This window comes from Peribacillus sp. NJ11 (assembly GCF_030348405.1).
GTDB lineage: Bacteria > Bacillota > Bacilli > Bacillales > DSM-1321 > Peribacillus.
In genome coordinates, this window is sequence record NZ_JAUCFO010000001.1 from 979,638 (window position 1) to 1,037,308 (window position 57,671).

General features: G+C 43.2%; 49 protein-coding genes, 9 tRNA genes, 6 rRNA genes and 2 other annotated features (2 of these 66 cut by a window edge). All 64 genes read right to left on the minus strand.

Features of this window, described 5'->3' with window-relative positions:
• Positions 1-62, minus strand: partial view of a 50S ribosomal protein L22 gene (gene rplV, locus QUF86_RS04780; RefSeq protein ID WP_061440384.1) — the 5' portion only. The gene continues 280 nt to the left of window position 1, outside the view; only the first 62 of its 342 coding nucleotides appear in the window; the start codon lies at positions 60-62; its stop codon lies beyond the left edge, outside the window.
• A 17-nt stretch (positions 63-79) separates the two neighbouring features.
• On the minus strand, positions 80-358 hold the full coding sequence (rpsS, locus tag QUF86_RS04785) for a 30S ribosomal protein S19 (RefSeq protein WP_034305018.1): 279 nt from the start codon (positions 356-358) through the stop codon (positions 80-82).
• 60 nt (positions 359-418) lie between these two features.
• Positions 419-1,249 carry a 50S ribosomal protein L2 gene (gene rplB / locus QUF86_RS04790; protein ID WP_061440383.1) on the minus strand — a complete coding sequence of 277 codons (831 nt, stop codon included), beginning with the start codon at positions 1,247-1,249 and terminating at the stop codon, positions 419-421.
• Positions 1,250-1,275: 26 nt separating this feature from the next.
• The gene (gene rplW / locus QUF86_RS04795; protein ID WP_034305023.1) at positions 1,276-1,560 is read right to left on the minus strand and encodes a 50S ribosomal protein L23; all 285 of its coding nucleotides are present in this window, start codon (positions 1,558-1,560) and stop codon (positions 1,276-1,278) included.
• Positions 1,560-2,183: a 50S ribosomal protein L4 gene (gene rplD / locus QUF86_RS04800; protein WP_289318646.1), complete on the minus strand. Its 624-nt coding sequence runs from the start codon at positions 2,181-2,183 to the stop codon at positions 1,560-1,562. The genes rplW and rplD overlap by 1 nt, the downstream gene beginning before the upstream one ends.
• Before the next feature lie 25 nt (positions 2,184-2,208).
• Positions 2,209-2,838, minus strand: coding sequence for a 50S ribosomal protein L3 (gene rplC / locus QUF86_RS04805; protein WP_061440382.1), 630 nt, complete (start codon positions 2,836-2,838; stop codon positions 2,209-2,211).
• Positions 2,839-2,878: 40 nt separating this feature from the next.
• Positions 2,879-3,187 carry a 30S ribosomal protein S10 gene (gene rpsJ, locus QUF86_RS04810; RefSeq protein WP_019244375.1) on the minus strand — a complete coding sequence of 103 codons (309 nt, stop codon included), beginning with the start codon at positions 3,185-3,187 and terminating at the stop codon, positions 2,879-2,881.
• A gap of 421 nt (positions 3,188-3,608) precedes the next feature.
• Entirely contained in the window at positions 3,609-4,796 is a 1,188-nt protein-coding gene (tuf, locus tag QUF86_RS04815; RefSeq protein ID WP_053349066.1) for an elongation factor Tu, read from the minus strand.
• A 120-nt stretch (positions 4,797-4,916) separates the two neighbouring features.
• Positions 4,917-6,995 (minus strand): elongation factor G, encoded by a 2,079-nt coding sequence (gene fusA, locus QUF86_RS04820; protein WP_289318645.1) that lies wholly within the window; start codon positions 6,993-6,995, stop codon positions 4,917-4,919.
• A 44-nt stretch (positions 6,996-7,039) separates the two neighbouring features.
• Positions 7,040-7,510, minus strand: a complete 471-nt coding sequence (rpsG, locus tag QUF86_RS04825) for a 30S ribosomal protein S7 (protein ID WP_048677878.1) — start codon at positions 7,508-7,510, stop codon at positions 7,040-7,042.
• A 41-nt stretch (positions 7,511-7,551) separates the two neighbouring features.
• Positions 7,552-7,974: a 30S ribosomal protein S12 gene (rpsL, locus tag QUF86_RS04830; RefSeq protein WP_289333731.1), complete on the minus strand. Its 423-nt coding sequence runs from the start codon at positions 7,972-7,974 to the stop codon at positions 7,552-7,554.
• 104 nt (positions 7,975-8,078) lie between these two features.
• On the minus strand, positions 8,079-8,327 hold the full coding sequence (locus QUF86_RS04835) for a 50S ribosomal protein L7ae-like protein (RefSeq protein ID WP_034305040.1): 249 nt from the start codon (positions 8,325-8,327) through the stop codon (positions 8,079-8,081).
• 291 nt (positions 8,328-8,618) lie between these two features.
• On the minus strand, positions 8,619-12,218 hold the full coding sequence (gene rpoC, locus QUF86_RS04840) for a DNA-directed RNA polymerase subunit beta' (protein ID WP_289318644.1): 3,600 nt from the start codon (positions 12,216-12,218) through the stop codon (positions 8,619-8,621).
• Between the two features lie 176 nt (positions 12,219-12,394).
• Complete coding sequence (gene rpoB / locus QUF86_RS04845) at positions 12,395-15,964, minus strand: DNA-directed RNA polymerase subunit beta (protein ID WP_289318643.1); 3,570 nt, start codon at positions 15,962-15,964, stop codon at positions 12,395-12,397.
• A 238-nt stretch (positions 15,965-16,202) separates the two neighbouring features.
• Positions 16,203-16,808 carry a class I SAM-dependent methyltransferase gene (locus tag QUF86_RS04850; RefSeq protein WP_289336188.1) on the minus strand — a complete coding sequence of 202 codons (606 nt, stop codon included), beginning with the start codon at positions 16,806-16,808 and terminating at the stop codon, positions 16,203-16,205.
• Positions 16,809-17,004: 196 nt separating this feature from the next.
• A complete protein-coding gene (gene rplL, locus QUF86_RS04855; protein WP_289318642.1) occupies positions 17,005-17,364 on the minus strand; it encodes a 50S ribosomal protein L7/L12 in 360 nt (119 codons plus the stop codon).
• A gap of 63 nt (positions 17,365-17,427) precedes the next feature.
• Positions 17,428-17,928, minus strand: a complete 501-nt coding sequence (rplJ, locus tag QUF86_RS04860; protein ID WP_207439800.1) for a 50S ribosomal protein L10 — start codon at positions 17,926-17,928, stop codon at positions 17,428-17,430.
• Between the two features lie 39 nt (positions 17,929-17,967).
• Positions 17,968-18,118: a sequence feature (ribosomal protein L10 leader region), on the minus strand.
• A 49-nt stretch (positions 18,119-18,167) separates the two neighbouring features.
• Positions 18,168-18,863, minus strand: a complete 696-nt coding sequence (rplA, locus tag QUF86_RS04865; protein WP_061440375.1) for a 50S ribosomal protein L1 — start codon at positions 18,861-18,863, stop codon at positions 18,168-18,170.
• A gap of 104 nt (positions 18,864-18,967) precedes the next feature.
• Positions 18,968-19,393 carry a 50S ribosomal protein L11 gene (rplK, locus tag QUF86_RS04870; RefSeq protein ID WP_063235791.1) on the minus strand — a complete coding sequence of 142 codons (426 nt, stop codon included), beginning with the start codon at positions 19,391-19,393 and terminating at the stop codon, positions 18,968-18,970.
• A 174-nt stretch (positions 19,394-19,567) separates the two neighbouring features.
• A complete protein-coding gene (gene nusG, locus QUF86_RS04875) occupies positions 19,568-20,101 on the minus strand; it encodes a transcription termination/antitermination protein NusG (protein WP_289323327.1) in 534 nt (177 codons plus the stop codon).
• 257 nt (positions 20,102-20,358) lie between these two features.
• A complete protein-coding gene (gene secE / locus QUF86_RS04880) occupies positions 20,359-20,541 on the minus strand; it encodes a preprotein translocase subunit SecE (protein WP_214751063.1) in 183 nt (60 codons plus the stop codon).
• Between the two features lie 51 nt (positions 20,542-20,592).
• A complete protein-coding gene (gene rpmG / locus QUF86_RS04885; RefSeq protein WP_081113075.1) occupies positions 20,593-20,742 on the minus strand; it encodes a 50S ribosomal protein L33 in 150 nt (49 codons plus the stop codon).
• A 201-nt stretch (positions 20,743-20,943) separates the two neighbouring features.
• The gene (gene sigH, locus QUF86_RS04890) at positions 20,944-21,576 is read right to left on the minus strand and encodes an RNA polymerase sporulation sigma factor SigH (RefSeq protein WP_094246690.1); all 633 of its coding nucleotides are present in this window, start codon (positions 21,574-21,576) and stop codon (positions 20,944-20,946) included.
• Positions 21,577-21,661: 85 nt separating this feature from the next.
• On the minus strand, positions 21,662-22,171 hold the full coding sequence (locus tag QUF86_RS04895; RefSeq protein ID WP_289318640.1) for an NYN domain-containing protein: 510 nt from the start codon (positions 22,169-22,171) through the stop codon (positions 21,662-21,664).
• A gap of 4 nt (positions 22,172-22,175) precedes the next feature.
• A complete protein-coding gene (gene rlmB / locus QUF86_RS04900; protein WP_289318639.1) occupies positions 22,176-22,919 on the minus strand; it encodes a 23S rRNA (guanosine(2251)-2'-O)-methyltransferase RlmB in 744 nt (247 codons plus the stop codon).
• Positions 22,916-23,338 carry a Mini-ribonuclease 3 gene (locus QUF86_RS04905; protein WP_289323324.1) on the minus strand — a complete coding sequence of 141 codons (423 nt, stop codon included), beginning with the start codon at positions 23,336-23,338 and terminating at the stop codon, positions 22,916-22,918. Before QUF86_RS04905 ends, rlmB begins: the two co-directional genes overlap by 4 nt.
• A gap of 3 nt (positions 23,339-23,341) precedes the next feature.
• Positions 23,342-24,739, minus strand: a complete 1,398-nt coding sequence (gene cysS / locus QUF86_RS04910; protein WP_289333732.1) for a cysteine--tRNA ligase — start codon at positions 24,737-24,739, stop codon at positions 23,342-23,344.
• 1 nt (position 24,740) lies between these two features.
• Positions 24,741-25,391, minus strand: a complete 651-nt coding sequence (cysE, locus tag QUF86_RS04915) for a serine O-acetyltransferase (protein ID WP_289318636.1) — start codon at positions 25,389-25,391, stop codon at positions 24,741-24,743.
• A gap of 85 nt (positions 25,392-25,476) precedes the next feature.
• Positions 25,477-25,724: a binding site (T-box leader), on the minus strand.
• 42 nt (positions 25,725-25,766) lie between these two features.
• Positions 25,767-27,224 carry a glutamate--tRNA ligase gene (gene gltX / locus QUF86_RS04920; RefSeq protein ID WP_289333733.1) on the minus strand — a complete coding sequence of 486 codons (1,458 nt, stop codon included), beginning with the start codon at positions 27,222-27,224 and terminating at the stop codon, positions 25,767-25,769.
• Between the two features lie 89 nt (positions 27,225-27,313).
• Positions 27,314-27,793: a 2-C-methyl-D-erythritol 2,4-cyclodiphosphate synthase gene (gene ispF / locus QUF86_RS04925; RefSeq protein WP_095395284.1), complete on the minus strand. Its 480-nt coding sequence runs from the start codon at positions 27,791-27,793 to the stop codon at positions 27,314-27,316.
• A 14-nt stretch (positions 27,794-27,807) separates the two neighbouring features.
• The gene (ispD, locus tag QUF86_RS04930) at positions 27,808-28,497 is read right to left on the minus strand and encodes a 2-C-methyl-D-erythritol 4-phosphate cytidylyltransferase (protein ID WP_289333734.1); all 690 of its coding nucleotides are present in this window, start codon (positions 28,495-28,497) and stop codon (positions 27,808-27,810) included.
• A 21-nt stretch (positions 28,498-28,518) separates the two neighbouring features.
• Positions 28,519-29,598: a PIN/TRAM domain-containing protein gene (locus QUF86_RS04935; RefSeq protein ID WP_289318633.1), complete on the minus strand. Its 1,080-nt coding sequence runs from the start codon at positions 29,596-29,598 to the stop codon at positions 28,519-28,521.
• Positions 29,599-29,824: 226 nt separating this feature from the next.
• Entirely contained in the window at positions 29,825-30,898 is a 1,074-nt protein-coding gene (gene disA, locus QUF86_RS04940; protein WP_289318632.1) for a DNA integrity scanning diadenylate cyclase DisA, read from the minus strand.
• A 2-nt stretch (positions 30,899-30,900) separates the two neighbouring features.
• Complete coding sequence (gene radA / locus QUF86_RS04945) at positions 30,901-32,289, minus strand: DNA repair protein RadA (RefSeq protein WP_289318631.1); 1,389 nt, start codon at positions 32,287-32,289, stop codon at positions 30,901-30,903.
• A gap of 200 nt (positions 32,290-32,489) precedes the next feature.
• Positions 32,490-34,931, minus strand: coding sequence for an ATP-dependent protease ATP-binding subunit ClpC (gene clpC / locus QUF86_RS04950; RefSeq protein ID WP_289318630.1), 2,442 nt, complete (start codon positions 34,929-34,931; stop codon positions 32,490-32,492).
• Positions 34,932-35,054: 123 nt separating this feature from the next.
• Entirely contained in the window at positions 35,055-36,131 is a 1,077-nt protein-coding gene (gene mcsB / locus QUF86_RS04955) for a protein-arginine kinase McsB (protein ID WP_289318629.1), read from the minus strand.
• A complete protein-coding gene (gene mcsA / locus QUF86_RS04960) occupies positions 36,128-36,679 on the minus strand; it encodes a protein-arginine kinase activator protein McsA (protein WP_289318628.1) in 552 nt (183 codons plus the stop codon). The genes mcsB and mcsA overlap by 4 nt, the downstream gene beginning before the upstream one ends.
• A 21-nt stretch (positions 36,680-36,700) precedes the next feature.
• A complete protein-coding gene (locus tag QUF86_RS04965; RefSeq protein WP_289318627.1) occupies positions 36,701-37,162 on the minus strand; it encodes a CtsR family transcriptional regulator in 462 nt (153 codons plus the stop codon).
• A 374-nt stretch (positions 37,163-37,536) separates the two neighbouring features.
• A 5S ribosomal RNA gene (gene rrf / locus QUF86_RS04970) occupies positions 37,537-37,652 on the minus strand.
• Positions 37,653-37,716: 64 nt separating this feature from the next.
• Positions 37,717-40,649, minus strand: a 23S ribosomal RNA gene (locus QUF86_RS04975).
• A gap of 176 nt (positions 40,650-40,825) precedes the next feature.
• Positions 40,826-42,376: ribosomal RNA gene (locus QUF86_RS04980) — 16S ribosomal RNA — on the minus strand.
• A 160-nt stretch (positions 42,377-42,536) separates the two neighbouring features.
• Positions 42,537-42,612 (minus strand) — tRNA-Ala (locus QUF86_RS04985).
• A gap of 10 nt (positions 42,613-42,622) precedes the next feature.
• Positions 42,623-42,699, minus strand: a tRNA-Pro gene (locus tag QUF86_RS04990).
• 9 nt (positions 42,700-42,708) lie between these two features.
• Positions 42,709-42,785, minus strand: a tRNA-Arg gene (locus QUF86_RS04995).
• Between the two features lie 9 nt (positions 42,786-42,794).
• Positions 42,795-42,883 (minus strand) — tRNA-Leu (locus QUF86_RS05000).
• 12 nt (positions 42,884-42,895) lie between these two features.
• Positions 42,896-42,970: transfer RNA gene (locus tag QUF86_RS05005), tRNA-Gly, on the minus strand.
• Positions 42,971-42,975: 5 nt separating this feature from the next.
• Positions 42,976-43,057, minus strand: a tRNA-Leu gene (locus QUF86_RS05010).
• Between the two features lie 9 nt (positions 43,058-43,066).
• A tRNA-Lys gene (locus QUF86_RS05015) sits at positions 43,067-43,142 on the minus strand.
• A gap of 42 nt (positions 43,143-43,184) precedes the next feature.
• A tRNA-Thr gene (locus QUF86_RS05020) sits at positions 43,185-43,260 on the minus strand.
• 10 nt (positions 43,261-43,270) lie between these two features.
• A tRNA-Val gene (locus tag QUF86_RS05025) sits at positions 43,271-43,346 on the minus strand.
• Positions 43,347-43,356: 10 nt separating this feature from the next.
• A 5S ribosomal RNA gene (rrf, locus tag QUF86_RS05030) occupies positions 43,357-43,472 on the minus strand.
• Positions 43,473-43,536: 64 nt separating this feature from the next.
• Positions 43,537-46,469 (minus strand): 23S ribosomal RNA (locus QUF86_RS05035).
• A 176-nt stretch (positions 46,470-46,645) separates the two neighbouring features.
• A 16S ribosomal RNA gene (locus QUF86_RS05040) occupies positions 46,646-48,196 on the minus strand.
• The 16S, 23S and 5S rRNA genes sit together here with 9 tRNA genes alongside, the layout of an rRNA operon.
• 424 nt (positions 48,197-48,620) lie before the next feature.
• Entirely contained in the window at positions 48,621-50,120 is a 1,500-nt protein-coding gene (lysS, locus tag QUF86_RS05045) for a lysine--tRNA ligase (protein WP_289314066.1), read from the minus strand.
• 188 nt (positions 50,121-50,308) lie between these two features.
• On the minus strand, positions 50,309-51,307 hold the full coding sequence (gene dusB / locus QUF86_RS05050; protein WP_289333735.1) for a tRNA dihydrouridine synthase DusB: 999 nt from the start codon (positions 51,305-51,307) through the stop codon (positions 50,309-50,311).
• Positions 51,308-51,331: 24 nt separating this feature from the next.
• Positions 51,332-51,544: a helix-turn-helix domain-containing protein gene (locus QUF86_RS05055; RefSeq protein WP_289314068.1), complete on the minus strand. Its 213-nt coding sequence runs from the start codon at positions 51,542-51,544 to the stop codon at positions 51,332-51,334.
• Positions 51,496-52,023: a 2-amino-4-hydroxy-6-hydroxymethyldihydropteridine diphosphokinase gene (folK, locus tag QUF86_RS05060; protein WP_289333736.1), complete on the minus strand. Its 528-nt coding sequence runs from the start codon at positions 52,021-52,023 to the stop codon at positions 51,496-51,498. Before folK ends, QUF86_RS05055 begins: the two co-directional genes overlap by 49 nt.
• A 2-nt stretch (positions 52,024-52,025) precedes the next feature.
• Positions 52,026-52,385, minus strand: coding sequence for a dihydroneopterin aldolase (gene folB, locus QUF86_RS05065; RefSeq protein WP_289333737.1), 360 nt, complete (start codon positions 52,383-52,385; stop codon positions 52,026-52,028).
• A gap of 1 nt (position 52,386) precedes the next feature.
• A complete protein-coding gene (gene folP / locus QUF86_RS05070; protein WP_289333738.1) occupies positions 52,387-53,223 on the minus strand; it encodes a dihydropteroate synthase in 837 nt (278 codons plus the stop codon).
• 162 nt (positions 53,224-53,385) lie between these two features.
• A complete protein-coding gene (cysK, locus tag QUF86_RS05075) occupies positions 53,386-54,312 on the minus strand; it encodes a cysteine synthase A (RefSeq protein WP_289333739.1) in 927 nt (308 codons plus the stop codon).
• 129 nt (positions 54,313-54,441) lie between these two features.
• Complete coding sequence (locus QUF86_RS05080) at positions 54,442-55,338, minus strand: peptidyl-prolyl cis-trans isomerase (RefSeq protein ID WP_289314073.1); 897 nt, start codon at positions 55,336-55,338, stop codon at positions 54,442-54,444.
• Between the two features lie 19 nt (positions 55,339-55,357).
• A complete protein-coding gene (gene hslO / locus QUF86_RS05085; RefSeq protein ID WP_289314074.1) occupies positions 55,358-56,239 on the minus strand; it encodes an Hsp33 family molecular chaperone HslO in 882 nt (293 codons plus the stop codon).
• A 26-nt stretch (positions 56,240-56,265) separates the two neighbouring features.
• A complete protein-coding gene (locus QUF86_RS05090; RefSeq protein WP_289314075.1) occupies positions 56,266-57,045 on the minus strand; it encodes a type III pantothenate kinase in 780 nt (259 codons plus the stop codon).
• A gap of 175 nt (positions 57,046-57,220) precedes the next feature.
• On the minus strand, positions 57,221-57,671 hold the 3' portion of the coding sequence (ftsH, locus tag QUF86_RS05095) for an ATP-dependent zinc metalloprotease FtsH (RefSeq protein ID WP_289314076.1). 1,610 nt of this gene lie beyond the right edge of the window; the window shows 451 of its 2,061 coding nt (coding positions 1,611-2,061); the start codon falls outside the window, past its right edge; it ends in the stop codon at positions 57,221-57,223.

Genomic DNA, 57,671 nt, shown 5'->3' on the forward strand with positions numbered 1-57,671 from the left:
GCGACTAAACGCACTTTACGAGGAGCAATACGAACTGTTCTAGCGACAGCTTTTGCTTGCATGAGATGCCCTCCTCTCATTAACGTCTTGTTTTCTTGTCATCACTTGCGTGACCTTTATAAGTGCGTGTAGGCGCGAATTCGCCTAGTTTGTGACCTACCATATCTTCTGTTACATAAACCGGCACATGCTTACGACCGTCATAAACAGCGATTGTATGTCCGATGAATTGCGGGAAGATTGTTGAGCGACGAGACCAAGTTTTTACTACCTGTTTCTTGTCAGCTTCATTTAATTTTTCAACTTTTACCAATAAATGATCATCAACAAAAGGCCCTTTTTTTAAGCTACGACCCATGCGAGTACCTCCCTTCGTGACTGTTCTACGGTTCTATATATGAACCGTAGGTCAATCCCGTTATTTTTTACGACGACGTACGATAAATTTATCGGATTTATTTTTCTTCTTACGAGTTTTGAATCCAAGAGTTGGTTTACCCCATGGAGACATTGGTGATTTACGTCCGATTGGAGCTTTACCTTCACCACCACCATGCGGGTGATCGTTCGGGTTCATTACTGATCCACGAACTGTTGGGCGTTTACCTAACCAACGGTTACGGCCAGCTTTACCAATGTTGATAAGTTCATGTTGTTCATTACCAACTTGCCCGATTGTAGCACGGCAAGTAGCAAGAATCATACGAACCTCACCTGAGTTTAAACGTACAAGTACATAACGACCTTCTTTACCAAGTACTTGAGCAGATGTTCCTGCTGAACGGACTAATTGTCCACCTTTTCCTGGTTTAAGTTCGATGTTATGAATTACTGTACCAACTGGGATGTTAATAAGAGGAAGTGCGTTACCCACTTTAATGTCAGCTTCTGGACCTGACATGATTTCCAAACCTACTTCTAGGTTTTTCGGAGCTAGGATATAACGTTTTTCTCCATCAACGTAATTAATTAATGCAATGTTTGCAGAACGATTTGGATCGTACTCAATAGTAGCAACGCGTCCTGGTATACCATCTTTATTCCGTTTGAAATCGATGATACGGTATTGACGCTTGTGGCCGCCACCTTGATGACGAACTGTTAACTTACCTTGGTTATTACGGCCGCCTTTGCTGTGTAAAGGAGCAAGTAATGATTTTTCCGGTTTGTCTGTAGTAATCTCAGCAAAATCGGAAGTTGTCATATTACGTCGACCGTTAGAGGTAGGTTTATACTTCTTAATCGCCATTTGTATTTCCCTCCTTCTCTAATGAATTAAGCCTCGAAAAGCTCGATTTCTTTGCTGTCAGCAGTTAATTTAACAATTGCTTTACGGCGCTTGTTAGTATAGCCTGCATGTTTGCCCATACGTTTAAATTTACCTTTGTAGTTCATGATGTTAACTTTCTCAACTTTAACGCCGAAAATTTCTTGAACAGCATCTTTAACTTGAGTTTTGTTAGCTCTAACATCAACTTCAAAAGTATATTTTTTTTCAGCCATTATGTCTGAAGAGCGTTCAGTGATTACGGGGCGCTTAATGATATCGCGTGCATCCATTATGCAAGCACCTCCTCTACTTTTTCGACAGCTGATTTAGTCAAGATCAATTTGTTGTGTGATACAACATCAAGAACATTAAGACCAACAGCTTCAACTACAGTAACACCAGGGATGTTACGTGCAGAAAGAGCAACTTTCTCATCTAATCCGTCAGTAACAATCAACGTTTTAGTATCAATAGAAAGGTTATTAAGTACTGCTACAAATTCTTTTGTTTTTGGAGCTTCGAAAGACAAGCTTTCAAGTACCAAAATGTTCTCTTCCAATGCCTTTGCAGACAATGCAGATTTAATAGCTAAACGACGTACCTTTTTAGGTAGCTTGTAAGCGTAAGATCTTGGAGTTGGTCCAAAAACAACGCCACCGCCACGCCATTGTGGAGAACGGATAGAACCTTGACGCGCACGTCCAGTTCCTTTTTGTTTCCAAGGTTTACGTCCACCGCCTGCAACTTCAGAACGGTTTTTAACTTTATGAGTTCCTTGACGTAAGGAAGCTCGTTGCATAATGATTGCTTCAAATAATACATGATTATTAGGTTCGATACCAAAGATGGATTCATTTAGTTCGATGTCGCCAACTTGTGAACCTGTTTGGTTGAACAATGTAACTTTTGGCATTCTATTGCTCCTCCTTTCTCAGAAATTACTTTGCTTTAACAGCAGTTTTAACTTTGATCAATGCTTTTCTAGCACCAGGTACATTACCTTTGATCAATAGTAGGTTACGTTCAACATCAACTTTAACGATAGCCAAGTTTTGAACAGTAATTTGTTCTCCACCCATACGTCCAGGTAATAATTTACCTTTGAATACGCGGTTTGGAGCTACAGGACCCATTGAACCTGGGCGACGGTGGTAACGAGAACCATGAGTCATCGGTCCGCGAGATTGTCCGTGACGTTTGATAGCGCCTTGGAAACCTTTACCTTTTGAAATTCCTGAAACATCTACTAAATCGCCTTCTGCGAAAATACTAACATTGACTTCTTGACCGATCTCATATTCAGTAAGATCCGTTCCGCGGAATTCGCGAATGAAGCGCTTAGGAGTAGTATTTGCTTTTTCAACATGTCCCTTTTCAGGTTTGTTAGAAAGCTTTTCACGTTTGTTTTCAAAACCAACTTGAACTGCTTCATAGCCATCAGTTTCAACAGTTTTCTTTTGAAGAACCACGTTATTAGCAGCTTCGATAACTGTTACCGGGATAAGTTCGCCGTTTTCAGCAAAAACTTGAGTCATACCGATTTTTCTTCCTAAGATTCCTTTGGTCATAAGTCACACCTCCTAGAGTAATTGTTCATATTTATATGAATTATAATTTGATTTCAATGTCAACGCCTGATGGTAAATCTAAACGCATCAATGAATCAACTGTTTGTGGAGTTGGATTAACGATGTCGATTAGACGTTTATGCGTACGCATTTCGAATTGTTCACGAGAGTCTTTGTATTTATGAACCGCACGTAGGATCGTGTAAACCGATCTTTCAGTAGGCAATGGAATCGGACCAGATACAGCCGCACCAGAACGTTTTGCAGTTTCAACAATTTTCTCAGCAGATTGATCAAGAATTCTGTGATCATATGCTTTTAAACGGATACGAATTTTTTGTTTTGCCATAATTTTCCCTCCTTTTCGCCTATTTTAAAATAGACCTTCTCAACGGAAATTTCCCACACACTCGCCATGGCAAAGCGGCCGGGTGTGTCAGCAACCTTCCATATCATCGCAGTCAAAGACCAACATTGTCTATTATACATAAAGCACAAGTAGAATGCAAGTTAAACTTAGATTTTTCTTGTGCAACACACTTTTATTATTATACATACTATCTCAAGTATTTACAAGTACATTCTACACGGTCTTTCATATCCATTTTCTTCATTTGATAAATCAACAACATTCTCTTTGGAATACTTCCATTTTTCAATGGATATTATAGAAGTAAACATGAAAAGTCCTCTAAAATAGAAAAAAAGCAGATGGCGTCCCATCTGCTTTTCCCGGAAGGCGTCCCTTCCAATATTCATTTAAGAATTAATTACTCAGTGATTGTAGCAACGACGCCAGCGCCTACAGTACGTCCACCCTCACGGATAGAGAATTTAGTACCTTCTTCGATAGCGATTGGAGCGATAAGTTCTACAGTCATTTCGATGTTGTCTCCAGGCATAACCATTTCTACGCCTTCTGGAAGGTTACAAATACCAGTTACGTCAGTTGTACGGAAGTAGAACTGAGGACGGTAGTTTGTAAAGAATGGAGTGTGACGTCCACCTTCTTCTTTAGATAGAACATAAACTTCAGCTTTGAACTTTGTGTGTGGAGTGATTGTACCTGGTTTAGCAAGTACTTGTCCACGTTGGATATCTTCACGGGATACACCACGAAGAAGTGCACCGATGTTGTCACCAGCTTCAGCATAGTCAAGAAGTTTACGGAACATTTCAACACCTGTTACAGTTGTTGGTTTAGACTCTTCGTTGAAACCGATGATATCAACAACGTCACCGACTTTAACTTGTCCACGCTCAACACGGCCAGTAGCAACTGTACCACGACCAGTGATAGAGAATACATCCTCAACTGGCATCATGAATGGTTTGTCAGTGTCACGAGTTGGTTCTGGGATATACTCGTCAACAGCTGTCATTAATTCATGAATTTTTTCTTCCCAAGCAGCTTCTCCTTGAAGAGCTTTTAGTGCAGATCCTTTGATAACTGGAATGTCATCGCCAGGGAATTCGTATTCAGAAAGAAGGTCACGAATTTCCATTTCTACTAATTCAAGAAGTTCTTCGTCATCAACCATGTCGCATTTGTTCATGAATACTACTAGGAATGGTACACCTACTTGACGAGAAAGAAGGATGTGCTCACGAGTTTGTGGCATTGGGCCATCAGCAGCAGATACTACTAGGATTCCGCCGTCCATTTGTGCAGCACCAGTGATCATGTTTTTAACATAGTCAGCATGTCCTGGGCAGTCAACGTGTGCATAGTGACGAGTAGCTGTTTCGTACTCAACGTGTGCAGTAGAGATTGTGATACCACGTTCTCTTTCTTCTGGAGCACCATCGATTTGGTCATAAGCGCGAGCTTCTGCTCCACCAGTTTTAGCAAGTACAGTTGTGATTGCAGCTGTTAGAGTTGTTTTACCATGGTCGACGTGACCAATTGTTCCAACGTTAACGTGCGGTTTTGAACGATCAAATTTAGCTTTTCCCATTAGGAATTCCTCCTTAAAATTATAAATAAAAGATTAAGTATATAGGGCTGTGAAAGAAGACTAATTCTTCCATCACAGCTTACATAAGATAGTTATACTTTAATAAGAGGTGAAAATCAATTATTCACCTTTATTTTTTTTGATGATCTCTTCAGAAATGCTCTTAGGTACTTCTTCATAATGGTCGAAGTGCATAGAGAATGTTCCGCGTCCTTGTGTGTTAGAACGTAGAGATGTAGCATATCCGAACATTTCAGATAGTGGAACCATCGCTTTAACCATTTGCGTGTTACCGCGAGCTTCCATACCTTCTACGCGACCACGACGAGATGTGATATCTCCCATGATGTCACCTAGATAATCTTCAGGAATAACTACTTCCACTTTCATGATTGGTTCAAGGATAACCGGTTTACACTTAGAAGCAGCATTTTTAAGTGCCATTGAAGCAGCAATTTTAAATGCCATTTCGTTGGAGTCAACGTCATGGTATGAACCGTCAAATAATTTTGCTTTGATGTCGACTAGCGGGTAACCAGCAAGTACACCACGGTCAAGTGAATCAACTAATCCAGCTTGTACAGCAGGGATATATTCACGTGGTACTACACCACCGACGATAGCATTTTCAAATTCGAATCCTTTACCTTCTTCGTTTGGACCAAATTCAATCCATACGTGTCCAAATTGTCCACGACCACCTGATTGGCGAACGAATTTACCTTCAACCTTAGCTGAACCACGGAAAGTTTCACGGTATGCTACTTGAGGAGCACCAACGTTTGCTTCCACTTTGAATTCGCGACGCATACGGTCAACAAGGATGTCCAAGTGAAGTTCACCCATACCAGCGATGATCGTTTGACCAGTTTCTTGGTCAGTATGCGCACGGAATGTTGGATCTTCATCTTGTAGCTTTTGTAAAGCTTGAGACATTTTGTCTTGGTCTGCTTTTGATTTCGGTTCTACTGAAAGTGAAATAACCGGCTCTGGGAATACCATTGATTCAAGAATTACTTGGTTCTTGTCATCACATAGTGTATCTCCAGTTGTAGTATCTTTCAATCCAACAGCTGCTGCGATATCCCCTGCGTATACAGTTGAGATTTCTTCACGGCTGTTTGCATGCATTTGAAGGATACGTCCAATACGTTCACGTTTACCTTTAGTTGAGTTGATTACATATGATCCTGATTCTAATGTACCTGAGTACACACGGAAGAATGTAAGTTTACCAACGTAAGGGTCAGTCATAACTTTAAACGCTAAAGCTGAGAACGGTTCAGAATCATCTGAATGACGTTCTACTTCTTCTTCTGAATCCGGCAGAGTACCTTTAATAGCTGGTACGTCCAATGGAGATGGAAGGAAGTCGATAACGTTATCAAGCATTAATTGAACACCTTTGTTTTTGAAAGCTGATCCACAGATAACTGGGAAGAATTCAACGTTAACGGTTGCTGTACGAATAGCAGCTTTTAATTCAGCAACGCTGATTTCTTCGCCGCCAAGGTATTTTTCCATTAAGTCTTCATTAACTTCCGCTACTGCTTCAACAAGCTTTTCACGGTATTCTTCAGCTAATTCGCGATGTTCTTCAGGAATTTCACCAACAGAGATATCAGTTCCTAGGTCATTACCATAGAAATGAGCTTTCATTTCAATAAGGTCAATGATTGCAGAGAATTGATCTTCAGCGCCGATTGGTAACTGAACTGGGTGTGCATTAGCTTGAAGACGGTCGATGATAGTTCCAACTGAGTAGAGGAAGTCTGCACCGATTTTGTCCATTTTATTTACGAATACGACACGTGGTACACCGTAAGTTGTAGCTTGGCGCCAAACTGTTTCAGTTTGAGGCTCAACACCTGATTGGGCATCAAGTACAGCTACAGCTCCATCAAGTACGCGCAAAGAACGTTCAACTTCAACTGTGAAGTCTACGTGTCCCGGTGTATCGATGATGTTTACACGGTGACCTTTCCACTGTGCTGTTGTTGCAGCGGATGTGATCGTGATTCCGCGTTCTTGTTCCTGTTCCATCCAGTCCATTTGTGAAGCACCTTCGTGTGTTTCACCGATTTTGTGGATTTTACCAGTGTAATATAGAACACGTTCTGTTGTTGTCGTTTTACCAGCATCGATGTGAGCCATGATACCGATATTACGAGTGTTTGCTAAGGAGAACTCTCTTGCCATTTGTCTTTCTCCTTCCTTCTATAAGGATTTTATAGTAATTAATCTTACCAGCGATAATGAGCGAATGCTTTGTTAGCTTCAGCCATTTTGTGTGTATCTTCACGCTTCTTAACTGCTGCTCCAGTATTGTTGGCAGCATCCATGATTTCATAAGCTAAACGCTCTTCCATCGTTTTTTCTCCACGAAGGCGAGAGTAGTTTACTAACCAACGAAGTCCTAGAGTCGATTTACGGTCTGGACGCACCTCAACTGGTACTTGGTAGTTAGCTCCACCCACACGGCGTGCTTTTACTTCTAATACAGGCATGATGTTTTTAAGTGCTTGATCAAAAACTTCGATCGGCTCATTGCCAGTACGTTCTTTGATTAAATCAAATGCAGAGTAAAGAATTTTTTGTGATTTACCTCTTTGTCCATCAACCATTAATTTGTTGATTAAGCGAGTCACAAGTTTTGAATTATAAATTGGATCTGGTAATACGTCTCTTTTCGTTACAGGTCCTTTACGAGGCATTATATTTCCTCCTTTCAAGAAAGTTTAATTTTTGTTTGAGATTATTTTTTTGCTACTTTCGGACGCTTAGTACCGTATTTAGAACGGCCTTGCATACGATTGTTAACTCCAGCAGTATCAAGAGCACCACGTACGATGTGATAACGTACTCCTGGTAAATCTTTTACACGACCGCCACGGATAAGAACCACGCTGTGTTCTTGTAGGTTGTGACCGATACCTGGGATATAAGCTGTTACCTCGATACCGTTTGTTAAACGTACACGCGCATATTTACGTAACGCGGAGTTTGGTTTTTTCGGTGTCATAGTACCCACACGAGTGCAAACACCACGTTTTTGCGGAGATGATACGTTAGTTTGTGCTTTTTTAAAGCTGTTGTAGCCTTTGTTAAGTGCTGGAGATTTTGATTTAACCTCTTTAGACTCGCGTCCTTTACGCACTAATTGATTAATAGTAGGCATTACATTTTTCCTCCCTTCACGTTTTCATTTCTAGTACCACACATCCAGGTGGTTCATAAATGGGTAAAAACAAAGTCTTTGCAAATATTATTGCAAAAACATTTTTACTTTTTAATGGCAACAGTTGCTGCTCCGACATCAATACCACATGCTTTGCCAAGCATTCTCATCGAATCAACATATGTGATAGGAACATCCAATTCTTTAGCGGTCTCAACGACACGCCCAGTCAAGTATATATCTGCATCATCAGCGATGATAACTTCTTGAATTAAATTGTTTTTAAGAGCTCTAACTGCTTGTTTCGTCCCTATAATCACTGACTTTGCCTGTATTACTTTTTCATAAGACATGGTCCATATCCTCCAAAGTTACAGGGTAACATAGGAGCACCTTTGCTATAGTATCATTATAAGTCGGATACTGTCAACTTCTTTCATAAAAAATATTTCAAGCAAAAGGTTTTCCTTACATAATTCTATTAAGATTATCAATTTGCCTAGAGGTAATATATCCATTCCTCGTACTTCTTTTCAGGCGACCTTGAGTAATAAGAGAGACCAGCACAATAAATTCTGACCCTTCAGCTCCACTCGAATACAGGAGTGTGGTTTTCAGTTTTAATTGAGCTGGTCCTTTTTCCTTTAATCCACTGTTACTGTATCGGCACTTTCGTCACCAACAACGACAGGGTTTGCTTTTCTGTATCTAAGCATTCCTGTTCCTGCAGGGACAAGTTTACCGATGATGACATTTTCTTTAAGTCCAAGCAATTCATCACGTTTTCCTTTTATTGCTGCATCAGTCAAGACTCTAGTCGTTTCTTGGAATGACGCGGCGGACAAGAAGGAATCCGTTTCTAGGGATGCTTTCGTGATACCCAGTAATACAGGGCGTCCTGTAGCAGGTAACTTGTTAGTCAACAATGCATCTGTGTTTGCAGTAGTGAATTGGTTAACATCCAATAATGTTCCTGGAAGTACTTCAGTTTCACCTGCGTCAAGCACACGGACTTTACGCATCATTTGTCTAACCATTACCTCGATGTGTTTATCACCGATTTCAACCCCTTGCATCCGGTATACTTTTTGAACTTCATGAAGCAGGTATTCCTGAACAGTAAGTACATCTGTAACCTTCAGCAATTCTTTCGGATCGATAGAACCCTCTGTTAATTCTTCACCACGACGGACAGGCGTATCAACAGTTACTCTTAAGCGCGCTGTGTACGGCGCAGTATATGTGCGTGATTCAACTGCTCCTTGAACAACGATTTCCTGTTGTTTATCCCGAATTTCATTAATCGAAACAATCGTTCCTTCGATTTCGGAAATGACGGCTTGACCTTTAGGGTTTCTCGCTTCAAATATCTCTTGGATACGAGGAAGACCTTGAGTGATATCGTCCCCAGCAACCCCACCAGTATGGAATGTACGCATCGTTAACTGTGTACCAGGTTCTCCGATTGATTGAGCGGCGATAATACCGACTGCTTCGCCCACTTCAACTTCTTGACCGGTAGCCAAGTTGCGTCCATAACATTTTTTACATACACCATGGCTGGTGTTACATGTAAAGGCAGAACGGATCCAAGCTGTTTCAATTCCAAGTGAATCAATATAATCAGCAAGATCTTCAGTGATAAGATCATTTTCAGCCACGATCACTTCATTTGTTTCTGGATGTTTAATCGCTTTTCTTGCATAACGGCCTACTAGGCGCTCTTCAAGATGCTCAATTATTTCAGTGCCCTCTCTCAAGGCTGAAATTTTCAAACCGCGGTCCGTTCCACAATCGTCATCACGGATGATGACATCTTGGGCAACGTCAACAAGTCGACGGGTAAGGTAACCGGAATCGGCTGTTTTAAGTGCTGTATCGGCAAGACCTTTACGCGCACCATGTGTAGAGATGAAGTACTCTAACACTGTTAAACCTTCACGGAAACTTGATTTGATCGGTAATTCAATGATACGTCCAGCCGGGTTGGCCATCAAACCACGCATACCCGCAAGCTGCGTAAAGTTGGAAGCATTACCACGGGCACCGGAGTCACTCATCATGAAGATCGGGTTGCGTCGGTCCAGTGAGTCCATAAGTTTGGACTGAATGGTATCCTTGGCAGCACTCCAAATTGAGATAACGCGATCATAACGCTCATCCTCTGTAATCAGACCACGTCTGAACTGTTTCAAGACGTTATCCACTTTGGTTTGAGCCTCAGTGATGATTTCTTGTTTTTCTTTTAAAACGACAATATCAGCCACACCAACGGTAATACCAGCTTTTGTCGAATATTTGAAACCAAGATCTTTCATCCGGTCAAGCATTTTGGATGTTTCGGTAATTTTAAAACGTTTAAAGACTTCCGCAATGATATTTCCAAGAATTTTTTTCTTGAATGGATCGATAGCAGGTTGGGCCTTAATCATTTCAGGGATATTAGCGCCTTTTTCCACAAAATATTTCTCTGGAGTTTTCGTTTCCAAATTATATCGTGTTGGTTCGTTAATATACGGGAATGATTTTGGTAAAATTTCATTGAAGATCAATTTACCAACGGTCGTAATTAGAAGTTGGCTGTTTTGCGCTTCAGTGAAAGTTTCATTATTTAGTGACGATGCATGTACGGCACAACGGGAATGCAGGTGTACATATCCGTTTTGGTATGCAAGTAATGCTTCACTTGTATCTTTAAAGATCATACCCTCACCGATAGCGCCTTCTCTTTCCAATGTTAAGTAATAGTTACCTAATACCATATCTTGAGAAGGTGTTACGACAGGTTTACCATCTTTAGGGTTCAAAATGTTCTGTGCTGCAAGCATAAGCATGCGTGCTTCGGCTTGGGCTTCAGAAGATAGAGGAACGTGGACCGCCATTTGGTCACCGTCAAAGTCAGCGTTGTAAGCTGTACATACGAGCGGATGCAAACGAATTGCGCGACCTTCAACCAACGTTGGTTCAAACGCTTGGATACCAAGTCTGTGAAGAGTCGGTGCACGGTTCAATAGTACTGGATGTTCTCTAATGACTTCTTCTAGTACATCCCATATTTCAGGAGATAAACGTTCAATTTTGCGCTTGGCAGATTTGATGTTATGCGCTAGACCTCTTTGAACAAGCTCCTTCATAACGAATGGTTTGAATAATTCAATCGCCATTTCTTTCGGAAGACCACATTGGTACATCTTTAAGTTTGGTCCAACTACGATAACGGAACGGCCAGAATAATCAACACGTTTACCAAGAAGGTTTTGACGGAAACGACCTTGTTTACCTTTTAACATGTGAGATAAAGATTTCAACGGACGGTTACCAGGTCCAGTTACCGGACGGCCGCGACGGCCATTATCGATAAGAGCATCGACAGCTTCTTGTAGCATACGCTTCTCATTTTGAACGATAATGCTTGGTGCCCCAAGGTCCAGTAATCTTTTCAACCGATTATTACGGTTGATAACACGGCGATATAAATCATTTAGATCAGATGTGGCAAAACGTCCACCATCAAGTTGAACCATCGGGCGAAGTTCCGGTGGAATGACCGGAAGCACGTCCAGGATCATCCATGAAGGCTCATTTCCGGAGTTACGGAATGCTTCAAGCACTTCCAAGCGTTTGATTGCACGGGTCCTGCGTTGTCCTTGAGCTGTTTTAAGCTCCTCTTTCAACGACTCTACTTCCTTTTCCGTATCAATATCTTGTAAAAGTTTTTTAATAGCTTCCGCACCCATGGCAGCTTGGAACTTCTTACCGTATTTCTCACGGTATGTACGATATTCCTTTTCAGAAAGAAGTTGTTTCTTTTCTAAAGTTGTATCGCCCGTTTCAGTTACTACGTAAGATGCGAAGTAAATAACTTCTTCCAATGCACGTGGAGACATGTCAAGAACAAGTCCCATACGGCTAGGGATTCCTTTAAAATACCATATGTGTGAAACTGGAGCTGCCAGCTCAATATGACCCATACGCTCACGACGTACCTTAGCACGAGTGACTTCGACGCCACAACGGTCACAGACTACGCCTTTATAACGAACACGTTTATATTTTCCGCAATGACATTCCCAGTCCTTTTGAGGTCCAAAAATTCTCTCACAGAATAAACCGTCTTTTTCTGGCTTTAACGTACGATAGTTGATTGTTTCTGGTTTTTTAACTTCTCCATGGGACCAAGAACGAATCTTGTCTGGTGAAGCAAGACCAATTTTCATATACTCAAAATTATTAACGTCTAACAAGGGGCCTACCTCCCTTTTAATCTCCAGGTTTAACCCTCGATTGCCGTCAAGTATCAGGCAATCTTACACCGGATGATGGTTGATTGAATCAATAAGGCTCTAACAAGGCAGCATGATCTTCAAAGAAACATCTTGCTGCCAGTCAGAGCGGGTGATATATAACTAGATGTTTATATTTATTCTTTGACAGGTGCCCCTACTTCGGAAGCAACCATATCTTTAGTTTCTGAATCAAGGCTTAATTTGTCTGCTTGGTTGGCTTCTTCTTCATCTTCCAAATCACGCATTTCGATTTCACGATCTTCGGCATTAAGAATTTTAACATCCAATCCTAAACTTTGAAGCTCCTTAATCAATACTTTGAAGGACTCAGGAACGCCTGGTTCAGGGACATTTTCACCTTTGACAATCGCTTCGTACGTTTTAACACGACCTACGACATCATCTGATTTAACGGTTAGGATTTCTTGTAATGTATAAGCAGCACCATAAGCTTCAAGTGCCCATACTTCCATCTCACCGAAACGCTGTCCACCAAATTGCGCTTTACCACCAAGTGGTTGCTGCGTAACAAGGGAGTAAGGTCCAGTTGAACGTGCGTGAAGTTTATCATCGACCATATGTGCCAGTTTGATCATATACATGACACCAACGGATACACGGTTATCGAAAGCTTCACCTGAACGGCCATCATAAAGGACAGTTTTTGCATCACGAGACATCCCGGCTTCTTCAATCGTACCCCAAACGTCTTCCTCAGTAGCACCATCGAATACAGGAGATGCTACATGAATGCCAAGTGCGCGTGCAGCCATACCTAAGTGAAGCTCCAACACTTGACCGATGTTCATACGTGAAGGTACACCCAATGGGTTTAACATGATGTCGACTGGAGTGCCATCTGGTAAATAAGGCATATCTTCTTCAGGAAGGATCCTGGAGATTACCCCTTTGTTACCATGTCGTCCAGCCATTTTATCGCCTTCATGGATTTTACGTTTTTGTACGATATATACACGTGCGAGCTGGTTTACACCAGGAGGTAGTTCATCGCCGTCTTCTCTGTTAAATACTTTAACATCAAGAACGATTCCACCGCCGCCGTGAGGTACACGAAGTGATGTATCCCTTACTTCACGAGCTTTTTCACCGAAGATTGCATGTAATAGACGTTCTTCAGCAGTCAGTTCCGTTACACCTTTAGGCGTGACTTTACCCACTAGAAGGTCTCCGTCTTTTACTTCAGCACCAACACGGATTATTCCGCGCTCATCAAGATTACGAAGCGCATCTTCCCCTACATTAGGGATATCACGGGTGATTTCTTCAGGTCCTAATTTCGTATCGCGTGATTCAGACTCATATTCTTCAATATGAATAGAAGTGTACACATCATCTTTAACCAATCGCTCACTCATGATGATGGCATCTTCATAGTTATACCCATCCCATGTCATGAAGGCAACCAATACGTTACGTCCAAGTGCTAACTCACCTTTTTCCATTGAAGGACCATCAGCAAGAATTTCACCTTTTACGACGTTGTCGCCAACACTGACGATAGGGCGTTGATTATAGCACGTTCCTTGGTTAGAACGAATGAATTTTAATAGACGGTATTTATCAAGGTTTCCTTTTACTTGCTGTCCGTCAACTTCACTTACCCTGCGAACCCATACTTCACGTGATTCAACGTGCTCTACGATACCAGGGTGTTTACAGATGACAGCAGCACCGGAGTCTTTCGCTGAAACATATTCCATACCCGTTCCAACTCGAGGGGCTTCCGGTTGTAGCAAAGGCACTGCTTGACGTTGCATGTTCGCTCCCATAAGGGCACGGTTGGAGTCATCATTCTCCAAGAAAGGAATACATGCTGTCGCAGCAGATACAACCTGTTTAGGAGATACATCCATGTAATCTACGCGGTCACGCGGAACAACGGTATTTTCACCGCGGAAACGTGCAACAACATCATTATCAAGGAATGAGCCGTCATCTGATAGACGTACATTCGCTTGGGCAACTACATAGTTATCTTCCTCATCAGCTGTTAAGTAATCGATTTGGCTTGTAATTCTACCAGTTTCAGGATTCACACGGCGATATGGTGTTTCAATGAAACCATATGGGTTTACCTTTGCAAAACTGGACAATGAGTTAATCAAACCAATATTCGGGCCCTCAGGCGTTTCAATCGGACACATACGGCCATAGTGGGAATAATGAACGTCACGTACTTCAAAGCCAGCACGCTCACGTGTCAGACCACCAGGTCCCAATGCAGATAGACGACGTTTATGCGTCAATTCAGCAAGCGGATTCGTTTGATCCATGAATTGGGAAAGCTGTGAGCTTCCAAAGAACTCTTTAATAGACGCAATGACTGGGCGAATGTTAATTAGTTGCTGCGGAGTGATTGTATTCGTATCTTGAATAGACATTCTTTCACGAACGACACGCTCCATACGGGATAAACCAATTCTAAATTGGTTTTGCAGCAATTCACCAACGGAACGCAGACGACGGTTACCTAAATGGTCAATGTCATCCGTGATTCCCACACCATGCAATAAGTTAAAGAAATAACTAATGGAAGAAATGATATCAGCCGGTGTAATGTTTTTGACCTGGTCGGTCACATAGGCATTCCCGATGATATTGATCACTTTTTCGCCTTCAGCATCGTTTGGTGCAAAGACTTTAATAGGTTGAAGAAGAGTTTCTTCCTCTACTACGCCACCTGATGGATGGAAAGTTTTGAATCCGATTCCAGCTTCGATATGAGGCAGAATCCTATCAAGAGTCCGACGATCAAGCATTGTACCTTTTTCAACGATGATTTCCCCTGTTTCAGGATCAATCAAAGTCTCTGCAATACGTTGTCCGAATAAACGGTTCTTAATATGCAGTTTTTTGTTTATTTTATAACGACCTACGTTAGCTAAATCATAACGTTTCGGATCGAAAAAGCGAGATACTAAAAGACTTTTCGCGTTATCGACAGTAGGTGGTTCACCTGGGCGTAGACGCTCATAGATTTCTAGCAATGCTTTTTCTACACTCTCGGTGTTATCCTTTTCAAGAGTGTTGCGAAGGTATTCGTTGTCACCAATCAAATCAATGATTTCTTGATCAGTTCCGAATCCAAGGGCACGCATCAATACCGTTATCGGTAATTTCCTGGTGCGATCGATTCGAACATACACAACATCCTTGGCATCTGTTTCATATTCGAGCCATGCGCCACGGTTAGGAATGACGGTCGCAGAGAACCCGAGCTTACCGTTTTTATCCATTTTACCGTTGTAGTAAACACTCGGTGAGCGCACTAATTGGGATACAATTACCCGTTCAGCACCATTGATGACAAATGTACCTGTTTCAGTCATCAGCGGGAAGTCGCCCATAAATACATCCTGGTCTTTCACTTCCCCTGTTTCTTTGTTAACAAGGCGTACTTTCACACGAAGTGGTGCAGAATACGTAACATCGCGTTCTTTTGTTTCTTCCACAGAATACTTCGGCTCAGCTAAGCTGTAATCGATGAATTCTAACGATAAATTACCTGTAAAATCCTCAATAGGAGAAATATCCTGGAACATTTCCTTTAAACCTACATCTAGAAACCATTGATAAGAAGCTGTTTGAATTTCAATCAGATTCGGAAGATCCAAAACCTCACTGATTCTTGCATAACTTCTACGTTGGCGGTGTCGTCCATACTGAACAAGTTGACCTGTCAACTGATTCACCCCTTAAATCAAGCGTTATAAGGATCCATTTGCCCCGGAAAAGGAATCATTTCCATAGACAAAAAGAAAATGGTTTTTATTTTAAAAACCACTATTTCTCATAAAACGAACTATTATTTATATATTTTTCCCATATTATCCATTGGTTATACACCAATGGTATAAAAATTGCATAGTTACGGAATTATATATATGCATTTTATAATACTAACATAGCGAAAATTTAGAGTCAAACCTTTTTGGATAATAGTATATAGTAACCTTTTTTCTTAACGGGCACTTCAATATTGCCAAATAATTGCTCCATTTTATCCATTGCGGATGGAGCCCCTTGTTTTTTTTGAATGACAACCCATAATTCTCCACCAGCTACCAAACTGCGATAGCTTTCTTCTAAAATTTCGTGGACTACACTTTTGCCTGCGCGAATGGGAGGGTTCGTAAGAATTGCCGCGAATTGATTGGAGCCAACTTTGTCAAAACGATCACTTTCGTAAATCTTCACATTTACGATCCCATTAGTAGCTGCATTCTCTTTTGACAACTCAACTGCCCGGCTATTTATATCAATCATTTCTATCGCTCTATCGGGATAAGCTGCCGCAATCGATATTCCGATTGGTCCATAACCGCAACCAACATCAAGAATATCTCCTTCCACAGCTTCATTAAGGTTAAAACTCTCAACCAAAAGACGCGATCCGAAATCAACTTCCTTTTTCGAAAAAACACCATTATCACTTTTGAAGCGAAAGGTACGTCCCTTTAATGTAAAATCCCAAAACTTCGGATTGCTTACGACATCCGGTTTATGTGAGTAGTAATGCTCTGTCAGAGTCATCTCCCCCTATCAGAAAGGAATATTGAAGATTTAATGAGAGAAGAGATTTGAAGAATGGATGCTTGCATGCCGGAATGTTTGAATAACGAAACCTCTTAATTAATCAAACCATTAACGGCGTATTTCCGTCATTTCATTAAAATGAAGAAAAAAGCCCGCCAGTGATAGCGAGCTTTTTGTTTATGCAAGATTACTTAACTTCAACGCCAGCTCCAACTTCTTCAAGTTTAGCTTTAACTTCTTCAGCTTCTTCTTTAGTAGCGCCTTCTTTGATTGCTTTTGGAGTGTTGTCAACAAGTTCTTTTGCTTCTTTAAGTCCAAGACCTGTAACTTCACGTACAGCTTTGATAACTTTGATTTTTTGATCTCCAGCAGATGTAAGGATAACATCAAACTCAGTTTGTTCTTCAGCAGCAGCGCCACCAGCAGCAGCTACAGCTACAGGTGCAGCAGCAGTTACGCCAAATTCTTCTTCGATTGCTTTTACAAGGTCGTTTAATTCTAAAACAGTCATATTTTTAACTGCTTCAATGATTTGATCTTTAGTCATTATTATTTCCTCCTCGAAATGGTTGGTTTTTTTTTGAATCAGCAGGCTGAATAAGCGGTTAGCTTACGCGCCTTGTTCTTCTTTTTGCTCTGCAACAGCTTTTGTAGCAAGAGCAAGTCCGCGCATAGGTGCTTGTAGCACGCTGAGTAGCATTGAAAGTAGGCCTTCGCGTGAAGGTAGTTCTGCAAGAGCTTTAATTTCTTCAGCAGTTGCAACATTTCCTTCGATAACTCCAGCTTTGATTTCTAACGCTTCATGTTTTTTCGCAAAATCGTTAAGGATTTTTGCTGGCGCAATAACATCTTCAGTTGAGAATGCAATTGCGTTTGGTCCTGTTAGAGATTCGTTTAAAGTGCTAAGTTCAGCACTTTCAGCAGCACGGCGAGTTAAAGAGTTTTTGTAAACTTTAAACTCAACGCCAGCTTCACGAAGTTGCTTACGAAGTTCTGTTAATTCAGCAACAGTCAATCCACGGTAGTCAACAACTACTGTTGATTGGCTTGCAGTTAATTTACCAGTAATCTCAGCAACGATTTTTTGCTTTTGTTCAATAATTGCGTTCATCCTTACACCTCCTGTAGATTTGCTTGAAAACATTTATACCGTTTCAAAGAAAAAGCCTTCATCTCTATTGCAGACATGAAGGCAGTAATTTCAAAAGTCATAGTCAAGGACTATTATTATCGAATTACCTCGGCAGGGAATTAAGCTCGTAACGAGCACCTACTGTCTACGGTACAAATGATATTCATTTATTCACAACAAAACTTATTATAACAACAATAGTTTTGGAATGTCAATTATTATTTATTGAAAGTAGAAGGATCAACTTTCACACCAGGGCCCATTGTAGTAGTTACAGAAACGTTTTTCATGTAAGTTCCTTTAGCAGCCGCAGGTTTAACTTTCATTAACGTATCATAGATAGTAGTGAAGTTTTCCACTAGTTTAGCATCTTCGAAAGATACTTTACCGATTGGAGCATGGATGTTACCAGCTTTATCTACGCGGTATTCAACTTTACCAGCTTTGATTTCATTAACAGCTTTTGTTACGTCGAATGTTACAGTGCCAGTTTTAGGGTTAGGCATTAATCCTTTAGGTCCTAATACACGGCCAAGTTTACCAACTTCACCCATCATGTCTGGAGTCGCAACGATTACGTCGAATTCGAACCATCCTTGTTGGATTTTGTTGATGAAGTCAGATTCGCCAACGTAGTCAGCACCAGCAGCTTCCGCTTCTTTTGCTTTTTCGCCTTTAGCGAATACTAATACGCGTTGAGTTTTACCAGTACCATTCGGTAGAACAACCGCTCCACGAATTTGTTGGTCAGCTTTCTTAGGGTCTACGCCTAAACGGAAAGCAACTTCAACAGTCGCATCGAATTTTGCGAAGTTAGCTTTTTTAGCAACTTCGATTGCTTCAGTTACAGCATAAGCCTTAGAAACTTCTACAAGCTTAGCTGCTTCAAGATACTTTTTACCTTTTTTCGCCATGATATAAATCCTCCTAAATTGTGGTTTTAACGGTATAACCTCCCACGAATAAAGGTTGCGAGTATCAATCGCAACCCCGTAGAAACAAATAGCAATTACATGGATTAGTCTTCGATGACAATACCCATGCTGCGAGCAGTACCTTCAACCATACGCATTGCAGCTTCAACGCTTGCAGCGTTTAGGTCAGGCATTTTAGTTTCAGCAATCTCGCGCACTTGATCACGCTTGACTGTAGCAACTTTTTTACGGTTAGGTTCACCAGAACCAGACTCGATACCAGCTACTTTCTTAAGCAATACTGCAGCCGGTGGAGTTTTTGTAATGAATGTAAATGAACGGTCTTCAAATACCGTGATTTCAACAGGAATAATTAGACCAGCTTGATCTGCTGTACGAGCGTTGAACTCCTTACAGAATCCCATGATGTTTACACCAGCTTGACCTAATGCAGGACCGACTGGCGGTGCCGGATTCGCTTTACCAGCAGGAATTTGCAATTTAACCATTTTAATTACTTTTTTAGCCACGAGACACACCTCCTTATAAGTCCGTGATGTGGTAATAGGGATATACCCTCCCACTCATCTTGAATTCTTTATATATTAATAAAGAATGCTTGTATCGTTGAGGCCTAAAAATTGAAACATACTGACCTTTGAAATTTTACCACTTTCTAAAGACAATTTCAAGTTTTTTTCCGTTTATAATTTTTCCACTTGATTAAAATCAAGTTCAACCGGTGTATCACGACCGAACATATTGACTAGAACCCTTACTTTACCTTTATCTTTATCAAGTTCTTCAATAGGTCCTGCAAAGGTTGCAAATGGTCCTTCTTTAACTTGAACCGTTTCACCGATTTCAAAATCAACTTCGAATTTACTTTCATCCACGCCCATTCGTTTAAGAACGACTTCAATTTCTTCCGGCAGCAACGCAGTCGGTTTTGACCCAGCTCCAGATGAACCTACGAAACCTGTTACGCCAGGCGTATTCCGGACAACATACCAAGAATCATCCGTCATGATAATCTCAACCAGTACATAACCTGGGAATACTTTCTTTTTGGTCACTTTCTTTTTGCCATCTTTAATTTCTGTTTCTTCTTCTTCTGGAACTACAACGCGAAAGATCTTGTCTTCCATCCCCATAGTCTCAACACGTTTTTCCAAGTTAGCCTTAACCTTATTCTCATAACCTGAATAGGTGTGAACTACATACCAATTCTTTTCCATGTGTTAGGACTTTAACGTCCTTCCCTCCCTGCAATCAATCATTTTCTTTATTAATCTTTATCTTTGAACGTTTTAGCCAAAATACCAAACCGTCGTCATCCCGACTTAACTAGAATAAATTATGATGATTCATATTACAGCAGTGCTCGATTTTGAACTTCTTCACTTCTTAAAAAAGACAAATTAAAAAACCCGTTTCCGGGCTTTTCTGCTGACACATATTATTCTATCACTATTATACCTTATTTTCGAATCTCTTATTCAATAACTAAGCGAATTAATTCGGAAATGCCCAAATCGACCACTGTAAAGAATAAAGCCATAAACAATACAGTCGTCACTACCACGATTGTATATTTGGTAAGCTCCTTGCGTTTAGGCCAGCTTACTTTTTGCATTTCGCGAGCGACTCCGCTGAAAAATTCGGTAAAACGTTTCATGAATGTATCCTCCAAGCATTAGAAGCTTCTGTCAATCTATTTATAAAACGGTTATTTCGTTTCTTTATGAATCGAGTGTGAATTGCACGTACTGCAAAATTTCTTGATTTCCAGGCGTTCTCCGCTTGTCGATTGTTTGCTCTCATAACTATAATTTCTTGAACCGCAATCAGTGCAGGCAAGAACTATTTTTTTTCGCATTAGATACACCTATCCTATCTACTATATCCATAAAACCTTATCACGGCTGTCTTTTATTGTCAATGTCAAAGCGGGTTTCGCCCATTATGGATACCGGAAATCAAACCATTGTTTTCTTAACATACCATTAAAAATTTCAGTGAATAATAAACTTCCATGTGGAGAAGGGACAGATGAAATTAAGCGGAAAAAGCGGAGGGATTATAAACTGATTTCCCTTACTTCCAGGTAGCGCTCGAGCTTTCTTTTCACCCGCTGAAGGGCGTTGTCGATTGACTTAACATGCCGGTTCAACTCTTCCGAAATTTCTTGGTAGGTTTGTCCATCCAGGTAAAGAGCTAACACTTTTCTCTCAAGATCACTCAGGAGCTCGGCCATCTTTAATTCGATATCGTCAAACTCTTCTTGGTTGATGATAAGTTCTTCCGGGTCCAAAACTTTCGTACCCGATATAATATCCATTAGAGTTCGGTCCGATTCCTCATCATAAATGGGCTTGTCCAGGGAAACATAGGAATTGAGCGGAATATGTTTTTGACGTGTTGCTGTTTTGATAGCTGTTATGATCTGCCTCGTAATGCACAGTTCTGCAAATGCTTTAAAGGAAGATAACTTATCCCCTTTAAAATCACGGACGGCTTTATATAAACCAATCATACCTTCTTGCACGATGTCTTCCTTATCTGCACCAATTAAGAAATAAGTCCTTGCTTTTGCTCTAACAAAATTACGATACTTTTGGATCAAATAATCCAGCGCTTCACTATCACCAGTGTGAACCAACCCTATCAATTCATCATCCTCAAACTGCAGATACTTTTCGTTCAGCTTCATTCCGAATTTGAGACCCACATTATATCCCCCTGACCTGACTCAGATAGAAATATTATACAGCAGGTAAAATTTACCCGTCAATGGTTCAAATTTTACCTCGGCGCCATTTTTCGAAAATTTCTGCCACTTCTTCACTTAAAGGAATTTTAACCGCGGGTTTTATTGTCGTTGTTTTTCTGACATCTTTCTTGATTTCCCCTTGAATTTCTTCCATTTCAATAAGCAGTTCACGAGCGGATTTCCTTAGAGCCCCTTGGCCAAAGATCACCCACTGTTCTGTAAAGTCAGAGGTTGCCACTTGGATTTGCGTTTTGACGTTATTCAGTTCAATGGCCATCTTTTCTATTCTTTCATCCGCAGTTTCATTTTCTTTTGTGAAAATTACATCAACTTTATGATTTTTGAATATACGGGCAATCCCCTGAACATATTGAGCGTCAAATACGACAATTACACGGTATCCGGTAAATGCTTGATATTCCGCCATCATTTCAATCAACCGGTCTCTTGCAGCAGCAAGATCCCGTTCTTTTAATTCTCTCAGTTCCGGCCAGGCTCCAATAATGTTATAACCGTCCACCAACAGAATGTTCATCCCATCATTGCCCTAGAGGATTTCTTTTTCTATAAACCTCATACATCAATAAACCGGCTGCTACCGATGCATTTAACGAAGTTACCTGTCCTGCCATGGGAAGACGGATGAGAAAATCACATTTATCCTTCATTAACCGGGCCATACCTTTTCCTTCGCTACCGATAACAAGTCCGATAGGCATCTTTCCGTCCATGTTACGGTAATCATCGCTGCCTTTCGCATCGGTACCCACTATCCATACCCCTCGCTCTTTCAACTCTTCCACTGCTCTTGCCAAATTTGTCACGCGAGCAACCGGAATATATTCGATTGCACCAGTTGAAGCTTTCGCCACTGTTGCCGTCAAGCCCACAGCTCTTCTTTTTGGAATGATGATTCCATGGGCACCGACTGCATCAGCCGTTCTCATGATCGAACCTAAATTATGCGGATCTTCAACTTCATCAAGAATCATGAAAAAAGGTGCTTCGTCCCGTTCAGCCGCTTTTGCGAATAGGTCATCCAATTCCACATATTCATATGCAGCCACTTGTGCGACAACACCTTGATGGATGCCTTCTGCCATTTGGTCAATTTTTTTCTTCGGCACGATTTGCACGAATACCTTCTTTTCCTTCGCCAGACCGATAAGTGGTTGCATCGAGCCTTTTTGTGAGCCTTCGGCTATCCAAATTTTATTAATATCCCGTTCGGAGCGAAGAGCTTCCAATACGGGGTTTCTGCCAATGATATATTCTTCGCTCATGGGTTACTCCCCTTTTCTTCTTCAATGTATTCAATAGATTTTTTGATTAGTTCTTCCATTCTTTCTATTCGACCGGATAAGTACAAAAATCCCATAAGTGCCTCGAAAGCGGTACTGTAGCGATACGTTTGCACATCCGTATTCTTCGGGACCGAACCGGATTTTGCATTTCGGCCACGCCGAACCACAGCGGATTCCTCTTCCGATAACCAATCTGACTCAAGGAAAAAATGGATAATCTTATTTTGAGCTTTAGCCGCTACAAAAGATGTAGCTTTTTTGTGAAGTAGATTGGGCTTGACCGCACCATTTTGAATGAGATGATGCCGGATATACGTTTCGTATACAGCATCACCTATATAAGCTAAAGCCAGACTGTTCAGCATTTTTGCATCTACGTTACTATCGTAATGAAGCATTAATTACCCTCTTTTCCATCTTGTACCTTGAGGGGTATCCTCTAATATGATATTCATGTTTTTCAAACGATCACGAATTTCATCAGATAACCCAAAATTGCGGTCTTTCCGCGCTTGAATTCTCTGCTGGATCAAACCTTCGATTTCTTCATCCAAAAGCCCCGCTTCTTCAAGTGACAAACCTAGGACAGAAAATAAGGTATTGAATTTTTCAAGGAAAGCATCAATGACTTCCTTGTCTGTGTTTTTCTCCATCAAGTAATAATTTGCCTGTTTGGAAAGTTCGAAGAGTATGGATATTGCATTAGCTGTGTTGAAATCATCGTCCATTTCCTTAATGAATTGTTCATGTAATCCATTAAGCTTCTCCAACCAAATATCATTATTCTCAGTCAATCCGTCGCTTACCTGAAGGCGATGCTTTAAGTTTTGATAAGATGTCCTTAACCGATCAAGGGACGCTTTTACATTTTCAAGCACTTCTTCACTATAATTGATGGGATGACGGTAATGTACGGATAACATAAAGAAGCGTAACACTTGTGGATCATGCTTCTGAATGATGTCATGCACAAGAACGAAATTGCCTAATGACTTAGACATTTTTTCATTCTCAATATTTATATACCCGTTATGCATCCAATAATTCGCAAAGGTCTTACCTGTCAAAGCTTCGGATTGTGCAATTTCATTTTCATGATGCGGGAAAGCTAGATCTTGACCCCCTGCATGAATATCGATTGTATCCCCCAAATACTTTTTGACCATTGCGGAGCATTCTATATGCCAGCCAGGACGCCCTTTTCCCCACGGGCTCTCCCAAGATATTTCATCATCCTTGGCCGCTTTCCAAAGGGCAAAATCAAGGGCATCTTGTTTTTTCTCACCTATTTCAATACGGGCCCCTACTCGCAGCTCATCGATGGACTGATGTGAAAGTTTTCCATACCCCTCAAACTTACGGGTACGGTAATACACATCCCCTTCAGATTCATAAGCAAATCCTTTTTCAATCAATGCCGAGATGAATTCAATGATTGCATCCATGTTCTCCATTACGGTTGGGTGAGCATCCGCTTTTTTGCAGCCCAATGCGGACACATCTTCAAAATAAGCCTTGATGAAACGCTCTGATATTGTCGGGACATCTTCGCCCAATTCTTTTGCCGCACGAATCAGCTTATCATCCACATCCGTAAAGTTCGAAACGAATTGCACATCATATCCACGGTAGTCCAAATACCTACGAACGGTATCGAATACGATTGCCGGTCGTGCATTACCAATATGAATGTAATTATAGACAGTGGGTCCGCATACGTACATCTTCACCTTTCCCTCTTCAATCGGGATGAAGGTTTCCTTTTTTCTTGTAGCTGTGTTATATATTTTAATCGCCATATTATAGACTCCTTTCTTCCTGCTTCTGTTCAGCCAGCTTCGCTCTTAAGGCCCTGAGTTCACTATCCAATTCCTTAAAGCGATCAGCGATTGGATCAGGAAGATCACAATGATTTAGGTCTTTGTTGATTTTGATACCATCTTGAATGACTACTTTACCTGGAATGCCCACAACTGTAGAATTAGGTGGCACTTGCTTTAAAACGACCGATCCTGCACCGATTTTTGAGTTTTCCCCAACAGTGATGGAACCCAGCACTTTTGCTCCTGTGGCAATCAATACATTATCCTTTATCGTAGGATGACGTTTTCCCTTTTCCTTTCCTGTCCCCCCAAGGGTTACACCTTGAAAGACAGACACATTGTCACCAATCTCACAAGTTTCGCCAATGACGATCCCCATTCCATGGTCAATGAAGAAACGACGGCCAATGGTAGCTCCTGGATGAATTTCAATTCCGGTAAAAAACCGGCTGATTTGAGAAATACTTCTCGCTAGGAAAAAGAACTTCTTCTTGAATAGTGCGTGAGCCATCCTATGACTCCAAATCGCATGTAAACCCGCATACGTCAAAATGACTTCCAAATAACTGCGCGCAGCAGGATCTTGATCAAAAACCACTTCGATATCCTCTTTAAACATCTTTAACAAAATGATTCCCCCCTATGTTCCGTCCTTTTCCTACATCCCCTTTTGAAGCTTTTAATGCATATAAAAAAGCGTCTCTGTCCAAATAGACAGAGACGCTTTAAGCGCGGTTCCACTCTGTTTGGAATAACGAAGCAGGTAAAGCTTTCCCCTGTTTTTTCATCCCCAACTTTAATCCCTGTAACGGAGGACATTCCGCCTGTGCCTACTATAGGTTAGTTCAGCAAAGGACTCAAGGGTGCATTTCAGAAAACGAGAGGCCTGAACCACTTTCAGCAGGTTATGGTTCTCTCTAAAAAGCTTCGTTTACTTACTTCTCCCCATCTACGCGTTCTTTTGTAAGATTATTAAATACTATATTACATTTTCGACAAATTGTTAATATAAAATACTCTGAATACGCTGTTTAATTTTTTCTTTGCCCAGTAATGAAATGGCCTTAGGCAAGTCAGGACCATGTGTTTGACCCGTGACGGCCGCCCTTATCGGCATGAATAATTTTTTTCCTTTATGCCCTGTGCTTTTTTGTACCGCTTTAATCGACTTCTTGATTTCATCCGCATTAAATTCTTCAAGCCCTTCGATTTCCTGAAGGAAAGCTTTCATGACTTCCGGTACCTGTTCTTCTGCCAATACTTCCTTAGCTTCTGGCTCGAACTCGACCTCATCCTTGAAAAACAGTTCAGATAGCTTAACTATTTCCGCTCCATAGCTCATCTGCTCTTGAAAAAGGGAAACAAGGCCATGTACCCACTCTTCTTCTTCAGCGGTTAGTGTCTCTGAGACCTTCCCAGCTTTAATTAAGTGAGGCATTGACAATTCCACTGCACGATTTACGTCCAATTGCTTCACGTATTGGTTATTCATCCATGTAAGTTTTTGCTTATCGAAAAGTGCAGGTGATTTAGACAACCGATCAGCATCGAAAAGATTAATGAACTCTTCTTTCGTGAAAATCTCTTCCTCCCCGACCGGAGACCATCCTAATAATGTAATGAAATTGAATAAAGCCTCAGGTACATAACCAAGCTCTTCATATTGCTCAATGAATTGAATGATCGATTCATCACGTTTACTCAGTTTCTTCCTGCTTTCGTTTACAATTAGCGTCATATGTCCGAATACCGGCGGTTCCCATCCGAATGCTTCATAAATCATCAATTGTTTCGGAGTATTGGAGATATGATCATCACCGCGAAGGACATGGGAAATCTTCATCAAGTGATCATCGACTGCCACTGCAAAGTTATAGGTCGGTATGCCATCTTTTTTAACGATAACAAAATCACCAAAACCATCTGTTTCAAACGAAACGTCATCCTTGACCATATCTTTGAAAGTAAGGACTTTCCCCGCTGGAACGCCAAAGCGAATGCTAGGTTTTCGTCCTTCAGCCACTAGTTCACTTTGCTCTTCTTCAGTTAAATGCCTGCACTTCCCTGAATATTTTGGCGTCTCATTCCGTTCGACCTGTCCTTCACGCTCTGCTTCAAGCTCTTCTTCCGTACAATAGCATTTATATGCCAAACCCTTACCTAAAAGCTCTTGATACAATTCCTGATAAAGGTCGTTCCTTTCTGATTGACGATATGGCCCGTATTCACCGCCAACATCCACACCTTCATCCCAGTCCATACCAAGCCATTTCAAATATTTAAGCTGACTTTCCTCTCCACCTTCAATATTTCTCTTTTGGTCGGTATCTTCAATCCGGATGATGAATTTCCCACCTTTGTTTCGTGCGTATAAATAATTAAATAAAGCCGTCCGTGCATTACCTATATGTAAATGTCCAGTCGGACTCGGTGCATAGCGAACTCGAATATCACTGCTCATGATATATATAGACCTCCCAGTCGTTCTTTTCTATTGTTTATTTTATCATTTATATACATTTGGTTAAAGGCATCCACTCTAAAAACAAATTAGTTTGATTTAACCAATAAGACAACAGCCTGTGCCGCGATTCCTTCGCTTCTGCCTGTAAATCCAAGTTTCTCTGTAGTGGTCGCCTTTACATTAATTCTATCTATCGAGGCATCTAAAAGTTCTGCAATCCTGCCTCGCATTTCCTCAATATACGGTGCCATTTTCGGGCTTTGTGCAATGATTGTACAGTCCGCATTACCTAAGGAATATCCTTCTTTTTTTACAATCGCCCAAATATACTGCAACAGTTTTGCCGAATCGGCATCTTTAAATTCAGGATCGGTATCCGGAAAATGCTTACCGATATCCCCTGCACCGATTGCCCCCAAGCAGGCATCAGCAACAGTATGCAAAAGTACATCCGCATCCGAATGACCTAACAAACCTTTCTCATGCGGAATCGTAATTCCGCCAATAATCAAGGGTCTACCCTCTACAAGCTGATGAACGTCATATCCTTGTCCAATTCGAAACATATCATTCTCCCCAATCATCGTTTTCCATGTTGTTGTTTATGTAAAATCGCTTCTGCAAAATATAGGTCTTCCTGAGTCGTAATTTTAATATTATCATAATTGCCCTCAATAATAACTACCTGTTCATTGATCCGTTCTAGCAAACTTGCATCGTCCGTCCCTAAAAAAGCTTCAGCCTCTGCCTGTTCATACGCCCTTTTTAATATGGATACACGAAAAGCTTGTGGAGTTTGTACCGCCCACAAGCTTGATCGTTCCACCGTTTCCAATACCTTTTTATCAGTAACTTTTTTAATCGTATCCTTTACGGGCACTGCAATGACAGCACCTCCATGAAGGGAAGCTGCGGTAGTCAATTCTCTGATTTGCCCTGGATTGATAAAAGGGCGAGCCCCGTCGTGGACCAGGATGATTTCTTCCCCAGCATGTTGCAGCCCATTATAAACGCTTTGTTGGCGCTCCTTGCCACCAAAGACGAGTTTCTTGACCTTTTTAAGCCCATACGTTGCTATCAATTGACTGAAATAATCCTTTTCTGCCGGGTTTATCGAAAGGATAATCCCCCGACAGTCAGGATCTTCTTCAAAGACACGAAGTGTATAAACAATAATCGGGATACCCGATAGTTCAATAAAAAGTTTATTCTTGCCCGCCTTCATTCTTTTTCCTTGTCCAGCTGCAGGTATCACTACTTCATAAAACATAACGGTTTCTCCTACTCTTCTTTATAATGCTTTTTCTAATAGTTTCGGTTTAGCGAATATCATACGTCCTGCAGAGGTTTGCAGTACACTTGTGACAAGTACATCGATTCGTTTCCCAATATGGTCACGACCACCCTCTACAACGATCATTGTACCATCGTCTAAATAAGCAATGCCCTGGTTCTGCTCTTTCCCGTCCTTAATGACCTGAACATTCATCTCTTCCCCAGGAAGTACAACAGGTTTTACGGCATTGGCAAGGTCATTGATATTAAGGACCGCCACATTTTGAAACTCGCATACTTTGTTTAAATTGAAATCATTGGTAACGACCATTCCGCCCGATATTTTGGCAAGCTTCACAAGTTTACTATCCACTTCCTGGATGTCTTCAAAATCTCCCTCGTACATCTCCACTTTAATCGGAAGGTCTTTTTGAATCCGATTCAGGATATCCAAACCACGTCTTCCACGATTCCTTTTCAATGCATCAGATGAATCAGCAATGTGCTGTAGTTCGTTTAATACGAATTGAGGGATGACTATGGTACCCTCCAGAAAGCCTGTCTGACAGATATCCGCAATTCTACCGTCAATGATGACGCTTGTATCGAGAATCTTCAGCCGCTTGCTATACCCCTCTTCGTCCTCTTCACTTACTTCACCATCAGTATTCTTTTTCTTATTATTTTTCGTAAATAAACTCAATAGTTCATCACGTTTTTTAAAGCCCACCTGGAAACCAAGATAACCAAATAAAAGCGTAAGGATGATAGGAACCACCTTGATGGCACTGAAGGCGGAACCAACCAAGAACGCCGCAAGCAGTCCCACTAAAAGACCGACGCTGCCAAAGATTATGTCCGTAATCGGTATCTTAACAAGCTGTTCCTCCAGCCACTTCATAAAATAGATCACATGATCTACTGCCCAAAAAGTAATAAGATAAAAGATAATGGCACCCAACAGTACACTTACATAAGGATTGTTTATTAAAGCAATATCGTCTGCATGTAATACAATTAATAATTCTGGAATAAGTAACATACCAAGTGTTCCGCCGACTATTAAGAAGCATGCTTGTATAATGCGTTTTAACATCCCTTTCACCTCCCTCTACTCATTATTGACCAATAAAATAAAATGAAACCTTCGAAAATTCGTTTTCATTATATACGTGAAATTCACTTAAGGAATTAGTGGATTTACTAATATGACTCCTTCTCTTTTTCGTAATATTAGCCTAGCACCCTGAGTTTTGAGTGTCAAAAATAAACACTAATCAATTTCAAGCTAATCCAGAGAAATTTTAAAGGCCAGCTGCACCTTACATCCTTCTATTTGTGACCAACTGATTTTTTAAAATGCGGAGTCCTTCTTTAATTTTATTGGCACGGACTTCGCCAATACCCTCTACATCGTCAAGGTTTTGAACTGTAGCTTTATTGACTTCGCTAAAGCTTCCGAACTGTTTCACTAAATTTTCGATAATCAAACCCGGCAAGCGTGGAATCTTATGAAGAATACGGTAACCACGGGGATGTACTGACTCATCAAGATGTATGTATCCGTGATAGCCCAGCACCTTTAGAAGTATGCTTTCGTCCAATTTTTCCTGCATGGCCAACTCTTGAAGCCGAAAAATGATATCCTCTGGTTTTTCATCATTACTGGAAATATAATCCTTGATAAGCCACTTTCCTTCCGTTTCAATATCTGCCAGGATTTCATTCATTTGCAGACGGATCAATCTTCCTTCCGTACCAAGCTCATTAAGGTAAGTAAGTAGCTCCGCTTTGATTCTGAGTACCATTACATAACGGTGCAATACCTGCAAAAGATCGGCATAGGTCACGATTTCCTCAAACTCTAATGCTCCTAATACTGATATGCTCTGCTGTAGGACCACCTTGTATTTTTCCAAGGTTTGAATGGCTAAATTAGCCTTAGCAAGTATGACCCCTATATCTTTGAGGGCATACCGGAAATTGCCTTGATATAAAGTGATGACATTCCGGCGTTGTGATATTGCGACGACCAACGACTTGGTCTCCCTTGCTACACGTTCCGCTGTCCGATGCCGCATTCCCGTTTCAGTGGAAGGTGTACTGTTATCCGGCACTAATTGGGCATTTGCGAAAATGATCGTATCGGCTTTTTCATTTAAAATGATTGCCCCGTCCATCTTCGCCAACTCATACAATGTACTTGGGGTACAGCTACAGTTGATTTCGAAGCCGCCATCTACGATAGTTCGAACCTTCTCGTTATATCCAACCACTATCAAACCACCCGTATTTGCCCTCAGGACATTTTCAATACCCTCCCGAAGCGGGGTACCTGGAGCTACAATTTGCAGAATCTCCAATTTTGTTTTCTCATACCCTTTTTTATCTGTCATACTTACCCCCCTAACGATTGTTGAAGAGCCTCCGAAACCGATGAAACACCAACGATCTTAATACCTTTTGGCGCGGTCCATCCCCCTATATTATTAGCCGGTATGATAACTCGTTCAAACCCTAGTTTTGCTGCTTCTTGCACCCTTTGTTCAATTCTTGACACCCTTCTTACCTCACCAGTCAGCCCCACTTCACCAATGATGCAATCCGTAGGGTTTGTTGGTTTATCACGGAAACTAGAGGCAATGCTGATTGCGACAGCGAGATCAATTGCCGGTTCATCCAGCTTGACACCACCAGCAACCTTTAAATACGCATCTTGGTTTTGGAGCAGCAAGCCCACTCTCTTTTCCAGAACAGCCATTAAGAGCGAAACTCGATTATGGTCTATCCCTGTGGCCATTCGCCTTGGATTGCCAAAACTAGTAGGTGAAATCAATGCTTGAATTTCAACAAGCACCGGCCTTGTTCCTTCCATGGATGCGACGACTGTGGAACCCGAAGCTCCTTGAGACCTTTCTTCAAGGAAAATTTCCGATGGATTCGCGACCTCTTCCAAACCATGTTCTTTCATTTCAAATATACCCATCTCATTCGTCGAACCAAATCGGTTTTTGACAGCACGTATGATTCGATATGTATGGTGTCTTTCACCTTCGAAATATAAAACGGTGTCTACCATATGCTCAAGCAGCCGTGGCCCTGCAATGGCCCCTTCTTTTGTAACGTGTCCGACGATAAAGATCGCAATCCCATTCGTTTTAGCAATGCGCATGAGTGAGGCTGTGCATTCCCTAACTTGTGAAACGCTTCCCGGGGCAGATGTAACCTCCGAATGGTACACCGTTTGAATGGAGTCAATAATGACCAAATCCGGTTTTACCTCTGTAATCGCCTGTTGGATATAGTCCATATCGGTTTCAGCATAGACGAATAGATTTTCTGACATGGTCCCAAGCCGGTCCGCTCTCAATTTGGTTTGCTTGACTGACTCTTCACCTGATATATAAAGCACTTTTTTCTGTTTATGTGCCAATTGGGAGGATACCTGCAAAAGTAGGGTGGATTTACCTATACCCGGATCGCCTCCGATCAATACAAGTGACCCCTGTACAATCCCGCCCCCAAGAGCACGATTCAATTCCATTAAATCCGTCTTAATCCGTGGTTCTTTTTCTGATTGAATAGTAGTTATGGGCGCTGCCTTTTCCCGTTCCCCGGAACCTCTAACCTCTGAATGGGTAAAAGCACCTTTTCTAGCAGGTTTAACGATTTCAGTTTCCTCGACCATTTTGTTCCATTCACCGCAACCTGGGCATTTCCCCATCCATTTCGCGGACTCATATCCACAAGACTGACACATAAATTTGGTTTTCTTCTTTACAGCCATAAATTACTCCTCTTTCTTTGGAAAAAATACCTATATTAAGGATATTATATCTCTGTTTTATTTAAACCTTCTTAAGGCTAAGTTTTTTTAAAAAAATAATCACTCTACATTGTCCAACTTATACTCATTTCTACCTATGGATAAAAAACAGAGGTACACTGCAAAAAAATCTGCCGTGTACCTCGAAGTTTAGAATCAGGTTATTCACTTACATTAACAGGTTCACCTTGTCGGATTGCAAACTCATTATTCACGACATCCATCACGACCGTTTGCCCTTTTTTCACGTTACCCTTAAGCAACTCCTCGGAAAGATAATCTTCAACATGCTTCTGAAGCGCCCTGCGGATTGGTCGTGCCCCATATTCAGGATCGAAACCTTCCGTAGCAATTTTTTCTCTAGCCGCATCTGTAAGTTCCAAGTATATTTCCTGTTCTTTCAAACGGGTAGTAAGCTGATTTGACATTAATGTGACGATTTGTTTTAAATGATCCTTCTCTAATGAGTGGAACACGATAGTTTCATCAATACGATTCAGGAACTCCGGACGGAATGCTCGTTTGAGTTCTTCCATCACTTTCCCTTTCATATTTTTGTAATCCTGGCCGGTATCCTGGATGTTAAAGCCGACATACTTATCAATTTTTAAGGCAGACGCCCCTACATTCGATGTCATAATCAGAATGGTATTCCTGAAATCGACAGTACGCCCCTTGGAATCAGTCAGTCTTCCATCTTCCAAAACTTGAAGAAGAATATTGAAGACATCTGGATGAGCCTTTTCTATTTCATCAAGCAGAACGACTGAATATGGTTTCCTCCGCACTTTTTCCGTTAACTGTCCGCCTTCTTCGTATCCAACATATCCTGGAGGGGATCCAACAAGACGTGAAGTCGAATGTTTCTCCATATATTCGGACATATCTATACGGATCATAGCATCTTCATCACCAAAAATGGATTCAGCTAAAGCACGGGCAAGCTCGGTTTTACCGACCCCTGTAGGTCCCAAGAAGATGAATGAACCAATTGGACGTTTAGGATCTTTCAAACCTGCTCTTGCGCGTCGTACTGCTTTAGAAACCGCAATGACGGCCTCTTCTTGCCCAATTACGCGATCGTGGAGGATTGATTCCATATTAAGCAGTTTATCTGACTCTGTTTGCGCCAGTTTAGTGACTGGAACTCCCGTCCAGCTGGATACCACGTGCGCAATATCATCCACAGTCACTTCACTGTTCTCTTGCCCTTGTTTTTCTTTCCAAGTCTTTTTCGTTTCTTCCAATTGTTCTCTTAAGCGTTGTTCTGTATCGCGAAGCGAAGCAGCTTTTTCAAATTCCTGGCTCTGAACGGAAGCATCCTTTTCCTTACGCACATCATCTAGCTTCACTTCAAGTTCCTTTAAGTTTGGTGGCGTTGTGTATGAACGTAACCTAACCTTGGATCCAGCTTCATCAATCAAGTCAATCGCTTTGTCCGGTAAAAAGCGATCGGAAATATAACGGTCGGATAATTTGACTGCGGCATCAATCGCTTCGTCAGTAATCGAGACACGGTGATGGGCTTCATAACGGTCACGCAAACCCTTGAGAATTTGAATGGATTCTTCCATGGTCGGTTCATCTACTTGGATTGGCTGGAAACGACGTTCAAGCGCAGCATCTTTTTCAATATACTTACGGTACTCATCCAAAGTGGTAGCACCGATACATTGTAATTCACCACGGGCCAATGATGGTTTAAGGATATTGGAGGCATCAATTGCACCTTCTGCACCGCCTGCACCAATCAATGTGTGCAATTCATCGATGAATAAGATGATATTACCCGCCTGACGAATTTCATCCATCACTTTCTTCAATCGGTCCTCGAATTCACCCCGATATTTAGTACCTGCCACAACAGTACCCATATCTAGGGTCATTACGCGTTTATCTCGTAAAATTTCAGGTACCTCATTATTGATGATCTGTTGGGCAAGCCCTTCAGCAATGGCTGTTTTACCTACCCCAGGTTCACCGATTAATACTGGGTTATTTTTTGTACGACGGCTTAATACCTCAATGACACGCTGTATTTCCTTACTTCTTCCGATAACGGGATCCAAGCTTCCTTCCCGGGCAATCGCCGTTAAATCACGGGCAAGGCCATCCAGTGTCGGTGTGCTAGCATTTGAAGCAGCTGAACCTTGATGACCACCTGATTCATTGCTGCCCAAAAGTTGTAATACCTGTTGTCGGGCTTTATTTAAACTTACTCCCAGATTATTCAACACGCGGGCGGCTACACCTTCCCCTTCTCGTATCAGGCCAAGAAGTACATGCTCTGTTCCAACATATGAATGACCTAATTTTCTCGCCTCATCCATGGAAAGCTCAATGACTTTCTTAGCTCTTGGGGTATAATGTATCGTTTGAGCCGTATCCTGTCCACGGCCAATTAAATTTTCCACTTCTTTCTGAATCTTATCCGGTCCCAATCCAAGAGCATATAACGCTTTGGCTGCAATGCCATCACCTTCTCGGACCAGACCCAGTAAGATATGTTCCGTGCCAATATTATTATGACCTAAACGGATTGCCTCTTCTTGGGCTAATGCTAATACTTTCTGTGCTCTTTCAGTAAAACGACCAAACATCATAGGGAATTCCTCCTTAAGAATTTTCGTTTTGAATAAAGTTGTAGACAATTCTCTAAGTAATGGCAGGTTCTTGCTCCATACCTATTCATGAATATTGGTACTCTCCAAAGAGGATAATGACCTCTATGAGGAGGAAGATTCCGTGAAATTCAAGCGTTCTCGGATGAGTGCTGCTCTACGGATATCCCTTTCATGGGATCTTAAAGGGCCACCTGCATACTTTTGTAAAAATCCCGACTGTGTTAAAATCATCAACTCATTTAGAATGCTTTTAGAAATATTTTTTATATACCCAAGATCTATACCTAGCCTAACATCTGAGATACAGGTAGCAGCTTCCTTGGTCTCGATGATTCGAGCATTGGACAATATCCCATATGAACGGAAAACTCTATCTTCTAATTGTATGTGGGAAGTCCTCGCTAATGCATCCCGCGCTGACCGTTCCTGGGCTATGATTTGTTGCACTACACTTGTTAGATCTTCAACGATATCCCTTTCCGACTTTCCGAGAGTGATTTGATTAGAGATTTGAAAGATATTCCCTAACGCTTGACTGCCCTCTCCATAAATCCCTCGTACCACCAACCCCAATTGGTTGATAGCCGGTATGATATTATTCATTTGCTGAGTAAGGACCAGGCCTGGCAGATGCATCATGACTGAAGCCCTTAATCCCGTTCCCACATTAGTTGGACAACTAGTTAGGTATCCTCTTTCTTCATCATATGCATAGTCTATGGATTCTTCAATCCAATCGTCAAGAACATTTGCAATCTTTAAGGTTTCCTTTAGCTGCAACCCCGACATTAAACACTGAATACGGAGATGATCCTCTTCGTTTATCATGATACTGATTTCTTCATTTTCCGAAAGGAGACATGCGCTTTTCGCTGATTCCTCAACTAAATGAGGGCTGATTAAATGTTTTTCAACAAGAACGCGCTTTTCCAGTGGCTGTAATTGGTCAATCTCTAGAAGTTCCAGTTTCCCAATCTCTGGAGTAACTTCCTCTTCAATTCTTTTTTTGACCAATTCAATTATTTTTTTAGCTTCTTCGTTAGAAAAGGAGGTTGGGAAGGTAAAGTCTTTGAAATTCCTGGCCAATCGAATCCTGGAACTCAATACAATATCGATCTCCGGCCCTTCGGCACTCATCCAGGAACTCAAGGCGTTTTCTACAAACTTTTCCAAGCTCATAATTCCTCGCCTCCCTCTTGTGCATCATACCTTTTTTCAAGGGAACGAACCTTATCTCTTACTTCTGCCGCTTTCTCAAACTCCTCTTGAATAATGTGGGTCTTTAAAACTTCTTTCAAATCCAAAATTTGCTTTCGAAGATATATGGTGCCACCAATCCTTTTTGGAATTTTCCCTATATGTGCTGTATTGCCGCTATGAACCCTTTTTAAAATAGGGTTTAACTGTTCATTGAATGTTTTATAACATTCGGCACAGCCAAACTTACCAATATGGACAAATTCTTTATAGGAACGATGACAATTCGGGCAACGCCTCTCTTCCGATTTGGGAAATGCATTTGCCTTTGTCTGTTGAATATTCGACTCCATATTCAACAATCCTGCTAATAAATTATTTATTGAAAAACCAGGTCCACCTGCATCCATGAACACCTCACCTTTTTCCTGAGCACATTTCTCACAAATCATGACTTCAGTCTTTTTTCCATTGATGATTTTGGTGAAGTGTAGGGTAGCAGGCCTTTGATGACATTCTTGGCAAATCAACGTTCATCACCTCTGCCAGTTTCATTTATATTTTAAAGTCGTAAGCATCGCAGTTAAAATTCTTGCCCTAAGCTCATCGCGGTCAGGTAGGTCGATATAAATCACCGATCTATCTATGACGCTCATCATAATCTTTGCTTCTCTTTCATTAATGACTTCCTCATTCATCAGCCGGGAAATTACTCCTTCAGCCATCGATTGAGTTACCCTAGAACCAATAAGCGATAATAATTGGTTAATAAGTTGCACGGAATCCTGCGATTCCACTTTCATGATGCGTATATAACCGCCGCCTCCACGCTTACTCTCTACAACATAACCTCTCTCGATTGTAAACCGGGTATTGATTACGTAATTGATTTGAGAAGGAACACACTGAAATTTATCTGCTATTTCACTTCTTTTAATCTCTAAGATATCTTTTTGACTTATTTCCAGCACTTGCTTCAAATAAGTTTCGATAACATCAGATATGTTTCTCACTCAGCCTCCTCCATTCTGACTTTGACTATATTTGACTATTATTATACAAGGAAAAATGCATTTTGCAACTTAAACGCACTTTCTTTCTGTATTATCCATTTTCTCCAAATTATATGTAGTTACATACCCCATTGAACATTAAAGTTGAAATATCTTACATAAATACCCTGAAAAGATAAATGCAAAACCTGCAATTTTTTCTTCTCCTCAAAGCTCCTTCACCTAAATTCAACCTCTTTCTCCAGTTCCCGTTCCCTCTAATGGTATTTTAACCAACAAATAGATCCAGCCCTATGCTAACCCTGGAGATAAAAAACCTATTCGTTAATTAGAACATCAAAAAAGACCAGCCAGAATGGCTGATCTTAGAAATGGCTTGGCGGCGTCCTACTCTCACAGGGGGAAACCCCCAACTACCATCGGCGCTGAAGAGCTTAACTGCCGTGTTCGGAATGGGAACGGGTGTGACCTCTTCGCTATCGCCACCAAACAATAAAGGAACGTTGTTCCTTCAAAACTAGATAATAAGAAGGTATTTCATTTTTTATAAAGCGTTGGTTAAGTCCTCGATCTATTAGTATCAGTCAGCTCCACATGTCGCCACGCTTCCACCTCTGACCTATCAACCTGATCATCTTTCAGGGATCTTACTAGCTTGCGCCATGGGAAATCTCATCTTGAGGGGGGCTTCATGCTTAGATGCTTTCAGCACTTATCCCGTCCGCACGTAGCTACCCAGCTATGCCTTTGGCAAGACAACTGGTACACCAGCGGTGCGTCCATCCCGGTCCTCTCGTACTAAGGACAGCTCCTCTCAAATTTCCTGCGCCCGCGACGGATAGGGACCGAACTGTCTCACGACGTTCTGAACCCAGCTCGCGTACCGCTTTAATGGGCGAACAGCCCAACCCTTGGGACCGACTACAGCCCCAGGATGCGATGAGCCGACATCGAGGTGCCAAACCTCCCCGTCGATGTGGACTCTTGGGGGAGATAAGCCTGTTATCCCCGGGGTAGCTTTTATCCGTTGAGCGATGGCCCTTCCATGCGGAACCACCGGATCACTAAGCCCGACTTTCGTCCCTGCTCGACTTGTAGGTCTCGCAGTCAAGCTCCCTTGTGCCTTTACACTCTACGAATGATTTCCAACCATTCTGAGGGAACCTTTGGGCGCCTCCGTTACTCTTTAGGAGGCGACCGCCCCAGTCAAACTGCCCACCTGACACTGTCTCCCACCCCGATAAGGGGCGCGGGTTAGAATTTCAATACAGCCAGGGTAGTATCCCACCAACGCCTCCACCGAAGCTAGCGCTCCGGCTTCTCAGGCTCCTACCTATCCTGTACAAGCTGTACCAAAATTCAATATCAGGCTGCAGTAAAGCTCCACGGGGTCTTTCCGTCCTGTCGCGGGTAACCTGCATCTTCACAGGTACTATAATTTCACCGAGTCTCTCGTTGAGACAGTGCCCAGATCGTTACACCTTTCGTGCGGGTCGGAACTTACCCGACAAGGAATTTCGCTACCTTAGGACCGTTATAGTTACGGCCGCCGTTTACTGGGGCTTCGGTTCAAAGCTTCGCTTGCGCTAACCTCTCCCCTTAACCTTCCAGCACCGGGCAGGTGTCAGCCCCTATACTTCGCCTTGCGGCTTCGCAGAGACCTGTGTTTTTGCTAAACAGTCGCCTGGGCCTATTCACTGCGGCTTTTCCGGGCTATTCACCCTAAAAAGCACCCCTTCTCCCGAAGTTACGGGGTCATTTTGCCGAGTTCCTTAACGAGAGTTCTCTCGCACACCTTAGGATTCTCTCCTCGCCTACCTGTGTCGGTTTGCGGTACGGGCACCTTACATCTCACTAGAGGCTTTTCTTGGCAGCGTGGAATCAGGAACTTCGGTACTATATTTCCCTCGCCATCACAGCTCCGCCTTAATGGAAACGGGATTTGCCTCGTTTCCGGCCTAACTGCTTGGACGCGCATATCCAACAGCGCGCTTACCCTATCCTTCTGCGTCCCCCCATCGTTCAAACGATGTATAGGTGGTACAGGAATATCAACCTGTTGTCCATCGCCTACGCCTTTCGGCCTCGGCTTAGGTCCCGACTAACCCTGAGCGGACGAGCCTTCCTCAGGAAACCTTAGGCATTCGGTGGAAGGGATTCTCACCCTTCTTTCGCTACTCATACCGGCATTCTCACTTCTAAGCGCTCCACCAGTCCTTCCGGTCTGACTTCAACGCCCTTAGAACGCTCTCCTACCATCGACACCTAATGGTGTCAATCCACAGCTTCGGTGATACGTTTAGCCCCGGTACATTTTCGGCGCGGAGTCACTCGACCAGTGAGCTATTACGCACTCTTTAAATGGTGGCTGCTTCTGAGCCAACATCCTGGTTGTCTAAGCAACTCCACATCCTTTTCCACTTAACGTATACTTTGGGACCTTAGCTGGTGGTCTGGGCTGTTTCCCTTTCGACTACGGATCTTATCACTCGCAGTCTGACTCCCAAGAATAAGTATTTGGCATTCGGAGTTTGACTGAATTCGGTAACCCGTTGGGGGCCCCTAGTCCAATCAGTGCTCTACCTCCAATACTCTCATCTTGAGGCTAGCCCTAAAGCTATTTCGGAGAGAACCAGCTATCTCCAGGTTCGATTGGAATTTCTCCGCTACCCACACCTCATCCCCGCACTTTTCAACGTGCGTGGGTTCGGGCCTCCATTCAGTGTTACCTGAACTTCACCCTGGACATGGGTAGATCACCTGGTTTCGGGTCTACGACCTCATACTCATTCGCCCTATTCAGACTCGCTTTCGCTGCGGCTCCGTCTTATCAACTTAACCTCGCATGAAATCGTAACTCGCCGGTTCATTCTACAAAAGGCACGCCATTACCCATTAACGGGCTTTGACTACTTGTAGGCACACGGTTTCAGGATCTATTTCACTCCCCTTCCGGGGTGCTTTTCACCTTTCCCTCACGGTACTGGTTCACTATCGGTCACTAGGGAGTATTTAGCCTTGGGAGATGGTCCTCCCTGCTTCCGACGGGATTTCTCGTGTCCCGCCGTACTCAGGATCCACTCAGGAGGGAACGAAGTTTCAACTACAGGGTTTTTACCTTCTTTGACGGACCTTTCCAGATCACTTCATTTACCCCGTTCCTTTGTAACTCCATGTTGAGTGTCCTACAACCCCAAGAGGCAAGCCTCTTGGTTTGGGCTAATTCCGTTTCGCTCGCCGCTACTCAGGAAATCGCATTTGCTTTCTCTTCCTCCGGGTACTTAGATGTTTCAGTTCCCCGGGTCTGCCTTCAGTACCCTATGTATTCAGGTAAAGATACTGTTCCATTACGAACAGTGGGTTTCCCCATTCGGAAATCTCCGGATCAAAGCTTACTTACAGCTCCCCGAAGCATATCGGTGTTAGTCCCGTCCTTCATCGGCTCCTAGTGCCAAGGCATCCACCGTGCGCCCTTTCTAACTTAACCGTTAAAAAAGATCTTACAGATGCTTTGAAAAAAATTAATTGCCTTCTATCTATTATCTAGTTTTCAAGGAACAAAGCAGAAAGAATCCATCACATCGTGATGCTTGTCTTTCCTATTTGAATGAATTACTCATTCAAAACTGAACAAAACAAAAGCGCTCTCGTAATTATCCTTAGAAAGGAGGTGATCCAGCCGCACCTTCCGATACGGCTACCTTGTTACGACTTCACCCCAATCATCTGTCCCACCTTAGGCGGCTGGCTCCATGAAGGTTACCTCACCGACTTCGGGTGTTACAAACTCTCGTGGTGTGACGGGCGGTGTGTACAAGGCCCGGGAACGTATTCACCGCGGCATGCTGATCCGCGATTACTAGCGATTCCGGCTTCATGTAGGCGAGTTGCAGCCTACAATCCGAACTGAGAATGGCTTTATGGGATTCGCTTACCTTCGCAGGTTTGCAGCCCTTTGTACCATCCATTGTAGCACGTGTGTAGCCCAGGTCATAAGGGGCATGATGATTTGACGTCATCCCCACCTTCCTCCGGTTTGTCACCGGCAGTCACCTTAGAGTGCCCAACTGAATGCTGGCAACTAAGATCAAGGGTTGCGCTCGTTGCGGGACTTAACCCAACATCTCACGACACGAGCTGACGACAACCATGCACCACCTGTCACTCTGTCCCCCGAAGGGGAAAGCCCTATCTCTAGGGTTGTCAGAGGATGTCAAGACCTGGTAAGGTTCTTCGCGTTGCTTCGAATTAAACCACATGCTCCACCGCTTGTGCGGGCCCCCGTCAATTCCTTTGAGTTTCAGCCTTGCGGCCGTACTCCCCAGGCGGAGTGCTTAATGCGTTAGCTGCAGCACTAAAGGGCGGAAACCCTCTAACACTTAGCACTCATCGTTTACGGCGTGGACTACCAGGGTATCTAATCCTGTTTGCTCCCCACGCTTTCGCGCCTCAGTGTCAGTTACAGACCAGAAAGTCGCCTTCGCCACTGGTGTTCCTCCAAATCTCTACGCATTTCACCGCTACACTTGGAATTCCACTTTCCTCTTCTGCACTCAAGTTCCCCAGTTTCCAATGACCCTCCACGGTTGAGCCGTGGGCTTTCACATCAGACTTAAGGAACCACCTGCGCGCGCTTTACGCCCAATAATTCCGGACAACGCTTGCCACCTACGTATTACCGCGGCTGCTGGCACGTAGTTAGCCGTGGCTTTCTGGTTAGGTACCGTCAAGGTACCAGCAGTTACTCTGGTACTTGTTCTTCCCTAACAACAGAACTTTACGACCCGAAGGCCTTCTTCGTTCACGCGGCGTTGCTCCGTCAGACTTTCGTCCATTGCGGAAGATTCCCTACTGCTGCCTCCCGTAGGAGTCTGGGCCGTGTCTCAGTCCCAGTGTGGCCGATCACCCTCTCAGGTCGGCTACGCATCGTCGCCTTGGTGAGCCATTACCTCACCAACTAGCTAATGCGCCGCGGGCCCATCTATAAGTGACAGCCGAAACCGTCTTTCCATCTTCTCTCATGCGAGAAAAGAACGTATCCGGTATTAGCTCCGGTTTCCCGAAGTTATCCCAGTCTTATAGGCAGGTTGCCCACGTGTTACTCACCCGTCCGCCGCTAATCTCAGGGAGCAAGCTCCCGTCGATTCGCTCGACTTGCATGTATTAGGCACGCCGCCAGCGTTCGTCCTGAGCCAGGATCAAACTCTCCGAAGAAATGTTTGACTTGCTCATTTTGCTTTTTTGATAGTGTGTGCTCACTTAAAAAATTTAACGTTGGCGCTTTGTTTTGTTCAGTTTTCAAAGAGCAATTTGATCCTTTTAAAGAATCAACTTTCTAATCATATCAAAGCCATTTCGGCTTGTCAAGTTTTTTTGGTGGAGCCTAGCGGGATCGAACCGCTGACCTCCTGCGTGCAAGGCAGGCGCTCTCCCAGCTGAGCTAAGGCCCCAAAAAAATCATGGTCGGGAAGACAGGATTCGAACCTGCGACCCCTTGGTCCCAAACCAAGTGCTCTACCAAGCTGAGCTACTTCCCGAAAAAAATATGGTGCGCCCGGCGGGAGTCGAACCTACAACCTTCTGATTCGTAGTCAGATGCTCTATCCAATTGAGCTACGGGCGCATATTAAGATGGTGCCGAGGACCGGAATCGAACCGGTACGGTAGTCACCTACCGCAGGATTTTAAGTCCTGTGCGTCTGCCAGTTCCGCCACCCCGGCATAAATAAATAGTGGAGCGGAAGACGGGATTCGAACCCGCGACCCCAACCTTGGCAAGGTTGTATTCTACCACTGAACTACTTCCGCGAACATGCGGGTGAAGGGACTTGAACCCCCACGCCTTGCGGCGCCAGATCCTAAGTCTGGTGCGTCTGCCAATTCCGCCACACCCGCATAATAAAATGGTGAGCCATGAAGGATTCGAACCTTCGACCCTCTGATTAAAAGTCAGATGCTCTACCAACTGAGCTAATGGCTCATATAAACTATTTATATATGCTATATTAAGCTTGTATGAAGATGGTGCCGGCAAGAGGACTTGAACCCCCAACCTACTGATTACAAGTCAGTTGCTCTACCAGTTGAGCTACACCGGCAGGTGTAAAATGGTGGAGGATGACGGGATCGAACCGCCGACCCTCTGCTTGTAAGGCAGATGCTCTCCCAGCTGAGCTAATCCTCCATATATAACTGCTTGGCGGCGTCCTACTCTCACAGGGGGAAACCCCCAACTACCATCGGCGCTGAAGAGCTTAACTGCCGTGTTCGGAATGGGAACGGGTGTGACCTCTTCGCTATCGCCACCAAACAATAAAGGAACGTTGTTCCTTCAAAACTAGATAATAAGAAGGTATTTCATTTTTTAAAAAGCGTTGGTTAAGTCCTCGATCTATTAGTATCAGTCAGCTCCACATGTCGCCACGCTTCCACCTCTGACCTATCAACCTGATCATCTTTCAGGGATCTTACTAGCTTGCGCCATGGGAAATCTCATCTTGAGGGGGGCTTCATGCTTAGATGCTTTCAGCACTTATCCCGTCCGCACGTAGCTACCCAGCTATGCCTTTGGCAAGACAACTGGTACACCAGCGGTGCGTCCATCCCGGTCCTCTCGTACTAAGGACAGCTCCTCTCAAATTTCCTGCGCCCGCGACGGATAGGGACCGAACTGTCTCACGACGTTCTGAACCCAGCTCGCGTACCGCTTTAATGGGCGAACAGCCCAACCCTTGGGACCGACTACAGCCCCAGGATGCGATGAGCCGACATCGAGGTGCCAAACCTCCCCGTCGATGTGGACTCTTGGGGGAGATAAGCCTGTTATCCCCGGGGTAGCTTTTATCCGTTGAGCGATGGCCCTTCCATGCGGAACCACCGGATCACTAAGCCCGACTTTCGTCCCTGCTCGACTTGTAGGTCTCGCAGTCAAGCTCCCTTGTGCCTTTACACTCTACGAATGATTTCCAACCATTCTGAGGGAACCTTTGGGCGCCTCCGTTACTCTTTAGGAGGCGACCGCCCCAGTCAAACTGCCCACCTGACACTGTCTCCCACCCCGATAAGGGGCGCGGGTTAGAATTTCAATACAGCCAGGGTAGTATCCCACCAACGCCTCCACCGAAGCTAGCGCTCCGGCTTCTCAGGCTCCTACCTATCCTGTACAAGCTGTACCAAAATTCAATATCAGGCTGCAGTAAAGCTCCACGGGGTCTTTCCGTCCTGTCGCGGGTAACCTGCATCTTCACAGGTACTATAATTTCACCGAGTCTCTCGTTGAGACAGTGCCCAGATCGTTACACCTTTCGTGCGGGTCGGAACTTACCCGACAAGGAATTTCGCTACCTTAGGACCGTTATAGTTACGGCCGCCGTTTACTGGGGCTTCGGTTCAAAGCTTCGCTTGCGCTAACCTCTCCCCTTAACCTTCCAGCACCGGGCAGGTGTCAGCCCCTATACTTCGCCTTGCGGCTTCGCAGAGACCTGTGTTTTTGCTAAACAGTCGCCTGGGCCTATTCACTGCGGCTTTTCCGGGCTATTCACCCTAAAAAGCACCCCTTCTCCCGAAGTTACGGGGTCATTTTGCCGAGTTCCTTAACGAGAGTTCTCTCGCACACCTTAGGATTCTCTCCTCGCCTACCTGTGTCGGTTTGCGGTACGGGCACCTTACATCTCACTAGAGGCTTTTCTTGGCAGCGTGGAATCAGGAACTTCGGTACTATATTTCCCTCGCCATCACAGCTCCGCCTTAATGGAAACGGGATTTGCCTCGTTTCCGGCCTAACTGCTTGGACGCGCATATCCAACAGCGCGCTTACCCTATCCTTCTGCGTCCCCCCATCGTTCAAACGATGTATAGGTGGTACAGGAATATCAACCTGTTGTCCATCGCCTACGCCTTTCGGCCTCGGCTTAGGTCCCGACTAACCCTGAGCGGACGAGCCTTCCTCAGGAAACCTTAGGCATTCGGTGGAAGGGATTCTCACCCTTCTTTCGCTACTCATACCGGCATTCTCACTTCTAAGCGCTCCACCAGTCCTTCCGGTCTGACTTCAACGCCCTTAGAACGCTCTCCTACCATCGACACCTAATGGTGTCAATCCACAGCTTCGGTGATACGTTTAGCCCCGGTACATTTTCGGCGCGGAGTCACTCGACCAGTGAGCTATTACGCACTCTTTAAATGGTGGCTGCTTCTGAGCCAACATCCTGGTTGTCTAAGCAACTCCACATCCTTTTCCACTTAACGTATACTTTGGGACCTTAGCTGGTGGTCTGGGCTGTTTCCCTTTCGACTACGGATCTTATCACTCGCAGTCTGACTCCCAAGAATAAGTATTTGGCATTCGGAGTTTGACTGAATTCGGTAACCCGTTGGGGGCCCCTAGTCCAATCAGTGCTCTACCTCCAATACTCTCATCTTGAGGCTAGCCCTAAAGCTATTTCGGAGAGAACCAGCTATCTCCAGGTTCGATTGGAATTTCTCCGCTACCCACACCTCATCCCCGCACTTTTCAACGTGCGTGGGTTCGGGCCTCCATTCAGTGTTACCTGAACTTCACCCTGGACATGGGTAGATCACCTGGTTTCGGGTCTACGACCTCATACTCATTCGCCCTATTCAGACTCGCTTTCGCTGCGGCTCCGTCTTATCAACTTAACCTCGCATGAAATCGTAACTCGCCGGTTCATTCTACAAAAGGCACGCCATTACCCATTAACGGGCTTTGACTACTTGTAGGCACACGGTTTCAGGATCTATTTCACTCCCCTTCCGGGGTGCTTTTCACCTTTCCCTCACGGTACTGGTTCACTATCGGTCACTAGGGAGTATTTAGCCTTGGGAGATGGTCCTCCCTGCTTCCGACGGGATTTCTCGTGTCCCGCCGTACTCAGGATCCACTCAGGAGGGAACGAAGTTTCAACTACAGGGTTTTTACCTTCTTTGACGGACCTTTCCAGATCACTTCATTTACCCCGTTCCTTTGTAACTCCATGTTGAGTGTCCTACAACCCCAAGAGGCAAGCCTCTTGGTTTGGGCTAATTCCGTTTCGCTCGCCGCTACTCAGGAAATCGCATTTGCTTTCTCTTCCTCCGGGTACTTAGATGTTTCAGTTCCCCGGGTCTGCCTTCAGTACCCTATGTATTCAGGTAAAGATACTGTTCCATTACGAACAGTGGGTTTCCCCATTCGGAAATCTCCGGATCAAAGCTTACTTACAGCTCCCCGAAGCATATCGGTGTTAGTCCCGTCCTTCATCGGCTCCTAGTGCCAAGGCATCCACCGTGCGCCCTTTCTAACTTAACCGTTAAAAAAGATCTTACAGATGCTTTGAAAAAAATTAATTGCCTTCTATCTATTATCTAGTTTTCAAGGAACAAAGCAGAAAGAATCCATCACATCGTGATGCTTGTCTTTCCTATTTGAATGAATTACTCATTCAAAACTGAACAAAACAAAAGCGCTCTCGTAATTATCCTTAGAAAGGAGGTGATCCAGCCGCACCTTCCGATACGGCTACCTTGTTACGACTTCACCCCAATCATCTGTCCCACCTTAGGCGGCTGGCTCCATAAAGGTTACCTCACCGACTTCGGGTGTTACAAACTCTCGTGGTGTGACGGGCGGTGTGTACAAGGCCCGGGAACGTATTCACCGCGGCATGCTGATCCGCGATTACTAGCGATTCCGGCTTCATGTAGGCGAGTTGCAGCCTACAATCCGAACTGAGAATGGCTTTATGGGATTCGCTTACCTTCGCAGGTTTGCAGCCCTTTGTACCATCCATTGTAGCACGTGTGTAGCCCAGGTCATAAGGGGCATGATGATTTGACGTCATCCCCACCTTCCTCCGGTTTGTCACCGGCAGTCACCTTAGAGTGCCCAACTGAATGCTGGCAACTAAGATCAAGGGTTGCGCTCGTTGCGGGACTTAACCCAACATCTCACGACACGAGCTGACGACAACCATGCACCACCTGTCACTCTGTCCCCCGAAGGGGAAAGCCCTATCTCTAGGGTTGTCAGAGGATGTCAAGACCTGGTAAGGTTCTTCGCGTTGCTTCGAATTAAACCACATGCTCCACCGCTTGTGCGGGCCCCCGTCAATTCCTTTGAGTTTCAGCCTTGCGGCCGTACTCCCCAGGCGGAGTGCTTAATGCGTTAGCTGCAGCACTAAAGGGCGGAAACCCTCTAACACTTAGCACTCATCGTTTACGGCGTGGACTACCAGGGTATCTAATCCTGTTTGCTCCCCACGCTTTCGCGCCTCAGTGTCAGTTACAGACCAGAAAGTCGCCTTCGCCACTGGTGTTCCTCCAAATCTCTACGCATTTCACCGCTACACTTGGAATTCCACTTTCCTCTTCTGCACTCAAGTTCCCCAGTTTCCAATGACCCTCCACGGTTGAGCCGTGGGCTTTCACATCAGACTTAAGGAACCACCTGCGCGCGCTTTACGCCCAATAATTCCGGACAACGCTTGCCACCTACGTATTACCGCGGCTGCTGGCACGTAGTTAGCCGTGGCTTTCTGGTTAGGTACCGTCAAGGTACCAGCAGTTACTCTGGTACTTGTTCTTCCCTAACAACAGAACTTTACGACCCGAAGGCCTTCTTCGTTCACGCGGCGTTGCTCCGTCAGACTTTCGTCCATTGCGGAAGATTCCCTACTGCTGCCTCCCGTAGGAGTCTGGGCCGTGTCTCAGTCCCAGTGTGGCCGATCACCCTCTCAGGTCGGCTACGCATCGTCGCCTTGGTGAGCCATTACCTCACCAACTAGCTAATGCGCCGCGGGCCCATCTATAAGTGACAGCCGAAACCGTCTTTCCATCTTCTCTCATGCGAGAAAAGAACGTATCCGGTATTAGCTCCGGTTTCCCGAAGTTATCCCAGTCTTATAGGCAGGTTGCCCACGTGTTACTCACCCGTCCGCCGCTAATCTCAGGGAGCAAGCTCCCATCGATTCGCTCGACTTGCATGTATTAGGCACGCCGCCAGCGTTCGTCCTGAGCCAGGATCAAACTCTCCGAAGAAATGTTTGACTTGCTCATTTTGCTTTTTTGATAGTGTGTGCTCACTTAAAATTTAACGTTGGCGCTTTGTTTTGTTCAGTTTTCAAAGAGCAATGTCTTTCGAAACAGCTTATTTATAATAACATTTTCATCACTTTAAGTCAACAACTTTTTTAAAACTTTTTTAAAGTTTGTAATCCGTTTGCAACTCGTTCGTAACGACAGATATAAATATAACACCATTACGTTAACTGCGCAATACCTTTTATAAAGTTTTTTTGAGATAATGTTGTTTTTCTTTCAAACCCTAGAATCCAATCACTTAAAAGACATGAAATTATAATTAAAAAACAAAAACCGAATCGGACATACCAGGATCATGAGCTAAACCCCATGAACCCAGCCATCCGAATTCGGCCCTGCAATCATTACTCATCTTGCATTATTAGCGATGTCTCATTAGCGGGAATAACAGGACGTCACGTATAGAAGGAGAATTGGTCAATAGCATAACCAAACGGTCAACACCAATTCCCAATCCGCCAGTTGGCGGCATTCCGTATTCTAACGCCTCCAAGAAATCTTCATCCATTTCATGTGCCTCATCATTACCTTGCTCTCGCTCTTTCAATTGAGCTTCAAAACGCTGACGTTGATCAATTGGGTCATTTAGTTCCGTGAAGGCATTTGCATGCTCCCTACCTACAATGAATAACTCAAAACGATCTGTGAAACGGGAATCTTCCGGATTTTTCTTTGCCAACGGAGAGATTTCCACTGGATGTCCATAAATGAATGTAGGTTGAATTAACTTATCTTCTACCTTCTGTTCAAAGAATTCATTTACAATATGACCAAACTCCATGGATTCCTTAACTTCAATCCCATTTTCTTTAGCGAGCTGTTGGGCTTCTTCTTTGCTCATTTGAGTCCAGAAGTCCACACCTGTATATTCTTTTACAGCGTCAACCATGTGAAGTCGTTTCCATTCCGGTTTTAACTCTATCTCATACTCCCCATACTGGATGGAAGTCGTCCCTAGAACTTCTTGGGCTATATGGGCAATCAGGTTTTCCGTTAAGCTCATGATATCTTGGTAATCCGCATATGCCTCGTATAATTCAATCAATGTGAATTCAGGATTGTGTCTTGTAGATACTCCTTCATTCCTGAAAACCCGGCCAATTTCATAAACTTTCTCTAAACCGCCAACGATTAAGCGTTTCAGATGAAGCTCGATGGCAATCCTTAAATTCAAAGGCATATCCAAAGCATTATGGTGAGTAAGGAAAGGGCGTGCAGCAGCTCCACCGGCAACAGAGTGCAACAGAGGCGTCTCCACTTCAAGGTATCCATGATCGTCCAAATATCGTCTCATGGCTTGTACAATACGACTGCGCATGATCAACGTATTTTTACTTTCCTCATTTGTAATTAAATCAACATAACGTTTCCGATAACGCTCTTCAACATCCTTCAGGCCATGAAATTTATCAGGCAAAGGGCGAAGCGCCTTTGCAAGGAACACATATTCTTTAGCTTTAATGGAAAGTTCCCCGACTTTCGTTTTGAAAATAACGCCAGTGACCCCTACGATATCGCCAAGATCTGTTTGGTTGAAAATTTGGTAAGAATCTTCACCTATTTTATCTAAACGGACGTAAATTTGGATTTGACCACTAATATCCTGGATATGGGCAAATCCCGCTTTCCCTTTTCCACGCTTAGTCATGACACGGCCAGCGATCGTAACTTCGATTTCTTTTTCTTCAAGATCTTCTTTTTCTAATTCCCCATAAGCACTAACTATCTCCTGAGTGTTATGCGTGCGCTCGAATCTGCTCCCGAAAGGGTCTTGTCCATTATCAATCATGGCCTGCATTTTATCGCGTCTTACCTGCAGTTGGTCATTCAATTCTTCATGACTCACGAAAATCATCTCCATCTTTATTAATAAACGCTTTATATAATTAATCAAAAATTCTTTTGCATACGTATTTATTCTTACATAAAGTAAAGGAATTCAACAGCTTTTTATCTTAAAAAGTTGTATATGTACATATAAAAACTGCCAGGATTACTGGCAGTTCAAGATAAGCGTATTATAGGAAAACAGGAAGGTAATGTCAAACATCAGACCATTTGGATATTCTGTTGCTTCGCTTCAATATCATCAACAAGTCCATAAAGAAGACTTACAACATCTTCCCTTGTTTCACAATCATTAATCCCTTTACGAGCCATAGCATTCCCTTTAACACCTTTTAAATACCAAGATGCATGCTTACGCATTTCACGAACGGCAACATTTTCATTTTTCAATGCTATTAGACGATCCATATGAAGTACGCAAACATCCATCTTTTCACGAACTGATGGTTCATCCATCAGTTGACCATTTTCTAAATATTTTACAGTCCGGTAAATCATCCACGGGTTACCTAGAGCTGCACGGCCAATCATGACTCCGTCAACACCAGTTTCCTTCAGCATTCTTTCCGCATCCTGCGGAGTTTCCACATCACCGTTCCCGATAAGTGGAATATTAATCGATTTCTTCACTTCACGGATGATGTCCCAGTTAGCTTTTCCTTCATACATTTGAACCCGAGTTCTACCATGCATGGAAACAGCTTTACCACCTGCACGCTCCACAGCCTGAGCATTTTGAATGGCAAAAACATGCTCCTCATCCCAGCCTATGCGCATTTTCACCGTTACCGGCTTTTCAACTGCATCTACCACTGCCGAAACCATCTCATAAATTTTGTTTGGATCGAGAAGCCACTTCGCACCCGCATCACATTTAGTGATCTTAGGGACTGGGCAACCCATGTTGATATCAATGATGTCAGCATTTGTATTTTTATCTACAAACTGTGCAGCTTCGACCAAAGATTTCTTTTCTCCGCCAAAAATTTGCAAACTCAATGGCTTCTCTCTTTCATCTATATAAAGCATATTCATCGTTTTAGCATTTTGAAGTACGATTCCCTTGTCACTAACCATCTCCGCACAAACTAAACCAGCACCAAATTCCTTGACGGTCAAGCGGAATGCTGAGTTACAGACTCCCGCCATCGGTGCTAGCACTACCGGATTCTTCATTTCTATATCGCCTATTTTTAACACGTTGTCACCTCCTATAGCATTCTTTCATCTATCCTCAGGTGGCTGAAGCTCCTCAATGGAAACATGAAGAATTTCCGCCACTTCCAGTAAAAATGCCTCAGAAGGGTTGCGGTTCCCTCGTTCGACTTCTCCCAGCAAGGAAACGGAAACACCTATTTCTTTCGCAAACCCTTCCTGGGTATAACCCTTTAACTTTCGAAAAGCGCGAATACGCCTTCCCCATTTTTCACCTTCCATAATCGAACTCCTTCTTTATCCGAAATCTGTTCAAGCAGGTCGCTCAAAGGTACATGCATTTGCGGAAGTGAGATATCAGGGTCCACTTCCATTAAGGGCACGATAACAAAAGCCCTCTCGTGCATACGAGGGTGCGGGACTGAAAGAATCTCTGTCTCAATATTTTCATGATTATATAACAAAATGTCAAGGTCTAAAGTACGGGGACCCCATCTGATTTCCCTTTTCCTCCCTAAATCTTGTTCAATTTTCATACAAGCATGAAGTAATTCCTCGGGTTCTAAATCGGTTATCACTTTAAGGACAGCATTTAAAAAACAGTCCTGATCGGCATATCCTATCGGGTCCGTTTCATATAAAGAAGAGCAGGCCACCAACTTGATATGTGGATTTTTAGATAATAATTGGAAAGCCCTTCGGAATGTTTCAAGGCGATCCCCTAAGTTCGACCCTATTGAAAGATAAGCAATTTTTTCCACAGTCAGCGTCCCCTTACAATCTCTATGGCAACTGAATCATAGTGACCCGCTATTGGGGGATCTGGTTTATAAACCTTCACTGTGCATGTCTCGATGGAAGAATATTTATTAAGTAGTTCAGAGGCAATTTTTTCAGCGACAGCTTCCACTAACTTAAAAGGTTCTCCCTCCACAATACTTTTACACACTTCATATAACTCGCCATAGTTGATTGAGTCTTTAAGGTTGTCACTCTTTCCTGCCTTGGCTAAATCGGTCTGGACGATTAAATCCACTTTAAATCGCTGACCAAGCTTCGTTTCTTCTGGAAATACTCCATGATAACCGTAAAACTCCATTTTATTCACATATATCTTATCCATTTCATTCACCTTTTCCTAATAGAGCATCCATCATCTTTGCAGTCCGTGCCATTTCCTTCACATCATGCACACGAACCATTTGACAGCCTTGTTGAATTCCATGGCAAATTGTAGCCGCTGTTCCTTCCATCCGCTCACTAGGCGGCAGGTCCAGAACATGTCCAATCATGGACTTTCTTGATGTGGCTAGCAGCACGGGATAACCTAATGATACCAGCTTATCAAGATTCCTCATCATTTCCAAATTTAACTTTAAATCTTTCGCAAAACCAATACCTGGATCGAGAATGATGTTTTCATCCTTGACTCCCGCATCTTTTACCAACATGATGCTTTCGAATAAATCTTGAAGTACATCCCGGACAAAATGTCCATAACCCATATTATCCCGGTTATGCATCAAGATGATCGGCACCTTATATTCCGCAGCAACCTTTGGCATCAATGAATCGGCTTTACCTCCCCAAATGTCATTTAATATATGGGCTCCTGCTTTTACCGCCGCTTCCGCTACTCTTGATTTATACGTATCGACCGATATTGGAACCTCAATATTACGGGATATGGCTTCAATAATTGGGGCGACTCTCTCTATTTCCTCTTCATCCGATATCCTCTCATAGTTAGGACGGGTGGACTCTCCGCCTACATCCAATATATCCGCTCCGTCGTTGACCATCCGTTCGGCATGCTTCAAAGCAGCATCTATCCGATTATATTTCCCGCCATCCGAAAAGGAGTCCGGTGTAACATTCAAAATCCCCATGATTAAGGTTTTATTGCTGTAATCCAAATCAAATGAACCGCATTTTATTTTTGACGCTCCAGCTAATGACATCCAACGTTCTCCTTCGCCTAAAGAAATCTATATATACGAGTTTACCCATTTACATAGGCATAGTGCAAGCTCCATGAAGATTTGGAACACTTCAGCTACTTTACTACAAAAAGAAAAGCAAAGCCCCTAAGGAACTTCGCTTCTCATTTTTAGTGTCTGGTTTTACTCAAAGTTATATAATGGTGTACTTAAGTAGCGTTCACCGTTACTTGGTATGATAGCAAGTACCTTTTTGCCTTTTCCCAGTTTGTCAGCCACTTTAATGGCAGCTGCAATTGCGCCTCCAGAAGAGATTCCACCAAGGATTCCTTCCTCTTTTGCTGCGCGGCGGGCATAATCAAACGATTCCTCTGTATTGACTTGAATGATTTCGTCATAGAGATCTGTATTCAAAATACTTGGAACGAAGCCTGCACCGATTCCTTGGATTTTATGAGGTCCTGGAGTACCCCCAGATAATACTGGAGAGTCTGCAGGCTCAACAGCGTAAATTTTAATGCCAGGGTATTTTTCACGCAGGACTTCACCAGCTCCTGTTATGGTTCCGCCAGTACCGATTCCGGCAACGAATGCATCCAGGCCTTCATCACCAAAGGCTTCCACGATTTCAGGGCCAGTAGTGTTACGATGAACTTCAGGGTTGGCTTCATTCTCGAATTGCTGTGGAATGAAGTAACCTTTTTCTTTAGACAGCTCAGTTGCCCTAGCGATCGCACCCTTCATTCCTTCTGGTCCAGGTGTAAGAACTAACTCAGCCCCATAAGCGCGAAGCAAGTTACGGCGTTCCAAGCTCATCGTCTCCGGCATTACCAGAATTGATTTATAGCCCTTTGCTGCAGCTACCATCGCTAGTCCTATTCCAGTATTTCCGCTTGTTGGTTCAATGATCGTATCACCTGGCTTAAGGTTACCGTTTTTTTCTGCTGCTTCGATCATCGCAAGGGCGATGCGGTCTTTAACACTACTGCCTGGGTTAAAATACTCAAGTTTCAAATAAATATCTGCACTGTTTTCATTTTGAAGCTTGTTTAACTTAACAATAGGTGTCTGCCCAATTAAATCGATTACAGAATTAGCTATACGTGCCATTTTCTCCACTCCTTATCATTTCAATACCGAGTATGTTTATTGGTTTTATTAAATTAAAGTTACCAGTTTTAATAGTTCATTGTCAATGATTATATACTATATTCTAAATTTTCTCACACAACCATTGACCTACTTTTGTTCTTTCAATCCATAAAACCATTCTACATCAAATTCGTCCCAGAAAATTTTTCCTGAGACCGGTGCCTGAATCTGTTCAAGAGCTATTTGGCGGCGAATCTTGTCTTTGACTTCAGCATATTCATACTGCTTGCCCTCTATTCTTTCATGCAGATAGAGAACGGCCCAGCCATCTTCCGTTTGTATTGCATCACTCCACTTTTTTACCTTCAATCTTTCGGCAGCACTAATGTATTCCTTGGAGACTTGCTCGTTATCCTGTGATATGTAACCCATGTCGCCCCCTTGATTGGCAGTGAATTCATCAAGGGACTTTTCCATCGCTAAGACATCAAAAGAGACGCCTTTCTCCAGTTCACGTATGATTCGGTCTGATTGCTTTTTTGTAGACGAGGTAATATGGGAAATATGAAAAGTAGTAGGGATCCGGTAGATATCCTTATTATTATCATAATAATTCCGCATTGCTGTTTCGGAAACCGAAACGTCCTTGGTGAGGAGCTTCTCAAGGAGGAGACTCGATTGAATCTCCTGCCTCAATTGATCGCTACTTTTATTAAGAGTCTGACCTGCAGTCCCATACATAGTTTTCATCATTTTAAGTTCCCGATCGAGCTCTTCATCCGTAATTTTCACTTTATATTTTTCTGCTGCCTGTTTGACTACCTCTTTATCGACCATTTCCTCAAGTACATCTTCCCCATATCTTTTTTCAAGCTCATTAATCCACGCTTCCCGGGAAATATCCTTGGAGCCAACCTTTGCGGCCGTTTCTTCCCCAATGACGGATTTTGAAATGATTAATGGTTTTATGAAAAAGATAATGATTGTCAATAGGTTCAACAAGGCAAGGCCGGCAATAATCGCCCGAAGCTTTTGTTTAGGCAAAACCCTTATCCCCCGTCAATTATTTTTTGGTTTCTGCTTCTAGTTCCTCGAGGTCTTCCTTCGAGAATTGGTAGGTCTCATTACAAAAATGACATTGCGCCTCCGCTTGTCCCTCTGTCTCAATGATATCCCGAATCTCTTCTTGTCCAAGGCTAATCAATGCATTGGCAATTCTTTCCCTTGAACATTGACAGGAGAACTCGACATCCATTTTTTCTAAAATATTCACATTGCCCTCACCTAAAATCTCGGTTAGGATTTCTTCAGGAGTCAGGCCATTTTGAATCATCTTAGAGACAGGAGTTATCGTGCTTAGTCTACTCTCGATTTTGGATATCGTTTCATCGGATGTACCTGGCATCAATTGAATGATAAATCCACCTGCAGCAAGGATTGAATTATCTGGATTCACCAGAACCCCAACACCCACAGAAGAAGGCACCTGCTCGGAAGTAACAAAGTAATAAGTGAAGTCTTCACCTAACTCTCCCGATACAAGCGGTACTTGCCCTGAAAAGTGATCACGCAGACCAATATCTTTCACAACAGTCAACAATCCATCAGTTCCAACCGCTTTCCTGACATCAAGCTTCCCTTGTTCATTCAAATCAAAATGGGTTTGCGGGTGAGTGACATATCCGCGGACTTCTCCTTTGGCATTGCTGTCGACCAGGATGGATCCAATCGGGCCACCACCCTCGATTTTAATCGTCAGCTTTTCTTCACCTTTTAACATTCCGCCCATCATTACACCTGCAGTCATTGCACGCCCAAGGGCAGCGGAAGCAGTAGGCCATGTATAATGGCGTCGCTGAGCTTCTCCTACAGTATCAGTTGTTGAAACAGCATATGCCCGAACCTGTCCTTCATAGCCTAACGCCTTTATTAGATAATCCTTCATTTATTTTGCTCCTTCCATGCTGTGTATTACTTCTTCACTTGCTCACGATTTCGTTTATAAATCAGCTGCAGCCCCTTTAGGGTCAAAAATGGCTCAACAACGTCAATGACAGTAGACTCATTAGCAATTAGGGTAGCCAGTCCACCTGTCGCTATTACCGTTGGTTCTAGATTACTTTGCGCCTTAATTCGATTAACGATTCCTTCAACCTGTCCAACATACCCATATAAAATACCAGACTGCATGGCAGATACCGTATTTTTCCCAATGATTCCTTCAGGTCGGCTGATTTCTATCCTTGGAAGTTTGGCTGCTTTTGAATAAAGTGCTTCTGTGGAAATGTTTATACCCGGAGCGATTGCTCCTCCCATGTATTGTTTATCCTCATTTATATAGCAATATGTAGTTGCCGTGCCAAAATCCACGATAATGAGAGGGCTTCCATATTCCTGAATGCCAGCAACAGCATTAACGATTCGGTCAGCTCCCACCTCACGGGGATTTTCGTATTTAATATTCAATCCAGTTTTAATTCCAGGTCCAACTATAAGCGGTTTAACTCCAAAGTATTTTTTGCACATACGTTCAAGTGCAAACATAATAGGCGGAACTACCGAAGAAATGATGATTCCATCAAATTGATCAAACGAAAGACCTTCATGTTGCAGCAAAGACTTTATGACCATTCCATACTCATCTTCTGTCTTGTTACGGCTAGTCTCAATTCGCCAATGATATTTTAAAATATCTTCATCGTATACGCCTAATACAGTATTCGTATTCCCAACATCCAATACAAAAATCATCGTTTCATCACTCCGGTAAATTATTCTCCAACATCATACCACACTGTTATTTCCCACGCTATCAGTCGCACTTTTCGAATGGTACCCCAGCATCTCTTTCTTATATCCCAAATTCATTTAAGGGTTAAGAAAAGGGTATTTCCGAGGCGGAAATACCCTTTTGAATTTAGTCGATTTAAGACTTTTTATTGTCATCTTCGTTCGGGAAGGAAAGCGGCTGATCTTGAGGTGTACCTTCTTTGATTGGAGGAGTATTCAATCCTTCCTCCGTTATTTCAAGGTCCTCAGGTCCTCTCTTATCCAATGGATCTAATAGGGCCTCTTTTTCTTCCTTCTTCGTATTGATGTTCACCTTAACATTCTCATCAGTGGTTAAATTCCCATTTAGAGCGGTATAATCCCGTTCTGGCAATTTACCGTTATGGAATAAACTTTTGATTTGTTCAGCATCAAGTGTTTCCACTTCAAGCAAGGTTTTTGCAACCAAATCAAGTTTTTCACGATTTTCAGTAAGAATCTTCTTACATCTTTCGTAAGCTTCCCTGATGATACGTTGAATTTCAAGATCGATTTCATATGCGATTGCATCTGAATAATTTTGATCATTGTTGAAATCACGGCCTAGG

Bases quoted from the DNA above. Each gene is read 5' to 3' on its own strand.
- rpsS (WP_034305018.1), bottom strand. From the start codon at position 358: ATGGGTCGTAGCTTAAAAAAAGGGCCTTTTGTTGATGATCATTTATTG.
- rplB (WP_061440383.1), bottom strand. From the start codon at position 1,249: ATGGCGATTAAGAAGTATAAACCTACCTCTAACGGTCGACGTAATATG.
- rplW (WP_034305023.1), bottom strand. From the start codon at position 1,560: ATGGATGCACGCGATATCATTAAGCGCCCCGTAATCACTGAACGCTCT.
- rplD (WP_289318646.1), bottom strand. From the start codon at position 2,183: ATGCCAAAAGTTACATTGTTCAACCAAACAGGTTCACAAGTTGGCGAC.
- rplC (WP_061440382.1), bottom strand. From the start codon at position 2,838: ATGACCAAAGGAATCTTAGGAAGAAAAATCGGTATGACTCAAGTTTTT.
- rpsJ (WP_019244375.1), bottom strand. From the start codon at position 3,187: ATGGCAAAACAAAAAATTCGTATCCGTTTAAAAGCATATGATCACAGA.
- tuf (WP_053349066.1), bottom strand. From the start codon at position 4,796: ATGGGAAAAGCTAAATTTGATCGTTCAAAACCGCACGTTAACGTTGGA.
- fusA (WP_289318645.1), bottom strand. From the start codon at position 6,995: ATGGCAAGAGAGTTCTCCTTAGCAAACACTCGTAATATCGGTATCATG.
- rpsG (WP_048677878.1), bottom strand. From the start codon at position 7,510: ATGCCTCGTAAAGGACCTGTAACGAAAAGAGACGTATTACCAGATCCA.
- rpsL (WP_289333731.1), bottom strand. From the start codon at position 7,974: ATGCCTACTATTAATCAATTAGTGCGTAAAGGACGCGAGTCTAAAGAG.
- QUF86_RS04835 (WP_034305040.1), bottom strand. From the start codon at position 8,327: ATGTCTTATGAAAAAGTAATACAGGCAAAGTCAGTGATTATAGGGACG.
- rplL (WP_289318642.1), bottom strand. From the start codon at position 17,364: ATGACTAAAGATCAAATCATTGAAGCAGTTAAAAATATGACTGTTTTA.
- rplJ (WP_207439800.1), bottom strand. From the start codon at position 17,928: ATGAACGCAATTATTGAACAAAAGCAAAAAATCGTTGCTGAGATTACT.
- rplA (WP_061440375.1), bottom strand. From the start codon at position 18,863: ATGGCGAAAAAAGGTAAAAAGTATCTTGAAGCAGCTAAGCTTGTAGAA.
- nusG (WP_289323327.1), bottom strand. From the start codon at position 20,101: ATGGAAAAGAATTGGTATGTAGTTCACACCTATTCAGGTTATGAGAAT.
- secE (WP_214751063.1), bottom strand. From the start codon at position 20,541: ATGAAACGTTTTACCGAATTTTTCAGCGGAGTCGCTCGCGAAATGCAA.
- rpmG (WP_081113075.1), bottom strand. From the start codon at position 20,742: ATGCGAAAAAAAATAGTTCTTGCCTGCACTGATTGCGGTTCAAGAAAT.
- sigH (WP_094246690.1), bottom strand. From the start codon at position 21,576: ATGAAGCTGAACGAAAAGTATCTGCAGTTTGAGGATGATGAATTGATA.
- QUF86_RS04895 (WP_289318640.1), bottom strand. From the start codon at position 22,171: ATGAACATTCTGTTGGTGGACGGTTATAACATTATTGGAGCCTGGCCG.
- rlmB (WP_289318639.1), bottom strand. From the start codon at position 22,919: ATGAGCGAAGAATATATCATTGGCAGAAACCCCGTATTGGAAGCTCTT.
- QUF86_RS04905 (WP_289323324.1), bottom strand. From the start codon at position 23,338: ATGCTTCATTACGATAGTAACGTAGATGCAAAAATGCTGAACAGTCTG.
- cysS (WP_289333732.1), bottom strand. From the start codon at position 24,739: ATGGCGATTAAAATATATAACACAGCTACAAGAAAAAAGGAAACCTTC.
- gltX (WP_289333733.1), bottom strand. From the start codon at position 27,224: ATGAGCAGTGATATTCGAGTTCGCTATGCACCGAGTCCGACTGGACAT.
- ispF (WP_095395284.1), bottom strand. From the start codon at position 27,793: ATGTTTCGAATTGGACAAGGATATGACGTTCATCAGCTTGTAGAGGGT.
- ispD (WP_289333734.1), bottom strand. From the start codon at position 28,497: ATGTTTTATGAAGTAGTGATACCTGCAGCTGGACAAGGAAAAAGAATG.
- QUF86_RS04935 (WP_289318633.1), bottom strand. From the start codon at position 29,598: ATGTTAAAACGCATTATACAAGCATGCTTCTTAATAGTCGGCGGAACA.
- disA (WP_289318632.1), bottom strand. From the start codon at position 30,898: ATGACAGATAAAAAAGGGTATGAGAAAACAAAATTGGAGATTCTGCAA.
- radA (WP_289318631.1), bottom strand. From the start codon at position 32,289: ATGGCTGTAAAGAAGAAAACCAAATTTATGTGTCAGTCTTGTGGATAT.
- clpC (WP_289318630.1), bottom strand. From the start codon at position 34,931: ATGATGTTTGGTCGTTTTACTGAAAGAGCACAGAAAGTATTAGCATTA.
- mcsB (WP_289318629.1), bottom strand. From the start codon at position 36,131: ATGAGCTTGGAAAAGTTTGTAGAAAACGCCTTGAGTTCCTGGATGAGT.
- lysS (WP_289314066.1), bottom strand. From the start codon at position 50,120: ATGGAGATGATTTTCGTGAGTCATGAAGAATTGAATGACCAACTGCAG.
- QUF86_RS05055 (WP_289314068.1), bottom strand. From the start codon at position 51,544: ATGGAAGGTGAAAAATGGGGAAGGCGTATTCGCGCTTTTCGAAAGTTA.
- folB (WP_289333737.1), bottom strand. From the start codon at position 52,385: ATGGATAAGATATATGTGAATAAAATGGAGTTTTACGGTTATCATGGA.
- folP (WP_289333738.1), bottom strand. From the start codon at position 53,223: ATGTCATTAGCTGGAGCGTCAAAAATAAAATGCGGTTCATTTGATTTG.
- cysK (WP_289333739.1), bottom strand. From the start codon at position 54,312: ATGGCACGTATAGCTAATTCTGTAATCGATTTAATTGGGCAGACACCT.
- hslO (WP_289314074.1), bottom strand. From the start codon at position 56,239: ATGAAGGATTATCTAATAAAGGCGTTAGGCTATGAAGGACAGGTTCGG.
- QUF86_RS05090 (WP_289314075.1), bottom strand. From the start codon at position 57,045: ATGATTTTTGTATTGGATGTTGGGAATACGAATACTGTATTAGGCGTA.